The sequence below is a fragment of the Aeromonas sp. 130281 genome (assembly GCF_056642115.1).
Map to the genome: position 1 here is coordinate 56,556 of NZ_JBWVQS010000007.1, position 57,671 is coordinate 114,226.

Consider the following 57,671-nt stretch of genomic DNA (forward strand, 5'->3'; position numbering starts at 1 on the left):
AGTGCATCCCAAGCATGGAAAAAGAGCGCATAGGCAAGCGCCACCATGACTGCCCAGCTACTTGGCGACGTTACCCGCTACGTTAAGCACGTCCCAGGTGCGGGAGAAGGGCGGCGCGTAGGCGAAGTCCAGCATGCCGAGCTGATCCGTGGTCACCCCCATGGTGATAGCCACCGCCAGGGCGTCGATGCGGTGTACCGCCCCCTTGCGCCCCAGGATCTGGCCCCCCAGCAGCCGCTTGCTGCCCGCTTCATAGACCAGCTTGACGTGGATGTCGGACTGGCCCGGGCAGTAGTTGGTGTGGCACTTGTCCTTGATCACCACGGTGCGATAGTCGATGCCCATCGCTTTGGCTTCCTGCTCGGAGAGACCGGTGCGGCCCGCCTCCAGCCCCAGCACTTTGAGTGCCGCCGAGCCGAGCGTGCCCGGGAATTCCTGTTCGGCCCCCGCCAGGTTCTCCCCCACCATGCGCCCCAGCTTGTTGGCTATGGTGGCGAGCGGCACATAGACCTGCTGCTGCTTGACGCTGTGCCAGACGCTGGCGCAATCCCCCGCAGACCAGACATTGGCGAGCGAGCTGCGCCCCTGACGGTCGACCTTGATGGCGCCGTTGCCGAGCCGCGCTATGCCGCTGTCGGCCAGGAACTCGGTGTTGGGCCTGACCCCGGTGCAGACCACGACGATATCGGCCTCGTACTCACCCTGGTCGGTGCGCACGCCGGTCACCCGGCCCTCCCCCAGCAAGGCCTGGACCCGCTCGTCGAGATGCAGGGAGACGCCCTGCTCCCGCAATTCGGTCTCGATGTGCTGGGTGATCTCGCCATCGAACGCCTCGGGGATGACCCGCTCGGCCAGCTCGATGAGACGCACCTCCTTGCCCTGATGGACCAGGGCCTCGACCACCTCCAGTCCGATAAAGCCGGAACCGATCACCACCGCCTTCTTGCTGCGCGGATCCTGCACCGCAGTCTTGAGCGCCAACCCATCGTTCATCCGGCGCAGGCCGAACACCCCCTGCAGCTGCAGGCCGGGGATGGGGGGCATCTGTTCGCGGGCACCGGTGGCGATCATCAGCCGATCGTAGCTATCGGTAAAGCTGTCGCCCTTGTGCTCGACGACCAGGGTCTGGGCGGCCGCATCCAGACTCAGCACCCTGTGGCCAATCTTCACCTCTATCCCCTTGGCAGCGAACTGCTCCGGGGTAAATTCGGCCATGTAGCCCGGCTCCTGGAAATCGTCCCCCACGAAGTAGGGCAGACCGCAGGCGCCGAAGGAGATCACCTCTGAGGCTTCATACACCACAATCTCGGCGTCCCTGGCCAGACGGCGCGCCTTGGCCGCCGCACTCATGCCGGCGGCTTCGCCACCGATGATCACAATACGCATAGCTTGACTCCAGTCACGACAGGGGAGGCTTCGCCTCCCCTTTTCATATACAAATCAGAAGATGAGGCCCGGTCAGACCGCGGACTCTTCCCCGTCCAGGCTTACCTCGGCATCGCCGTTGAAGACGGCCATGTCGGTCTGTCCCATCAGTCGGCTGGTGAGGGTGCCGGCGGTGATGGAGCCGGAGACGTTGAGGGCGGTACGGCCCATGTCGATGAGGGGCTCGATGGAGATGAGCAGCCCCGCCAGGGCCACCGGGAAGTCCAGGGCGGAGAGCACGATCAGCGCCGCGAAGGTGGCCCCGCCTCCCACACCGGCCACCCCGAAGGAGCTGACGGTGATGATGGCGATGAGCGTCATGATGAAGCCGGGATCCAGGGGATTGACCCCCACGGTCGGGGCTATCATCACCGCCAGCATGGCCGGGTAGATGCCGGCACAGCCGTTCTGGCCTATGGTGGCGCCGAAGGAGGCGGCGAAGTTGGCGATGCCCGCCGGGATGCCGAGGGCCCGGGTCTGGGTCTGCACGTTCATGGGGATGGAGCCCGCACTGGTGCGCGAGGTGAAGGCGAAGGCCAGCACCGGCATGATCTTCTTCAGGAAGCGCAGCGGGTTGATGCCCACCAGGCTCACCAGCAGCAGGTGCACCAGGAACATGATGGCGATGGCACCGTAAGAGGCCAGCACGAAGTTCAGCAGGTTGATGATGTCCGCGTAGTTGGAGCCGGACACTACCTTGGCCATCAGCGCCAGCACGCCATAGGGAGTGAGGCGCAGCACCAGGGTCACCATCCGCATGACGATGGCGTGGGCGACCTGCATGAAGCGCTCGAAGCTGGCGAAGATCTCGGGCTGCTTGCGGGCGATGCCGGTGGCGGACAGGCCGATGAAGATGGAGAAGATCACCACGGCTATGGTGGAGGTCTTGCGCGCCCCCGTCATGTCGAGGAAGGGGTTGGCCGGGATGAACTCCAGCACCATCTTGGCGAGGGACATGCTCTCGACGCTGCCGAGGCTGGTCTGCAGGGCCGCGCCACGGGCCGTCTCGGCGGCGCCGGCAACCAGCCCCTCGGCACTCAGGCCGAACAGGTTGGACATCAGTATCCCGGCCCCGGCGGCGATCATGGTGGTGAAGATGAGCACCCCTATGGTCAGGGCGCTGATCTTGCCGAGGGCGCTGCCGCCGGAGAGCTTGAGGATGGCGCCTATGATGGAGACCATGATGAGCGGGATGATGATCATCTGCAGCAGCTTCACATAGCCACTGCCGACCAGGTCCAGGTAGTCGCCGGTCTGGACCAGCACCTCGGAGCCGACACCGTACAGCAGTTGCAAGGCCCAGCCGAACAGGACCCCGAGCCCCAGCCCCGAGAAGACGCGGCGAGTGAAGCTGACGTGGGTCTGCTGCAAGCGGTAGAGAAACAGCAGCAACATGACCAGGATGGCCAGATTACCGATAACGCTAAGAGTCATGATATTCCCCAGAAATAAACGGGCGAGGCCCGAGATGGATGGACGGGCGCACCCTGCACCTCGCCCCGAAACTGGCCGCATCGTGGCGGCACGCCCCCCGTTCGGGGTGACGTCAATATCTGCAAAAAACGGGGGCGGCCACTGCCGCCCCCCTCATCAGCCAGCCTTGCCCTGCTGCTTGGCCCGCATGATGTTGATGATCTCTATGTCGGTGTCCAGCATCCCCTGTTTCGAGAGGCGGCCCAGGTTCGCTATGGTCTGGTCCACGTCGTCGGAGACTATGCCCTCGCTCTGGGGCACGTGCAGGTTGTTGATGGCCATCAGCGACGACTTGACCGCCGCCGAGGTGGAGGTCGACACCTTCATGGAGCAGGCGCTGCCGGCACCGTCGCAGATGATGCCGGAGACGTCGCCAATCATGTTGTTGATGCAGTGGCTGATCTGCTCGAACTGGCCTCCCAGCAGCCAGGTGATGGCAGCGCCCGAGCCCATGGCGGCGGTGCTGGCGGCGCACAGGGCCGACAGCTTGTTCTGGTAGGCCTTGATGTAGATGGCCACCAGGTGGCTCATCACCAGCGCCCGGGCCAGCTGTTCGTCGTCGGCCTTGAGGAAGCGGGCGGCGGCGACCACCGGCATGGTGGCGGCTATGCCCTGGTTGCCCGAGCCCGAGTTGGACATGGCGGGCAGCATGGCGCCGTCCATGCGCGCGTCCGACGCGGCAGAAGAGAGGCGCATGGCCAGGGTCATCAGATCGTCCGAGAGCAGCTTGCGCTCCACCTGCTCGGTGAGGATCTTGCCGATGCGCAGGCCATAGCCCTGCAGGCCCTCGTCCGCCAGCGCCTGGTTCATGGTGGCGGCCTCGCGGATGAAGTCGATCTCGGCCAGCGGCGCCTGCAACGCGAACTCCACTATCTCCCGCAGCGTCATGGCGGGCTTGTCGGATTTCGCGGGCTGGATCTGCACCCCGGGGGCACTGTCCTGCTCCATCAGCACCTCGCCATCCTTCTCCAGCAGCACTATGCGGGTGTGATCCGTGCAGATCACCACCCGGGCGCTGTGGCCGTCGGCCTCGGCCAGCACCTCGGCGTAGAGCACGTCAGGCACGTCCTTCACGTCCACCTTGATGATGGGCAGCAGCGCCTTGGCGGCGTCCACCTGGGCCGGGGTCAGGGTCTTGAGCACCTCCAGACCCGCATCCGGGTTGCCCCCCGTGATGCCGACGGCGGCGGCCACCGGCAGGCCTATCATGCCGGTGCCGGGGACCCCGACCCCCATGCCATTCTTGAACAGGTTGCCGCTGACCCAGACGCTGATGCGGGTCGGATCCTGCCCCAGCAGCTTGCGGCAGTTGGCGGCGGCCAGCGCCACCGACATGGGCTCGGTGCAGCCCAGGGCCGGCACCACTTCACGCTTGAGCAGAGTAATAAAGTCGGTCCATTGTGCTTTCATCTGTGGTTTCTCTGGTTCACTGTGCCGCAGGCATCGTATGAGGGTATGGGTGCTATCTGGAGGGCCGCCCGCCGGGCCACCCCGTCCATGTCACTTTATTTGATTCTAGTGGCACGAGCCTCAAATAAAATTGAGCCCCCTCGCCTTTTGCCGCCATTATGCCCTCCAGCGAGGGCAACGTCACCGGATTGCTGCCCTGCCGCCGGCAACGGATCCCCCCTCCCGGCCAGGGCCCTTTGCCATCAATGTCTTGCCTGCCTCCGTGAAAAGCGGGCAATAAAAAAGGAGGCCGAAGCCTCCTCTTGTCTCATCCCATGGACGCTTAGAGCGCCTTCAGGATGGCCTCGACGCTGGCCTTGGCATCGCCAAACAGCATCTGGGTGTTCTCCTTGAAGAACAGCGGGTTCTGGACGCCGGCGTAGCCAGTGTTCATGGAGCGCTTGAAGCCGATGACGTTCTGCGCCTTCCACACTTCCAGCACCGGCATGCCGGCGATGGGGCTGCCCGGATCTTCCATGGCGGCCGGGTTGACGGTGTCGTTCGCACCTATCACCAGCACCACGTCGGTGTCACTGAAGTCCTCGTTGATCTCGTCCATTTCCAGAACTATGTCGTAGGGGACCTTGGCTTCCGCCAGCAGCACGTTCATGTGACCAGGCAGACGACCGGCCACCGGGTGGATACCGAAGCGCACCTTGACGCCGCGCTCGCGCAGCTTGTGGGTGATCTCGGCAACCGGGTACTGGGCCTGCGCCACCGCCATGCCGTAGCCCGGGGTGATGATGACGGAGCTGGCGTTCTTCAGCATGTCGGCCACGTCTTCAGCGTTGGTCTCGCGGTATTCGCCCATCTCCTGATCGGCCGTGGAGGCCACACCGTCGGAGCCGAAGCCACCGGCGATGACAGAGATGAAGGAGCGGTTCATCGCCTTGCACATGATGTAAGAGAGGATGGCACCGGAGGAACCCACCAGGGCACCCACCACGATCAGCAGGTCATTGGAGAGCATGAAGCCCGCCGCCGCCGCCGCCCAACCGGAGTAGGAGTTCAGCATGGAGACCACTACCGGCATGTCGGCGCCGCCGATGGAGGCGACCAGATGCCAGCCGAAGGCGAAGGCGATCAGGGTCATCAGCAGCAGGGCGAAGGTGGAGCCACCGGCGTTGACGAAGTGGATCATCAGCGCGATGGAGACCACCACGGCCAGCAGGTTCAGCTTGTGGCGGTGCGGCAGCATCAGCGGCTTGGAAGAGATGAGGCCACGCAGCTTGCCGAATGCCACCACGGAACCGGTGAAGGTCACGGCACCGATGAAGACGCCGAGGAACACTTCCACCAGGTGGATGTTCAGCATGGCGCCGGAGAGGTGCTCGACCTGGGCGACGCTGGCCGCCTGCTCGAACGCCGCCCGGGCCGCAGCCAGGGTCGCATCCAGGTTGGAACCGACGGAGACGACCACCTCAGCAGGTGCGGAGGGGTGCAAGTCGATGAAGCTGTTGAAGCCCACCAGCACCGCCGCCATGCCCACGAAGCTGTGCAGCACGGCCACCAGCTCGGGCATCTCGGTCATCTCGACCTTGAGCGCCAGACGCACGCCGATGGCGCCGCCGATGACCATGGCCAGGATGATCCAGTGGACGCCACTGGTTTCCGGGTTGAAGACGGTGGCGAGCAGGGCGATGGCCATCCCCGCGATACCGAACAGGTTGCCATGCTTGGCCGTTTCTTGCTTCGACAGTCCCGCGAGACTGAGGATGAAGAGCACGGCGGCAACGATATAGGATGCTGTTACCAGTCCTTGAGACACGTTAAACCCCCTTAATCCTTACGGAACATCTTCAGCATGCGCTGAGTGACGGTGAAGCCACCGAAGATGTTGATACTGGCAATCAGCACGGCGATAAAGGCCAATACGGTGACCAGGGTCGACCCTTGCCCAATCTGCAGCAGGGCACCGACCACGATAATGCCGGAGATGGCATTGGTGACCGACATCAGCGGCGTGTGCAGGGCGTGAGAGACGTTCCACACCACGTAGTATCCGACCACGCAGGCCAGGATGAAGACGGTGAAGTGGGAGAGGAAGGCGGCAGGTGCCACCGCAGCGACCCAACCGAAGGCGGCGATGCCGAGGGCACCGAACACGAACTTCTTGTTGGAGGGCTTGGCCTCTTCCTTCTTGGCTGCCGGTTTGGCGGCGGCTGGCTTCTGCGGTGCGGCAGAGACGGAGATGGCGGGGGGCGGGAAGGTCACTTCACCGGCCTGGATCACCGTCATGTTGCGCTGCACCACGTCTTCGAAGTCGATGGCGACCTTGCCGTCCTTCTCCTTGCACATCAGCTTCATCAGGTTCACCAGGTTGGTGCCGTAGAGCTGGGAGGATTGGGCGGGCAGACGACCCGGCAGATCGGTGTAACCGATCACCTTGACGCCGTTGTCGGTGACATGCAGTTCACCCGGTACCGTGTATTCGCAGTTGCCGCCGGCCTGGGCCGCCATGTCCACGATGACGGAGCCCGGCTTCATGCTGTCCACCATCTCCTTGGTGATCAGCTTGGGTGCCGGCTTGCCCGGGATCAGGGCGGTAGTGATGATGATGTCCACTTCCTTGGCCTGCAGGGCGAACAGCTCCATTTCGGCCTTGATGAACTCTTCGCTCATCACCTTGGCATAACCGTCGCTGGAGGCGCCATCTTCGCCGCCGAAGTCCAGCTTGAGGAATTGCCCACCCATGGACTCGATCTGCTCGGCCACTTCCAGGCGGGTGTCGAAGGCACGCACTATGGCGCCGAGGGAACCGGCAGTCCCGATGGCAGCCAGACCGGCCACACCGGCACCGATCACCAGCACCTTGGCGGGCGGAACCTTGCCAGCGGCGGTGATCTGACCGGTGAAGAAGCGACCGAACTGGTGGGCAGCTTCGACCACGGCGCGATAGCCACCTATGTTGGCCATGGAGGAGAGGGCATCGAGGGACTGGGCACGGGAGATCCGCGGCACCATGTCCATCGCCATCACATTGATGTTGCGCTCGGACAGCTTCTTGACCAGCTCGGGGTTCTGGGCAGGCCAGATGAAGCTCACCAGGGTGGCACCATCCTTAATTTGTGCGATCTCGGCATCGGTCGGCGCGTTGACCTTGAAGACAAGGTCGGCTTGCCAGACGCTCGGCACCACGCTGGCACCGGCAGCCTCGAAGGCGGCATCATCGAAGCTGGCCAGCTGGCCGGCACCGGCCTCGATGGCGACCTCGAAGCCGAGCTTTTTCAGCTGCTCGACGGTGGCCGGGGTCGCTGCGACCCGGGTCTCACCGGCGAGACTCTCTCTCGGTATTCCAATCTGCATGACTATTCCCTGATGGTTAATAAACAATCATTGCCCAGTCTCTCATGTCTGAAGGGACAAGGCATGATCAAAGTGCAGGTCACGGGCCCTTTGTTATGAAAATCAGCAGGCTTTACCTCAACCTCCTGTCATGGTCAGGCCCCCGCTTTTCAGGCGCGAAGGTGATTAGTATCAAATTTTGGAGTTTTATTACAACCACGACCCCGGGCGAGCGGGTACAGAATTCAGCCCATCCCGGCCCATGATTAAAAAAAACAAACCAAATTAGTGGCTTATACCAGCAAAATACGCTGAAAAAAGTGATCCAACCAGTCAAAAAAAATGTTTTGCCGAGCCTCTACCTTAGCGTTTTTTGTTCTTATGAAATCTGCCGTTGGCTCATCAGATGAGATGAAAGGGGAAAAAGTAACCGTTTTGTAACGACTCGGGGGCCGCGCCACCGCCACAAGGCGGGAGCGGGCCCCCTGATTCAACCCCGGACAAGGCCGGAACTGGTCTCTCGCCTCTTACCAGGCGGCTTCATAAATATGCCGGCTCTGCACCAGGTCGATGTCGCCGTGCTCCCCGAGCGCCGTCATGCCGTGCTCTTCGAGCTTGGCCAGCAGGGCGTCGATATTGGCGTCGGCCAGGCCGTAGTCACGCAGCCGGGTCTTGACCCCCATCCGCTCGAAGAAGTCGCGGGTGGCTTTGATCGCGCCGTCGATGCGCTCGGCCTCGCTGCCGCTGCGCAGATCCCAGACCCGCTCGGCGTATTGCAGCAGCTTGGCGCGCTTCTGCTCACGCTTGGCCTGCAGCAGGGCGGGCAGCACCACCGCCAGGGTCTGGGCGTGGTCCAGGCCGTGCAGGGCGGTCAGCTCGTGACCCAGCATGTGGGTGGCCCAGTCCTGGGGCACGCCGGCGCCGATCAGGCCGTTGAGTGCCAGGGTGGCGCTCCACATGATGTTGGCGCGCACGTCGTAATTTTCCGGCTCAACCAGCGCCTTGGGGCCCTCCTCGATCAGGGTCAGCAGCAGCCCTTCGGCGAAGCGATCCTGCACCTTGGCGTCCACCGGATAGGTGAGGTACTGCTCCAGGGTGTGGATGAAGGCATCCACCACGCCGTTGGCGACCTGGCGGGCCGGCAGGGTGTAGGTGAGCACGGGATCCAGCACGGCGAAGCGCGGCATCACGAAGGGGGAGAAGAAGTGCTGCTTGTCCCCTGTGCTCCTGCGGGTGATGACGGCCCCCATGTTCATCTCGGAGCCGGTAGCCGGCAGGGTCAGCACGGCGCCGAGGGGAATGGCGGAAGCCACCTCGCCCCCCACGGTCTCGAGGATGTGCCAGGGCTCCCTGGCCAGATCGTAGTGGGCGGCCGCGGCAATGAATTTGGTGCCGTCCAGCACGGAGCCGCCGCCGACGGCGAGCAGGAAGTCGATCTGCTCGGCGCGAGCCAGTTCGACGGCGCCCATCAGGGTCTCGTACGCCGGGTTGGGCTCTATGCCGCCGAACTCGAACAGGGTCAGGCCCGCCAGCTCGCTGCGGATCTGCGCCAGCAGGCCGCTGCGCACCACGCTGCCGCCGCCGTAGGTGATGAGGACACGGGCGTCGGCCGGGATCTGGCCGCGCAGCTGGGCCACCTGGCCCTTGCCAAACAGCACCTTGGTGGGGGTGTGCAGGATGAAGTTGTTCATGGGATCTCCTGGGGTGATCGTAGTCGGTAAGGTATGGGTTGCATTTTTCTCTTATAACCACCTACCATCAAGGGAGCTTTCTGCCGATTTCTTGCCTATTTCTACTGAGTCTGGATAAATGAGTACAAATCAGCCCGTCGCGGCAACCCACCAGTCCGCCCTCGCCAGCCGCCTCGCCGCCCTGGCGCCGCACCCGGGGATCACCGCCGCCCCCGTGCCCGGCGTGCACCTCATCTACACCACCGAGCACCACGACCGCATCCCTGTGCTCTACCGGCCGCGCATGATCATCATCCTGCAGGGGCACAAGGTGGGCTATCTCTCGGACTTCACCTTCCGCTACGACCCCGAGCACTACCTGATGATGACCCTGCCACTGCCCTGCGAGTGCGAGTGCTTCGCCTCCCCCGAAGCCCCCCTGGTGGGGCTCTCGGTGGAGATCGACGTGGCGGCGCTGCAGGCCCTGCTGCTGGAGATGGGGGACGCCGCCCCCGCCCCGGCGGAGCCGGGGCGGGGCGTGGTCTCGGTGCCCCTCTCAGAGACCATGCTCTGCGCGGTGGAGCGCCTCATCGACGTGATGGACAAACCGCTGCACGCCCGGGTGCTGGGGCCCCAGATAGTGCGCGAGATCCTGTTCCACGCCCTGCACGAGGGGGGAGCCCCCGCCCTGCTGGCCATGGCCAGCCGTCACAGCCAGGTGAGCCAGATCGCCCGGGTGCTGCGTATCATGGAGCAGCGATTTACCGAAAACCTGATGGTGGAGGAGCTGGCCCGGGAGGCGAACATGAGCGTCTCGGCCTTCCACCACCACTTCAAGGCGGCCACCGCCACCTCGCCCCTGCAGTACATCAAGACCCTGCGCCTGCACCGGGCGCGGCTGATGATGCTGCACGACGGCCTCAAGGCCGGGGTGGCGGCGGACAGGGTAGGCTACGAGAGCGGCTCCCAGTTCAGCCGCGAATACAAACGCTTCTTCGGCAACACCCCGAGCGAACACGCGGCACGCTTCCGCTCGGGACAACTGCGTATCGTGGAGGGATGACATGCGCACACTGATCCTGCTCGCTCTGGCCCTGCTGGCCACCGCCTGCACCGGCATTCCACCGGGGCACCAGGTGGTCAAGCCCTTCCAGCTCGACCGCTATCTCGGCACCTGGTACGAAATCGCCCGCCTCGATCACGGTTTCGAGCGCGGCCTGAGCCGGGTCACCGCCAGCTACCGCCTGCGGGATGACGGCGGCGTCAGGGTGATCAACCGGGGGCAGGATGAAGAGGGGGAGTGGCGCGAGGCCGAGGGGCGCGCCTACTTCGTGGGCAACAGCGATGAGGGGCGCCTCAAGGTGAGCTTCTTCGGCCCCTTCTACGGCAGCTACAACGTGCTGGCGACGGACTATGACCTCTCCCTGGTGAGCAGCTACAACCTCCAGTACCTCTGGATCCTCTCCCGCACGCCCCATCCGCCCAAGGAGAAGGTAGAGGCCCTGGTCGAGCGGGCCAGGGGGCTCGGCTTTGCCACCGACCAGCTTATCTGGGTCAGCCAGGATCCGGCCGGGAACACCCCATGAGGATATTCCAGGCCACTCCCCCGGACATTCCCAGGATCACCCCCCTGTTCGTGCAATACCGGGCGTTCTACCGGCTGCCTGCCGAGCCCGAGGCCGCCGGGGCCTTCCTGCTGGAGCGCTGCACCGCCGGGGAGTCGGTGCTCTTCGTGGCCCAGAGCGAGGAGGGAGAGGTGCTGGGATTTGCCCACCTCTATCCCCTGTTCTGCTCCCTCGCCCTGAAACGCATCTGGCTGCTGTACGATCTGTTCGTGGCGCCGGCGGCCCGCCAGCAGGGGGTGGCCCAGGCGCTGCTGGCGCGGGCCGATCGCCACGGCCAGGAGACGGGCGCCGCCTTCCTGATGCTGAGCACCGCCACCGACAACCGGCAGGCCCAGGCGCTCTACGAGGGGCACGGCTACCAGCGGGACATCGAGTTCTACAGCTACATCAAGCCCCTCTGAGCCCCTGATCAGGGCGGTTTCGAGGCCTGGCCCCGACATTATTCAGCGGGTGCATGACGAAAAAACATCCATACACCACATGAATAAAGGCGACCCCGGGGTCGCCTTTGTCACATCGGGGTCTGCCCCTAGAGCCGGAAGCGGCCTATCTCCTGCTCCAGCCGCTCGGTCAGGGACTTGAGCTCGGCGGCCTGGGCGGCTTCCTCCTTCGCCTGCGCCGCCAGCGTCTGGGAGACGTGGCGGATGTTCTCGGTGTTGCGGCTGATCTCGCCGGTGACCGAGGTCTGCTCCTCGGCGGCCGCCGCTATCTGGGTCGCCATGTCGCTGATGGCGCCTATGGCCTCGTTGATCCGCGCCAGGCTCTGGTTGGCGGCCTCCGCATCCTCCACGCTGGTGCCCGCCAGCTGGCGGCTGGTCTCCATGCCCCCCACGGCGCGGCGGGTGGTCTGCTGCAGCGCCTCGATCATCTGCTGGATCTCGGCGGTGGAGTCGTGGGTGCGGCGCGACAGCACCCGCACCTCGTCCGCCACCACGGCGAAGCCACGGCCCTGCTCCCCGGCCCGGGCCGCCTCGATGGCCGCGTTGAGCGCCAGCAGGTTGGTCTGCTCGGCGATGCCGCTGATGGTGGCCAGGATGCCGCTGATCTTCTGGGCATGGCCATCCAGCTCGTGGATGGTCTGGCTGGCATCGGCCACCTCCCCCGCCAGGCCGCTGATGCTGCGCTGGCTCTGGCCGACCTGGGACTGACCGGCCACGGCCAGCCTGACCGCATCGCCGGAGGTGGTGGCGGCAAACTCGGCGTTGCCGGCGATCTCCTGGGTGGCGGACGCCATCTCGGTCACCGCGGTGGCCACCATGACTATCTCGTCCTGCTGCTCGCGCACCCGCTGGCTGCGCGCCTCTGCCCCCGCCGCCTGGGTCCGCGACTGGGCAGCCAGTTCGATGGTGACGTCCCGCAACCGGCTGACGATGCCGTGCAGCCGGGCCACGAACAGGTTGAAGTTCTGGGCCAGCAGCCCCACCTCGTCCTTACTGTGAGCCGCGATCTGCACGGTGAGATCTCCCTCGCCGTGGGCGATGTCGGCCAGCGCCTTTGACACCCGGCCGAGATCGGCGAAGAGGTAGTTGAACATGGCGATGAGCAGGGCGCTGAACACCAGCAGCAGCACCAGGGTCAGCCCCACCAGCTGCCACAGCAGGCTGGCGAAGGGCGCCTCCAGCACATCCTTGTACATCACCATGGCGAGCAGCCAGTCGGTGCCTGGCACCCCCTGCACCGACAGCAGCACCTCACGCCCCGCTATGGTGGCGACGTGCAACTCGCCGTCCCGGCTCCAGCCCTCCAGGGTCGCCCCGGTGAGACCGGGGGCCAGCTCGGCCACCTGTTTCAGGGCCAGCTCCTTCTGCGGGTGGCCGACGATGAGGCCGGAGCTGTCCAGCAGCATGGCGTAGCCCTCCCCCTGCACCTTCATGGCCAGCACCTCGTCGATCAGGGCATCCAGGGAGAGATCCGCCCCCGCCACCCCGATCACCTGACCCTGATGACTCACCGGCTCCGCCAGGGTCACCACCATCTGCTGCATGGTCACGCTGACGTAGGGAGGCGTGACGATCAGCTTGCCCGCCTTGCTGGCGCTCTGATACCAGGGGCGCACCCTGGGGTCATAGTTGGCGGTGTTGAGGGAGGGATCGTGGCGGGTCATGGCCCCCTGCGCCGAACCGAAATAGGTGAGGCCGAAGCCGCCGGAGGTGCGGGTCTGCAGCAGGTGCGGCACCAGGGTCGCCTGGGGATTGTCGGCAATGACGGCGGCCAGGGCATCGACCGCGTGCTTGCGATCCGCCATCCAGTTGCCGATGGCCACCGAGTGGGCGTGACCATAATTGACCGCCTCGCTCTGGATGGCGTCAAGGGTCCGTGTTTTGAGGGTATGGAAGGCGACGATACCGAGCAGGGCGGCCATCAGCAGCACTACCCCCAGGCTGGTCGCGAGCAGCTTGCCGCGCAACGAGAGTGTCATGACTACAAATCCTTGTGGTGACAGGAGGCCAGGAATACCCCCATCTTGGTAGAGACTATCGGCGCCACCAGGGTCTTACTTTAGTGAATCTGTTCGATTTCTCCTTTGTCGGCGACAGACTGTGCTGCGGTTCACGAAACTGGTGGCATGCCTGGCCGCCGGCATGTGCTATCTGTGATAGGTTGGGCACTGTAGTTCCCAAGGAGCCCCTCATACCATGCCCCGAAATATCGAGATCAAAGCCCAGATCACACGGATCGACGCCCTCCTCCCCAAGGCGGCCGCCATCGCCGATCGGGGCCCCATCGAGATTGCGCAGGATGATACTTTCTTTCGCTGCGAGTCAGGCCGACTCAAGCTGCGCACCCTCTCCCACAGTAGCGGTGAGCTCATCTTCTACCGCCGAGCCGATCGGCAGGGGCCCAAGGAGAGCTTCTATCAGGTCACTCCAACGAGCGAGCCGGACAGCCTGCGAGAGACCCTCAGCCTGGCCTGTGGCCAGATAGGTCGGGTGCAGAAGACACGCACCCTGTTTCTGGTCGGCAGAACCCGGATCCATCTCGATCGGGTCGAGGGGCTAGGCCACTTTCTCGAGCTGGAGGTAGTGCTGGAAAATGAGGAACCGCTCGAAGCGGGGATACAGGAGGCCCATGAGATCATGGCGCGTCTCGGGGTGGCGCCATCCCAGTTGATCGAAGGCGCCTATCTTGACCTGCTGGCCCAACAACAGAGTGCGAGGTGAAGCGAAGAGGCAGCCCTTGGGCGGCCTCTTCGCTATGCCTGGCGCGCTCTCTACTTCACCCTGGCAATGGCGGTGTTGACCCTCAGGTTGGTGGCCTCCAGGCTCGGGGTCTGGTCATGGAAGTCGAACGCCAGCTCGACCCCGGGGCGAAACACCAGGCAGTGGGTGGAGCCGCCGAAGTGGAACATGCCGAGCTGATCTCCCTTCTTCACCCTGTCCCCCTCCTTCACCGTGATGTCGCAGCTCGACACCTCCGCCATCCCCACCGGCACCACGCACATCAGGCCTATCCTGGGGTTGTCGGCCTCGATGAAGATCAGCGCCCGGGTCGCCACCGAGGTGAGGAAGGGCTGGGAGTTGTTGGGGGCGCTGGGATCGGCGCCGTCGGCGTCGAGGAAGCCCTCGTACTGGTTCTCCAGGTAGTAGGTGCCATTGACCACGCGCACCTTGCGGATGGTGCCGCTCACCGGGCTGTGCCAGCGGTGATAGCTCAGGGCGCTGAGGAAGGCCTGATAGACGGTGCCGCCGTCGAACAGCGGCGCCGTGTCATCGAAGTCGAGCATGTTGTCGAGGGAATAGGGCTGACCCTTTAGCCAGAAGCGATCGCTGCGGCTCACCCCGCTCTTCACCTGCAGCGGGGCCGACTCGCAGGCGCTGACGATGACGCTGTCGTCCTCCGGCGCCGACACCGGCCGCACGCCGGGGCGGAAGGTGCGGGTGAAGAAGTCATCCCAGCAGCCGAAGCCATAGTGGGGGTCCGCGGGATTGCACTGGAAGATTTGCTCGAAGCTGGCGGGCGTGGGGTTGACGCCCTCCCCCAGGGCGGAGCGGGCCACCTGCACCATCTCGGCCTGAGCCAACTGGCCGAGCCAGGGTACTATCAGTGTCTCCCGATCCAGCCGGCTGACCGGCTCGGTCAGCACATAGCGGGAGGCCGGGCTTTGCAGAAACTGCGCCCAGTAGCCGAGGATCTTCTTGAATTGCTGGTTGATCAAGGTGTTGGCAAAGAACAGATAGCCGGAGCGGGTCGCCATGGGCCAGTCGAGCAGGGCGTTGATGGGGAAGCCGATGAGCCCGGAGGGGGACTGGCTCGGGATATCCTGATAGGCCTCGGGCGCCGTGGTCATGATGCCGTTGAGCAGGATCAGGAAGTCGTCGAAGCTCTTCAGCTCGATCTGCCCGAGTGGCGTCAGGTGCTCATGACGCCAGGCCTCCTTGAACATGGCATCGGCCTGGGCGTGCAGCAGGGGATCCGACCTGACCAGATCCTGCAGCTGGGCGATGGGGGCCACCAGCGGCCGCGGTTGCTGCGCCACATACAGCTGGAGCCGCTTGGTCCAGCGTGTGATGTGGGCCTGATCCTGTGGCACCCAGCCACCGGGGCGGGACTTGTTCAGTCGGGTTTCAACGGCCTTGTTCATGACTCATCTCCTCGCATTGTCTTCACGCCCAGAATCCACGGCTTGAGCATCCATGCTGACGAACCGCCACGTGCCCCTCAGGCAGCGCGCGGCGCAGCTCATGTGGTGTAGCACAGGGACGCGGACGGCACGACTGCCAGAAACGACAGGGCAGAAGGCGGCAATAGCGACTAGCGAAGAGCAACTGGGCCAAGCCCTTGAAAGGCAGGGGAAGCCAAGGTGTCAGGAGGAGAAGTGGAGCGGGGTCGCCGCAGAAAACGGGAAAGGCAGAAATGCGAAAGGCCAGCTCAATGAGCTGGCCTTTCTGAAAATGGCAGGGGCGGCAGGACTCGAACCCGCAACCATCGGTTTTGGAGACCGCTGTTCTACCAATTGGAACTACGCCCCTGCAACAAACGAGGCGAATTATACAAAGCCGGGATCAAAGGTAAAGGCTTTTTTTCTCACTTTCGATGCGATCGAACAATTCACGAGCAAATCGCGGCAATTCCCGCAACCAGCCGGGGTAACTTGCTGTATTTGCAGTACCGCCGGGGTAGGAATGGGGCATAAATGGGGGTAGGGTGAAACCAGCTACAGGGAGGTCGTTCATGCTCAATTACCGCCTGCTTCAACAACTTGCGCCCCTCAACTTCCGGGATGAGCGCAAAACCGAGTCCCTGCCAGACTATCTCGAGCGGGTCTCTCCCCTGGTGCCCTTCATTCCCCAAAATGTGCTGACCCAATGGATTTACCGCCATTGGCGCGGTTTTGAGTCCAACTGGAGCTTTATCGACCTCGCCCGCCACCACTTCGAGTGCGAAGCCTGGGACACGGCCCAGGTCGTGAACCAGATAGGCTCCCGCCACATGGAGGTGATCGAGCGCTGGGGGGAGATGCTGCGCAGCAACCGCTATGTGCGCCGCTCCTGGCTCGGCGAGGACATGCTGAGCCGGGGCACCTGGTCCGAGCCCATCATAGTGCTCGCCCCCGAGCCCGGTGCCTGCTACCCCGATGGCCAACCCCTGCCGCAGCCATATTGCCTGCTGGAGGGGCACCACAGGCTCGGTTATCTGCGCAGCATGGCCGAAGACGGCCTGCCGCTGCAGCCCGAGCACCAGGTCTGGATTTGTCGACCCGTTCGCGACACTCAAACGTTTTTACCGGTAAATCCTGCCTCTGAAATAAATTTTTGACAATTCAAAAACCAGCCCTATAATCTGTCCGGTTTTGAAAAAGGTCGGGACAGGACGATGCCGTTTTTGATGAAAAAAGCAGCCTTGCAGACGGGTGGAGCGCACCAGAGCGGCCCCGTTGTTTCCGGTTTCCGACCCACAGATCCCCAGTTGTTTTTAAAAAGAGCCCCTGTTTCAGGGGCTTTTTTTTGTGCCAGAAAAACCTTCATTGATGTCAAAGGGAATGCAGACGATGACCAATCCACTCTATAACAAACACGTCATCTCCATCTCGGACCTAACCCGGTCCGACATGGAACTGGTGGTCGCCACCGCTCAGCGGTTGAAGGCCGAACCCGACACCCGCCTGCTGAAAGACAAGCTGGTCGCCAGCTGCTTCTTCGAGGCCTCCACCCGCACCCGTCTCTCCTTCGAGACCGCGGTACAGCGCCTCGGCGGCAACATCATCGGCTTCGCCGACGGCGGCAACACCAGCGCCAAGAAGGGCGAGACCCTGGCCGACTCCATCAAGATCATCGGCTCCTATGCCGATGCCGTGGTGATGCGCCACCCGAAGGAGGGCGCCGCCCGTCTGGCCTCCGAGTTCTCCCGGGTGCCAGTCATCAACGGCGGTGACGGCTCCAACCAGCATCCGACCCAGACCCTGCTCGATCTCTTCTCCATCCATGAGACCCAAGGCAAGCTGGACGGCCTCAACGTGGCCTTCGTCGGTGACCTGAAATACGGCCGCACCGTCCACTCCCTGGCCCAGGCCCTGAGCCTGTTCAACTGCCGCTTCTTCTTCATCTCCCCGGAAGCCCTGGCGATGCCGGACTACCTGTGCGAAGAGCTGGAGGAGAAGGGCATTCAGTTCAGCGTCCACGAGACCATGGAAGAGGTGATGCCGGAGCTGGACATCCTCTACATGACCCGGGTCCAGAAAGAGCGCTTCGACGAGACCGAGTACAAGCACATGGCCGCCAAGTTCGTGCTGGAGCTGGCGACCCTGGAAGGGGCCAAGCCCACCATGAAGATCCTGCACCCCCTGCCCCGGGTCGACGAGATCGAGGTCGCCGTCGACAAGACCCCCCACGCCTACTACTTCCAGCAGGCGGAAAACGGGGTCTATGCACGCCAGGCGCTGCTGGCACTGGTACTGAACGAAACCGTCTAAGGGAAAAGGGGAACATCATGTCCGAGAAGAACCAACTGCAAGTCGAAGCCATCCGTCACGGCTCCGTCATCGACCACGTCCCCGCCGGCCAGGGCATCAAGATCCTCAAGCTGTTCCAGCTGATCGAGACCCAGGAGCGGATCACCGTCGGCTTCAACCTGAAATCCGGCGCCCTGGGCAAGAAGGATCTCATCAAGATAGAGAACACCCGGCTGACCGAGCAGCAGGCCAACCAGCTGGCGCTGTTTGCCCCGACCGCGACCGTCAACATCATCGAAGACTTCGCCGTGGTGAAGAAGCACCAGCTGAAGCTGCCGGAGTTCATCGCCGGGGTGTTCCACTGCCCCAACTCCAACTGCATCTCCCACAACGAGCCGGTGGACAGCTACTTCCGGGTGCGCGAAGTGAAGGGCGCGGTGCGCATGAAGTGCAAATACTGCGAGAAATCCTTCACCCAGGACATCGTCAGCGAACGCTACTGATTTTCCGCCTGCAATTGATATCCATGTGGGCCCTATCGGGCCCATTTTTGACCCCTGTCACATCACTTATTCCCCCTTTGGTTATAATTTGCCATCTCGCAACGGCTAGACATCGCTCATCACCTACCGAAATGCTCGTCATCAGTGTTTTTCGCTATGAAAAACAGGCGTGACAGACTGAGCGCCATAGCCATCTGTCATCGTCAAAGGAAGTCGCCATGGTCAAGACCCTCAGTCGCCCCCCGGAACAGGAGTCCGACCTGGCCCAGCTCGATGCCTGCCGCCAGATCATCGGCCAGCACTGCTACAGCACCCAGGAAGAGATCCGTCGCGAGCTGGCGGAGCGCGGCTTCGCCGACATCAGCCAGTCCACCATCTCCCGCCTGCTGCGCCGCCTCGGCGTCGCCAAGGCCCAGAATGCCAACGGCAAGAAGGTCTACACGCTGGTTGACGAGCAGCTGGAACCCGCCGGCAGCACCCGCTCCGTGCACGACATGGTGCGCGCCGTGGTGCACAACCAGCAGATGGTGCTGGTGCACACCACCCCGGGGGCCGCGACCGTGGTGGCCCGTTTGCTGGATCGCCACGCCGATCCCGAGATCCTGGGGGCCGTGGCCGGCAACGACGTGGTGCTCATCGCCCCGCGCCACATCAGCCGCACCCGCCAGGCCCATGCCGCCGTGGTGCGCACCCTGGAGCAGGCGCGCTAAGCCAAGCCCGCATGCAGCAAGGCGACCCCTGGGTCGCCTTTTTGTTGCCTGTCATCCTGACCATAAAAAAACGGGAGCCTTCAGGCTCCCGTTGCATCTTGCTTGTCATCCCTCAGGAGAGCACGGCCCCCAGGCTCAGGCAGACCACGATCAGCACGGTCAGGATACCGAGCAGGGGCGCCACCCACTTCAGCCAGCGCACATAGGGCACCTTGGCGATGGCCAGGCCTCCCATGACCACGGCTGAGGTCGGGGTCACCAGGTTCACCAGACCGGAGGCGGACTGGTAAGCGGTCACCACCAGCTCGCGACCCACGTTGGCGAAGTCGGCAAGGGGCGCCATGATCGGCATGGTCAGCACCGCCAGACCGGAGGAGGACGGCACCAGGAAGGAGAGCACCACTTCCAGCACGAACATCACGTTGATGAACACCACTGTGGAGAGGCCGGTCACTATGCCTTCCGCGCTGTTCAGGATGGTGTGGGTGATCATGCCGTTGTCCATCACCACTACTATACCGCGGGCGATACCTATGATGAGGGCCACGCCGAGCAGGTCACGGGCACCGTCGATGAAGTTGGAGGTCAGCTCCTCCTCGCTCATGCGGGAGATGAGGCCGACTATGATGGCGGCGGCCAGGAAGACGCCGGAGATCTGCGCCATCCACCAGCCGAGCACGGCCACCCCGTAGATCATCACGGCGAAGGCGGCGACGAAGATACCCAGCACTATCTTGCGAGTCAGAGTGAACTCCAGCATCTGATCGCTCTTGTTGCCGAGGAAGTGGGCACGGTTCTCCTCCCACTTGTCGGCCACCAGGGACTTGCTGGGGTCGTTGCGCACCATCTTGGCATAACGCATCACGTAGGCCACGCACAGCAGCCAGCCGGCGACCAGCATGGCGACCCGCAGCCAGATGCCGTCGGTGAAGGAGATGCCGGCCGCGTTGGCGGCAATCACGGTGGCGAACGGGTTGATGGTGGAGCCGAGCGTCCCTATACCGGCGCCGAGCAGCACGGTCGCGGCGGCGACCACGGGGTCGAAGCGGGCGGCCATCATCACCGGCACCAGCAGGGTGTAGAAGGGCAGCGACTCTTCCGCCATGCCGTAGATGGTGCCCCCTGCGGCGAACAACGCCATCAGGATGGGGATCATCCACTCCTCGCGGCCACGCAGACGGTCGGTCACGCGCTCGATACCGGCATCGATGGCACCTGTCTTGGTCACTATGCCAAGGAAGCCGCCGATGATCAGGATGAAGAGGGAGACGTCGATGGCGCCTGCCTCATAGGTGTCGTGGTTGTAGAGGCCGTCGATGGGTGCCAGCAGCACGTCGACGATCCCCTGGGGATTGGCATCCACCAGCTTGTAGGTGCCTGCCACCGGCACTTCCTTGCCGAGGGCTTCATTCATTACCATGTCGTATTTGCCGGCCGGCACTATCCAGCTCAGGGCGGCCACCAGGGCGATCAGCACAAACAATATGGTGTAGGCTGACGGGAACTTGAATTTGGTCATGGTCCAGCTTCCTTCTGTGGGTGTGGTATCCATGTATCTGCGGGTCGTAGGGTTAGAGGTATTATGCCGCCGTCACATGGTCGAAAAGCCGGGGGTCACCCCCCGGCACCACTACTGCGACCTCAGTCGCCCAGCGTAGCCACCATCACTGCCTTGATGGTGTGCATCCGGTTTTCGGCCTCGTCGAAGACTATGCTGTGCTCGGATTCGAACACGTCCTCGGTCACTTCCAGACCCTTCATGCCATATTTGTCGGCCACTTCCTTGCCCATGGTGGTCTCGTCGTTGTGGAACGCCGGCAGGCAGTGCATGAACTTCACATCCGGGTTCTTGGTGGCGTTGATGACGTCCATGTTGACCTGATAGGGGGTCATCAGCTTGACCCGTTGGTCCCAGGCTTCCTTCGCTTCACCCATGGAGACCCAGACGTCGGTATAGAGAAAGTCGGCACCCAGCACGCCCTCCTTCACGTCTTCGGTCAGATGAATGTGCGCACCTGTCTCTTCGGCGATCTGGCGGCACTTGGCAACCAGCTCCTCTTCTGGCCAGAAGGCTTTCGGCGCGACCAGGCGGATGTCCATGCCCATCTTGGCGGCACCGACCATCAGGGAGTTGCCCATGTTGTTGCGGGCGTCACCCAGGTAGGCGAACTTGATCTGATCCAGGCGCTTGCCCTTGCCGTGCTCCAGCATGGTCATGAAGTCGGCCAGGATCTGGGTCGGGTGGAATTCGTTGGTCAGACCGTTCCAGACCGGCACGCCGGCATGGGCGCCCAGCTCTTCGACTATCTCCTGACCGAAGCCACGGTATTCGATGCCGTCATACATGCGACCCAGTACACGGGCGGTGTCCTTCATGGACTCCTTGTGACCGATCTGGGAACCGCTTGGGCCGAGGTAGGAGACCTGGGCGCCCTGGTCGAAGGCCGCCACTTCAAAGGCGCAGCGGGTACGGGTGGAGGTCTTCTCGAAGATCAGGGCAATGTTCTTGCCGGTGAGGTGCTTACGCTCATAGCCACCGTATTTGGCTTTTTTCAGGTCGATGGCCAGGTCAATCATGTATTGGATTTCGCGCGGGGTGAAGTCCAGCAGTTTCAGGAAGTTACGGTTACGCAGATTAAAAGCCATGATGAGTTCTCTCTATATTTGTGTCAGACCAATTCGGGCAGTGTTGTTAACTACGCAGTGATTCAACGACTCAAGCATTCACGGTATGGGTGGCGACGATATTGGTGCCGGCTTCCCCCTTGAGGATGGCGAGGCCATCTTCCAGGGAACCTATGCCGACCATGCCGCCGGTTGCCTTGACGAATTCGCAGGAGGCTTCGACCTTGGGCCCCATGGAGCCGGCATCGAACTTGACCCCAGCCAGCTCGGCCGGGCTGGTGACCCGCAGCGGGTGCTGGGTCGGCTTGCCCCAATCCAGATAGACGGCATCGGCATCGGTCAGGATCAGCAGGGCATCGGCCTTGATCTGCTTGGCCAGGTAGGCGGCAGACATGTCCTTGTCGATGACGGCTTCGATGCCGGTCAGGCAGTGGCCATCCCAGGTCACCGGAATGCCGCCACCACCGGTACAGATGATGAGGTGGCCCTGGGCGATCAGGGTTTCGATGGCGTCGCCTTCGACGATGCGCTGGGGCAGCGGGGACGGCACCACACGGCGGAAGAACTTGCCGTCTGCCTTGACGCTCCACTGCTTCTCGGCAGCCAGGGCGCGGGCTTCGGCTTCCTCATAGACGGGGCCGATGAACTTGGTCGGATTGGCAAACGCCGGATCCTTGGGGTCGACCTGCACCTGGGTCAGCAGCGCGGTGACGTTGCGGCTCGGCATCAGGTTCTTGAGCTCCTGGATCAGCATGTAGCCGATCATGCCCTGGGACTCGGCGCCCAGCACATCCAGGGGATAGGGGGAGACCTTGGTGTAGGCGCTGTTCTGCAGGGCCAGCAGGCCGACTTGCGGGCCGTTGCCGTGCACCAGTACCACGTTGTAATCCTCGGCGATCCGGGCGATGGTCTTGGCGGCGGTCGCTATGTTCTTGCGCTGGATGTCAGCTTCGAGGGGCTCGCCACGACGGAGCAGGGCATTGCCACCCAGGGCGACGACGACAGTTGGTTTTTTCATGAGTGTTACTCTCGAGTCTTGGTATGTGTGGCGCCAGCCTCTGCCGGCGCCACGCCGTCTTGTCAGATGCCGTCACGTTCCATCGGGCAGCTCATGCAGCGGGCGCCGCCGCGGCCACGTCCCAGCTCTTCACCCGGGATGGGCAGCACTGTGATGCCGGCCTTGTCGTACTTCTCGTTGGTGTAGGTGTTGCGCTCGTAACCCACCACCACGCCGGGGCGTACTGTCAGCACGTTGTTGGCGTCATTCCACTGCTCGCGCTCGGCCTCGAAGCTGTCACCACCTGTGGTGATGAGCTTGAGCTGATCCACGCCCAGCGCCTTCTCGATGGCGGTCACGAAGTAGCCCTCTTCCTTGATGTTCATGCCGGTGGCGCCGCCCGGGGTCAGGCTCCAGCAGTTCACGTCCTTGCGGATGACTTCCGGATAGACGGAGAAGGTGTCTATGTCCATGTGGGTCATGACGGTGTCCAGGTGCATGCAACTGCGGTGTTTCGGCAGTTGCATGGCGATGACCTGCTTGGCCTGACCGTGCTTGAACAGGCCGCGGGCCAGGTGCTCCACCCCTTGCGGCGTGGTGCGCTCGGACATGCCGATGAGCACGGCGCCACGGCCGATGACCAGGACGTCGCCCCCTTCGATGGTGGAGTTGTCGTAGTCGCGATCCTCGTCACCGAAGTACTTGATGAAGTCCTGGCCGGCAAACTGCGGGTGCCAGCGGTAGATGGCCTTCACATGGTTGGTCTCGCGGCGACGGGCGGCCTTGGCCATGGGGTTGATGGAGACGCCGCCATAGACCCAGCAGGAGGTGTCACGGGTGAAGAGGTGGTTGGGCAGCGGCTCTATGATGAAGTCGGTCGGGGCGTGCATGCCGACCACCATGTTGACGCCGCTGTAGGGCATCTCTGAGTAGGTCAGGCCACCGGAGAGGATGCGGGCTAGCTCGCGGTGCGGCATGTCCGCCAGGAAGCAGCGCACGTCATTGGCCAGGGCGGTGCCGAGGCGATAATCGGAGACCTGGTGTTGCAGCAGCCAGGCTTTGGCTTCCGGCACATCCAGGGTTTCGGCCAGCAGGTTGGTCAGCAGGAAGACTTCGACATTCTGATCGCGCAGTACCTGAGCGAATTTGTCGTGCTCCTGACCGGCACGTTCAACGGACAGGACATCGTCGAACAGCAGATCCTGGCAGTTGGAAGGGGTCAGACGCTTCAGACTGAGGTTGGGGCGGTGCAGCATGACGCGGCGCAATTGGCCAACTTCAGAACCTACATAAAATTTGCTCATGATTATATTCCGTCTAGCAGTGGTCCCTGCGAGTGATTGAATAGATTCCTTCTATTCTGGCTCGTGGCTAAGGCGGGATATTCTTTATGTAGGGTATTCAGCTTGTGTTCTATCCTGCCCTTGCCTTTCGTGACAGAGGTTAGGACTAGCAATCACTGCAAACTTAGACATTGATCACATTCACTCGAGACTGAATAAAATCAGGAGTTAATTTATGATGGAGTTTACATAAATGACATTTACCCATTAATGCTGACCGCATGTTTACGCAATAAGGGCAGCTTTTATTTCGCCAAGATAGCATTTTCATTCATGCTTGATATCTATAAATGGATATTCGCCATTACAAATAACCAATAAAATCATGAGCATATCTTTATTTTATTTTTTGTTTGAATTTTATGCGTTCATCCATGCATTTATCCTCATAAATACACCCTCCCCTCGTCACATAAATAGTCATCTGCATCCCTTCTTCTGAATAATCCATCTCTTGTCCCAGATCATGGCATCGGCGCCAACCCGCACGGACAGCCCTCCGTGCTGTGATACTCATCGCATCTCCTTTATATGGATATGCATTCTGAGCGCATCCTGGCGATGCTTTTCTCACCAGCGCCATTGCATCCGGGTTTTAAAGTTTTTTCATTAGTTGAATTTATTGCGCCGCCTTGCGCCGCTCCCTGGTTCGCCTTAACTCAGAAAGTGATCAAGATCACGCTATTTTCTATCACCAAGGAGATAACCATGAAGATCAAGTCGCTGTTTCTGCTGGTCGCCCTGGTTCTGCCCATGACACCGGCCCTGGTTCAGGCCCAGGGCGCCCCCGCCATGCCGCTGGTGGTGTGCCATGTTGACCAGGCCCCCCAGATGCTGATCCCCGCCTATCTGTGCCAATGGTATGGCGGTCAGCAGCACCACTGATACTGCCCCCAGGGGGAGGATCCCTCCTCCTGGCTTGTCCGCTCCCCACGCCGGTATACCCCTCCCCCTATAGCCAGCTCCTGTTAGCCGCTTCCGGCCAGCAACCCCATGCAACCCTCCGTGTTCCCCCTCAACCCGACTTGGCACAGGCGCCTCCGACCTGGATGCTGTCGGCCCCGGCTCGCCTATCCGCGATCGACTCTGACCCTGATGACTTTTCTGAACCTCAGTTAAACGAGCTGTGAGACATTCGCCATAGTAGGTGTAAGCAAAGCGCCTCAAAAATTCTCGCCATAGTCGGAAGATAGGCGCAAAAAAACCGCACTTAAAAAGCGCAAGATATTGATACAAAACGAAATAACGTCATTATCATTTCTCGAGAAACGAGTTTGGAAAAAACGTTTTTCAACATGCCGTTGTCGTCCCCCGGGAAATCCTTATAGTTACTCCTGCACGGACGCAATGAAGTCGGTCAGGAAGACTGGCTGCCAGGGTTGGGCAAATGGACTCACCACAGGATGTGGTAAAGGACACCTCCCAGGACGGAGAAAGTGCGACGGGAACGGATGACTCGTCAAGCCATGATGGCTAAAGGACACCCCAAAGGATTGGGAAGGGGAAACCTAAAGGAAGAGGTATAGTCAGGGATTGCAGGGAGCAACTTCGTTCAAGGATATGAGCGATAAGACTATCGGGGGCGACGCAAGTCGCCCCCATCTTTTTTGGGCGTTTCTCACGCTTTCCCGGTTCGCTGTCACCCTGACCACTGCGGCCAGGGTGCCCATCACCAGTCCAACCGACCTTATTCCAGCCGGAAGTGCCCCACTATCTCCCGCAGCCTGTCATAGGTGTGCTGCATCGAGGTCGAACTCTCCACCGTCCGCTCGCCATTGCCCTTGAGCTGGGTGATCACCTCGGCGATGGCGCTCATGTTACGGTTGATCTCTTCGGCGACCGCGCTCTGCTGCTCCGCCGCCGTGGCAATGTGGCTGATGAGATCGTTGATCTCCACCACTTCCCCCGCCATCAGATCCAGCGACGCATTCACCTTGCTGGTGTTCTCTGCCGCATCCTGACAGCTCTGCCGGGTGTTGCCCATGGCCGCCACCACGGTCTGGGTGCCCCGCTGCAACCGGGTCAGCATGGTCTGGATCTCGGCCGTGCTCTTCTGGGTACGGCCCGCCAGGGAGCGCACCTCGTCGGCCACCACCGCAAACCCGCGCCCCTGCTCACCAGCCCGGGCTGCCTCGATGGCGGCGTTGAGGGCCAGCAGGTTGGTCTGCTCGGCGATGCCGCCGATGACCCCCAGGATGGAACCTATCTGCTGCACATCCTGCTGCATGGCGGCGATGGAGTGGGCCGTGGTCTCCACCTCGGTCACCAGGGCGGTCACGCTGGCCATGGCCTGATCCACCACCCGGCGCGATTGGCTCGCGAGCTGCTGGCTCTGGCCGGTGAGCTGGGCCGTGCTGGCGGCACTCTCCGATACGGAGACCGCGGTGCGGCTCATCTCGTTGATGGCGGTGACCACCTGCTCGGTTTCCCGCACATGATCCGCCAGCAGCCCCTGAGCGGAGCCCGTCTGACTGGCCAGCCCCTCGATGCCGCTGTTGAGCTGGCCGCTGGCTTCCCGTACTTCTCCCATCATCTCCTGCAGCCGCTCGATGAAGCGGTTGATGCCCGCCGAGATCTGGCCGAGATCATCCGTGCTGGTCACCGTCAGCCGGCGGGTCAGATCGCCGCTGCCGCGAGAGAGCTCCAGCACCAGATCCCGCAGGGAGAGGATCGGCCTATAGGCCACATTGAGCGCCAGCATCGCCAGCACCATCACCACTATCGCCACGCCGAACAGCGCCATGATGATCTGGCCGTTGAGGGACCGGGTCATGGACCGGATGTAATCGAGGTCCACGTAACCGGTCAGGGTCCACTGACTGCCACGGATATCCAGCTGGTTGGGGCGGCTCTCGCTCTCCCCCTGTGGCTTGCTGCTGTAGAGCACCTGGCCCTGACTGTCGCTCAGGGAGAAGTAGCGCCCCTCCCCGCTCACCTTCTCCAGCAGCGCCTTGAACTCGCTCATGTCCAGGTAGTAGAGGTAGGCGGAATCGGCACCGCGCGGCACCAGGATGGAGATGACCGGCTTGCCGTCCAGCTGCTCCAGCGGGCTGACGGTGATCTGGTTGTTGGCGGCGGGGATCAGCTTGCGCAGAGCCTCGACCCTGGCCTTGTCGTCGATGACCCCGTTCACGTCGAATGCCATGTCGCCGATCAGCTTGACGATGTTGTGAAAGCCGGTCTCCTGCAGCGCCTTCTTGACGCTGGTCACCCCGAGATTGAGGTTCGCCGCCAGCAGCACCTTCTGGTTGATGTCACCGGCCAGCTTCTCCTTGACCAGGGTGATCTGCTCGTTGATGTTCTGGGTGGCCTGGGTGCGGATGTAGCCGCTGATGAAGTGGTTGACGCTGAACCAGGCGGTACCGATGGTGACCAGGATGGCGAGCAGCAGCAGCGCGTTGATCTTGACTTTGAATGCCATGGATTGGATCCCTCCAAAGAGAAAGGGCCGGGATAACCCGGCCCCCTGCCAATGCTTACTTCTTCTTGGCGTACTTCATGGAGTCCAGGGCTACCGCCAGGATGATGATGCCGCCCTTGATGATGAACTGCCAGTAGGGACTGACACCTATGTAGGTCAAACCATAGTTGATCAGCGTGAAGATAAGCACGCCGGTGATCACACCCGCGACAGTTCCCACACCGCCGGCGAAGGAAACCCCGCCCACCACGCAGGCCGCGATGGCATCGAGTTCATACATGAAGCCGAGGTTGTTGGTGGCGCTGCCGATCCGGCCCGCTTCCAGCATGCCGCCGAAGGCGTAGAAGACGCCGGCCAGGGCATAGATGATCACCAGGTTGACCGCCACGTTGACGCCGGAGACCTTGGCTGCTTCCGGGTTGCCGCCGATGGCGAAGATGTTCTTGCCAAAACGGGTCTTGTTCCACAGCACCCAGACGAAGACGCTGGCGATGGCCGCATAGAAGGTGAGATAGGAGAGCTTGAATCCCCCTATCCGGATAAAGCCCTGGGCGAAGCTGGAGAAACGGGGGTCGAAGCCGGCCACCGGGGAGGCACCTACCGAGTCGAAGTAGAGGGAGTTGATGCCGTAGACGATGATCATGGTGCCCAGAGTAGTGATGAAGGGCGTCACGTTCAGGTAGGCCACGATCAGGCCGTTGACCAGACCGATCAGGGCCCCCACAGCACACACCAGCAGGATCACCGCCGGGATGGGCACTTCACCCAGACTGGGGAACACCTTGTTGACGTTGGTCAGGGCCTGCAACATGGTGGCCGCGATCAACGCCGCCAGACCGACCTGACGACCGGCCGAGAGATCCGTCCCCTGGGTGATGATGATGCCCGCCACCCCCAGCGCTATGATGACCCGCACCGAGGACTGGGTCAGGATGTTGCTGAGGTTGGTGAGGCTCAGGAAGGATGGCTCCTGGATCACGATAACCATGAGCAGCACCAGCAGCACCAGGTAGATGGCGTTTTCCTTGAGCGCCTGCATCAGATTGAAATTTTTAGCCGACTCCATAAATGTCTTCCTGTCTCTAGAGGTACAGAGATGCCAGGCGCAGTATCTCGCTCTGGTCAGTTTCTTTGGTATTGACGATCCCGGCGACCCGGCCATTGCTCATCACCATGATGCGGTCGGTGATCCCCAGCAGTTCGGGCATTTCGGACGAGATGATGATGATCCCCTTGTCCTTCTTCGCCAGCTCCAGGATGAGCTGGTAGATCTCGAACTTGGCCCCGACGTCTATGCCCCGGGTCGGTTCATCCAGCATCAGGATCTCCGGCTGGGTCAGCAGCCAGCGGCCTATGATCACCTTCTGCTGGTTGCCCCCGGAGAGGGAGCCAATCTGTGTCTGCTGGGTCGGTGTCTTGACCCGCATGGAGTCGATGACCCACTGGGTGTCGCTCTTCATCTTGTTGTCGCTGAGCAGCCCCATAGATCCCTTGTAGTTGTCCATGTTGGCGATCAGGGAGTTGAAGGCGATGTCGAGACGGGAGTAGATCCCGGTGGAGCGGCGCTCCTCGGTCACCAGGGCGAAGCCGTTCTGGATCGCCTCATGGGCGTTGCGATTGGCGACCTCCTTGCCGTGCAGCTTGATGACACCGTCGCTGTGATCGCGGATGCCGAACAGGGTCTCGACTATGTCGGTGCGCTTGGCCCCCACCAGACCGGCGATGCCGAGGATCTCCCCCTTATGCAGGTTGAAGCTCACGTCCTTGATGGAAGGCTGATTCTTGGCCGTCAGGTGCTCGACTTCGAGGATCACCTCTTTGGGCTGGTTGGTTTTCTCCGGGAAGCGCTGGGTCAACTCGCGACCGACCATCATGCCGATGATCTGATCCATGGTCATGCCCTCGAGCGGCTGGGTCGCCACCCACTGGCCATCCCGCAATATGGTGATCTCGTCACAGAGCTGGAAGATCTCTTCCATCTTGTGGGAGATGTAGACGATGCCGCACCCCTTGTCCTTCAACTTGTTGATGATCTTGAAGAGGTGGTTGACCTCTTTCTCGGTCAGAGAGGAGGTGGGTTCGTCCATGATGACGATCTTGGCGTCATAGGAAAATGCCTTGGCGATCTCGATCATCTGCATCTGGGAGACGGAGAGGGTGCCGACCTTGACCCGCGGGTCTATGTCGATGTCCAGTTCGTCGAAGATGCGCTTGGTGTCGTCATACATCTTGCCGTGGTCGATGAACCACCCCTTGGTGGGGTAGCGACCGAGCCACATGTTGTCCATCACGGTGCGTTGCAATACCAGGTTCAGCTCCTGATGCACCATGGATACGCCATTTTCCAGCGCCTCTTTGGACGAGGTGAAGTTGATCTCCTGTCCCTTGAAGAAGATCTTGCCCTGATCCTTCTCGTAGATGCCGAACAGGCACTTGAGCAGCGTGGACTTCCCTGCGCCATTCTCGCCCATCAACGCATGCACAGAATGAGGACGGACCCGTAAATTGACATTATCGAGTGCCTTGACGCCAGGAAAGCTCTTACTGACGTCAATCATCTCCAACAGCCATTCTGATTGTTGCCGTGTTGTCATATCAGCCATCACATCTGGTTGAAAAAAGGGCAAGGGGATCTCCCTTGCCCTGAGGGGAGGAATTACTCGAATTGGGACAGGTTGTCTTTGTCTACGCCCACGTAGGCAACGCGCACGACCTTGTTGTCGATCTTCCAGTTGGTGCCTTCACCGGCCGGCTTGCCTTCAGCCAGGTTCTTGGTCAGCTCGAAAGTGGCCTTGGCCTGGTTGGCCGCATCGTTCAGCACTGTACCCGCCATGGCACCGCTCTTGACCATGGCCAGGGCTTCCGGCAGGGCATCGACGCCGAACACCGGGATGGCAGTCTTGCCCTGGGCTTTCAGGGATTCAACAGCGCCCATTGCCATGCCGTCGTTGTTGGCGATGACCACTTCGATCTTGTTGGCGTTCGGGCCGGAGATCCAGGCGTCCATCTTGTCTTTCGCCATGGCGGTATCCCACATACCGGTATCCATGTGCAGCTGCTCTGTCTTGACGCCGCCGTCATTCAGGGTCTTGACGACGTAGGTGGTGCGGGCTTCCGCATCCGGGTGGCCCGGTTCGCCCTTCAGCAGCACGAACTGGATGACGCCATCCTTGTTCAGATCCCACTCGGGGTGTGCCTTCCAGTGCTTGGCGATCAGCTGGCCCTGGATGATGCCTGACTCCTTGGAGTCGGTACCCACGTAGTAGGCCTTGTCATAGCTGGCCAGATCGGCCGCGCTCGGTTCCTTGTTGTAGAAGACCACGGGGATCTCGTCCGCACGGGCCTTCTCAATCACGACAGGGGCCGCCGCCGGGTCAACCAGGTTGATGGCCAGCGCCTTCACGCCCTTGGCCAGCAGCACGTCGATCTGGTCGTTCTGCTTGGACTGGTCGTTCTGGGAGTCATTCATCAGCAGCTCCACGCCGGGATTGGCTGCCGCTTCCTTCTCGATGGCCTTGCGCACCACGGCCATGAAGTTGTCGTCATACTTGTAGACGGTGACACCGATACGGGTATCGGCCTGGGCTTGGGCTCCCGCCATCAGTCCCATCAGCAAGGTGGCAACTGTCGTGAGTTTTTTCATTGTTATGCTCCGATCTCTAATATCTGTTTTTGTAGGGAATGCTGTACACCATTTGAACTGGCGCCAGCCTAATGTAATCAGTTTGTTGTATGGCGGTCTGTGATCATGGCAACAAAATGAAAACGTTTACACTCTGTTACATAGAAGCAATGTTGTTAAAAATTAAATAGTTATGTAAGTTAAGGCCTCTTTCGAAGCCACACCATGCAAGACTAGTCCATCTAGCGAAAAATGCAGTTCCAGCTGTAACTTCCAGGCGGCAACCAGAATTCGGGCCGCACGCTCTGGCTCCAGGAGTCATCCCCCCCTACCCCCATGTGGAAGCCATCCAGACAGAGGTGCACTCCCCCCCGGGCCACCAGATCGGTCTGATGTCGGGCCTGGGCAAGCTGCTGCTGGCTGTAGCGGCTGACGCTGAAATGAAACTGGCCCTCGACGGCAATCTCGCCAAGCTGCAGTTCACGGGTATCGCAGCGCAGCCCGTTGTCGGTCGGGAACACATAGGGGGTATGCAGGGCCGCAAGCGGCAACTGCCAGCGATGGAGGTCGGCGGCAAGCAGCCTGTCCGGGTAGTTCTCGTGGGGACCGCGCCCCAGCCAGCTCACTTCGTCTACCTCGTCGGCCAGCCAGAGCCTGGCGCCGATCCGGGGCAACGACGGCATGTCGGCGGCGACCTCCACCTCGATGCGCAGCGCCATGGCGCCGTCGGCATCAAAGCTGTGATGCCAGCGGGTCAGCAGCCGCAGCGACTCCCCGACGAAGTAACCGTGGGATGCGACCAGCGTCCCCCCATCGGGGTTAGCCTCCAGGCCGAGGCAGCGGTGCTGCAGATCATTGAGCCCGGCCTCCTGCCAGCGGGCAATCCAGGCGTTGGGATCCGCGTGATCCGCCTCGCTGGTGCCGATGTCGTTGTCGAGCGGTGCCCGGTAGAAGTGATCGGCGATGGCCTCACGCAGCCGCTCGCGGCCCTGTTTCTGCCAGCTGCTGATGCGGCCGCTGGCCTTGTCCAGCCGCCACTCGCTGCCCGCGGCACGCACCAGCCAGTGGTCCGGCTGCTCGCTCAATGGGGCGGACGCCCGGGTCACCGGCATGGCCAGAGGGGTCGGCAGCATGCATTGCTGGCGCGCCACCTCGTGATCCGCCCCGGCCCAGGCCGTGGCGGTGGGCTGTACTATGGCCAGATCCAGCCAGGCCAGGGAGCCAGCGGTAACGCCCGGCAGCCGCTCCAGCAGGGTCAGCGTCACGCTGCCTCTGGGCGCCAGCGCGAGCGGGCATTCCCCCTGGCTCAGCACCACACCGTCCTCCAGCAGTTGCCAGCGCAGCACTTCGTTGTCCGTGGGGCGGAACAGGTATTCGCTGGCGATCTCCACCGTCAGCGGCTTCTGGCTTTGCAGGGTCAGCACGAAGGGCTGCTGGGCCCGTTTCGCCTCGAACAGGGCGGGATGCGGCGTGCGATCCGGGAACAGCAGGCCGTTGCAGCAGAACTGGCGATCGTTGGGAAGATCGCCAAAGTCGCCGCCATAGGCCCAGAAATGGCGGCCATCGTCGGTCTGCTTGTCGAGCCCCTGATCCACCCAATCCCACACGAAACCGCCCTGCAGGCGGGGATGATCGCGAAACGCCTGCCAGTAGTGGGCGTAGCCCCCCAGGCTGTTGCCCATGGCGTGGGCATATTCGCAGAGGATCAGCGGCCGGGTCTCTTCCGGCAGGCCTATCCACTTGGCCAGCGCCCACTTGGGCACCGCCGGGAAGGGTTGATCCTGGTGGGTACGGGCATACATGGGGCAGATGATGTCGGTGGCCGGGGTATCGGCCCCGCCCCCTTCATACTGCACCGGGCGACTCGGATCCGCCCGTTTGACCCACTGGTACATGGCGTCGTGTGCCGGGCCATAGCCGGATTCGTTGCCGAGGGACCAGATGATGATGCTGGGGTGGTTGAAGTCCCGCGCCACCATGCGGGTGACCCGCTCGAGGAAGGCGTTGCTCCAGGCGGGATCCTGCGCCAGCCGCCCCATGGGGGTCATGCCGTGGGTCTCAAGGTTCGCCTCATCCACCACGTAGAGGCCGAGCCGGTCACACAACCGGTAGAACTCGGGATGGTTGGGGTAGTGGGAGCAGCGCACCGCGTTGAAGTTGTGCTGCTTCATCAGCCGCAGATCCTGCTCCATGGCGGCCGGGGTCACCACATGGCCCAGGGCGGGATCGTGTTCGTGGCGATTGGCGCCACGGATCAGCAGGGGCTGGCCGTTGACCCTCAGCAGGCCGCCACGGATCTCCACCGCCCGAAAACCCACGTCATAAGCCTCGCTCTCGATGGGCTCGCCCTGCTCGTCCAGCAGGGTCAGGGTCAGTCGATAGAGGTGCGGCGTCTCGGCGCTCCACTTGTGCGGCGCCGCTACCTCCAGCCACAGCTCGGCCCTGTCTGTGTAGGCGCCCTTCTCGTCGATGGCACCAGTGCCCGGCGGCTGGCGCCGATCGGCGATCAGGGTCTCACCGAAATAGAGCCTGGTCTCCACCGCCAGCCCTGCGCCCTCATTGACCTGCAGCGCCACCTTGAGACGGGCATCCCGGTAACAGGCGTCCAGCACCGGGGTCAGCCGCACATCCAGCAGCCGGCGCTCGGGTTTGTGCAGCAGGCTGACGGAGCGGAAGATGCCGCTCATGCGCCACATGTCCTGATCCTCCAGATAGGAGCCATCGGACCAGCGCAGCACCAGCACGGCCAGCCGGTTCGGACCTGCCTGCAGGAAGTCGCCGAGATCGAATTCGGCGGGCAGCCTGCTGTCCTGGGAGTAACCGACCCAGCGGCCGTTGCAGAACAGATGGAAGGCGCTGTCCACCCCATCGAAAATGATGCGGGTCTGGCCGCTGGCCAGCCAGTCGACGGGCAGTTCAAACTCGCGGGAATAGCAGCCGGTGGGATTCTCGGCCGGCACCCGGGGCGGATCGCAGGGGAAGGGGTACTTGATGTTGGTATAGATGGGGCGATCAAACCCCTGCAGTTGCCAGTTTCCAGGCACCCTGATGGGAGTCGCACCGTGCAGATCCCCGCTCAGCCACACCTCTGGCACCAGCTCGGGGGCCTCGAAGAAGGAGAAACGCCAGTCGCCATCGAGCAGCATGCGGGACGGCGAAGGGAGCCCGGCACGGGCATCGGCCTCGCTGCGCCAGCTGAACAAGGGGGTATGGGCAGGCAGACGATTCACCGAGGTAATCGCCTGGGTCTGCCAGTCCTGACGGGCCACTATCTCCCTGAGCATTCTTCTCTCTCCCTGCATGAAACAGATAACGCATGCAGTGTAGGGGAGTTTTGCCCGGTGATCGGCGATCTCGCTCACACAGATGTAAACGATTACACTGATTTTGTTAAGTAAAACAGAGTAAAAATCAGATAAATGAAAGTAAAAGGTCACCCCGCCGCACAGGCAGGCTGAAACAGGGCGATCCGGACCGGGGAAGTGGGGGAAAAGAGAGGATTTGGCTTCGAACGGGGCATTTCAGGGCCCATCATCAGAGCCGCGGCTTTCAGCGGCGCCTCTGCGTCCCACTCCACCGCCATGACGGCGGCAAGGAGGCGCAGCACTCAGAACCTGGCAGGCGCAGCCGAGTGGCGGTTGAGCAGATAGTGGCGGGCACCATCAAGCGGCTGTTGAGCAAAGACATGACAGCGCAAAGACGCCTCTGCGCCCGGCTCCACCGCCATGACGGCGGCAGGGGACGCGGCGTGCAGAGCCCGACGGGCTGTTGATTAGAGACTGGGGCGCTTAACTGAAGCCTGAGTCTGTAGACGTGCCTCCACCGCCTGCACCCCACCGCCATGACAGCGACAGGGGGCGCGGCGCGCATAGTCCGACGGCTGTTGATTAGAGACTGGGGCGCTTAGCAGAGGCCTGAGCCAGTAGACGTGCCTCTGCAGCCTTCACCCCACCGCCATGACGGCGGCGGGAAGATGAAGCGATCAGAGCCTGACGGGCGCGACCGAGTGGCGATTGATCAGGGTCGGGGTGTAGATCCGGCTCTGCACCGTCTCGCTCTCCCCGGCGGCGAGTTGCAACGCCAGCTTGGCGGCCTGGGCGGCCATGAGTTCGATGGGATAGCGCATGGTGGAGAGCTTGGGCCTCAGGTATCTGGCATAGATGATGTCATCGAAGCCCACCACAGAGACCTCTTCCGGCACCTTGAGGCCGTTGTCCGCCAGTACGGAGATGGCCCCTGCCGCCATGGCGTCGTTGTAGGCCACCACGGCCGTGATGGGCAGCCCCTTGGCCAGCAGGTTGAGCATGGCGCGCTCCCCCCCTTCCTCATTGGGCATGCCGCTCTCCACCAGCTCGGGATCGGCGCTCAGGCCCGCCTCGGCCAGGGCATCCTGATAACCCTGATGGCGTAGCAGGGCATCCTCGATGGCGTGATCCGAACTGAGGAAGGCGATGTGGCGGTGCCCCAGCTCCAGCAGATGGCGGGTCGCGGTGGCGGCCCCCTGCCGGTTGTTGAGGGCGATGCAGCGCCCCCTCAGGCTCGGGATGTCGCGGTTGATCAGCACCATGCCGGGGGCCCGCAGGGCGTAGTCGATGAGCTCCTCGTCGCTGAGCGCCTTGCTGTGCACCACCAGCGCCTCGCAGCGCTTGCCGATCAGCAGCTCGATCGCTTCCCGCTCCTGCTGGGCGCGGTGAAAACCATTACCCATCAGCAGGTGCAACCCCTGCTCCACCGCCACTGCGGCGACCCCCTTGACCAGGGCACCGAAGAAGGGATCCGCCACATCACCGACCACCACACCCATGGTGTCGCAGGTCTGGCTGACCAGGGCCCGGGCGTTGGCGTTGGGGGTGTAGCCCAGCTCGGCCATGGCCTTCTGCACCACCTCGCGGGAGGCGGCACTGGCCTTGGGTGAGTTGTTCATCACCCGTGAAACCGTTGCCACCGATACATTGGCCAAACGGGCGACATCCTTGATGGTGCTCATGCTGTTTTCACTTATTTCACGGTTCGATATGGCGCCATTATACCGGGCAATGTCACTGATAACAGGGGGAAAAGCCATGTCGATGCATTTATAACCACACAAGCGGGTGTAATCGTTTCCACAATTTTGTTAACCAGTTCACAGTTTGTCCGCCAGCCCCTCGGCTAGACTCCTGCTCAGGCTTTCCTTGCGTGAGGCACGAACGGTGGAGAAGAGGATGAGAGTACTGGTGACCGGCGGTTGCGGCTATATCGGCAGCCACACCTGCCTGGCCTTGCAGGCGGCAGGCATGGAGCCCGTGGTGGTGGACAACCTCTGCAACAGCAAGGCCGCCGTGCTGACACGGGTTGCCGCCATCAGCGGGCAGATGCCCCGCTTCTATCAGGGAGACATTCGTGATCCCGCCCTGCTGGACAGCATCTTCGCCGAGCAGCAGATAGACGCCGTGATCCACTTCGCCGCCCTGAAAGCGGTCGGCGAATCGACCCGGATCCCCCTCGAATATTATGAGAACAACCTGAGCGGCACCCTGGTGCTGCTGCAGGCGATGAAGCGGGCCGGGGTTCACAACCTGGTGTTCAGCTCCTCGGCCACCGTCTACGGCGACCCGGCCAGCACCCCCATCCGGGAGGACTTCCCCCGCAGCGCCACCAATCCCTATGGCAGATCCAAGCTGATCATCGAGGAGATCCTCGAGGATCTGCAGGCCGCCGAACCCCACTGGAGCATGACGCTGCTGCGCTACTTCAACCCGGTCGGCGCCCACGAATCCGGCACCCTGGGGGAGGATCCCCAGGGCATGCCCAACAATCTCATGCCCTACATCACTCAGGTGGCCATAGGCCGTCGTGACTGCCTCTCGGTTTTTGGAAACGATTACAACACCGTGGACGGCACAGGGGTGCGCGACTATATCCATGTGATGGATCTCGCCGAGGGGCACGTCAAGGCGCTGCACCACTGCGCGGGGCGAGGCGGCGTCCACCCTTACAACCTGGGCACCGGCCAGGGCCAGAGCGTGCTGCAGATGGTGGCGGCGTTCGAGGCGGCATGCGGCCGCCCCCTGCCCTGTCGCATCGAGCCCAGGCGCCCGGGCGATATCGCCGAATGCTGGGCAGACCCCGCCAAGGCCGAGCGCGAGCTGGGCTGGCACGCCAGCCGGGATCTAGCGGCCATGTGCGCAGACAGCTGGCGCTGGCAGCTCGCCAACCCGAACGGTTACGAGGAGTAGGCCTGCCGGCCTGCCCGTTACGATTTTCTCAACTCATTGATTGGAGTGATGATGTTCAACCCTGTTGATCACCCCCACCGCCGTTTCAACCCGCTGACCGGCCAGTATGTGCTGGTCTCCCCCCACAGGGCCAAGCGCCCCTGGCAGGGTCAGGTCGAAAAAATAAGCCAGGCACCGAGCCAGTCCCACGATCCGGACTGCTTCCTCTGCGCTGGCAACAAGCGCGTCACCGGCGACCAGAACCCCGACTATCAGGACACCTTCGTCTTTACCAACGACTTCGCCGCCCTGATGCAGGACACCCCGGCCGCCGACGGCGAGCAGGATCCCCTGCTCAAGCTGGAGGCCGCCCGCGGCACCAGCCGGGTCATCTGCTTCTCGCCGGATCACGGCAAGACACTGCCCGAGCTGCCCCTGCCCGCCATAGAGGCGGTGATCCGCACCTGGATGAGCCAGGTCGCCGAGCTGTCGAGCCAGTGGGAATGGGTGCAGGTGTTCGAGAACAAGGGCGCCGTCATGGGCTGCTCCAACCCCCACCCCCATGGCCAGCTGTGGGGCAGCGACTTCCTGCCCAACGAGATAGCCCGCGAAGAGCAGCACCAGCGCGACTGGCTGGCCGAGCACGGCCGCCCGCTGCTGCTGGACTACGTAGAGCGCGAGCTGCAAGACAGATCCCGCATCGTGGTGGAGACGGCACACTGGCTGGCCGTGGTGCCCTTCTGGGCGGCCTGGCCGTTCGAAACCCTGTTGCTGCCCAAGGCCCATGTGCCCTCAATGCTGGATCTCACCCCGGAGCAACAAGAAGATCTGGCGGTGGCGCTCAAGGAGCTCACCAGCCGCTACGACAACCTGTTCGAATGCAGCTTCCCCTACTCCATGGGCTGGCACTTCGCGCCGCCGAACTCGGACTGCCCCGAGGCCTGGCAGTTGCACGCCCACTTCTACCCGCCCCTGCTGCGCTCCGCCACGGTGCGCAAGTTCATGGTGGGCTTCGAGATGCTGGCAGAAACCCAGCGCGATCTCACGCCGGAACAGGCGGCAGAACGACTGCGCGCCCTCTCCCCCATTCACTACAACCAGGCCAATGGGGAAATACGATGAAACCCAGTCAATGTGTTCTGACGCCGGAGCAAGCCGCCGAGCGCCTGCGTTCCCTCTCCCCCGTTCATTACAAAGCCAATGAGGTGACCCCATGACCCCCAGCCAACGCGTCAGCGCCGTGTTTGCCGAGCAGTTTGAGCAACAACCCGACCTGCTGGTGCGCGCCCCCGGTCGCGTCAACCTCATCGGCGAGCACACCGACTACAACGACGGCTTCGTGCTGCCCTGTGCCATCGACTACGAGACCTGCGTCGCCATCGGCCTGCGCAGCGACAACCTGGTGCACGTGGTCGCCGCCGACTACGGCAACCAGCGGGATCTGTTCAGCCTGGACAAGCCCATCACCCATCACCCGGACCAGCGCTGGAGCGACTACATCCGCGGCGTGGTCAAGCATCTGCAGGCCCGTGGCCATGCCCTGCGCGGCCTCAACCTGGTGGTCTCGGGCAACGTGCCCCAGGGCACCGGCCTGTCGTCGTCCGCCTCCCTGGAGGTGGCCATAGGCCAGGCCTTCAAGGAAGCCCTGGGGCTGTCCATCAGCCAGGCCGACATCGCCCTGAACGGCCAGCAGGCGGAGAACCAGTTTGTCGGCTGCAACTGCGGCATCATGGATCAGATGATCTCGGCGAGCGGCGAGGCGGACCACGCCCTGCTGCTGGACTGCCGCTCCCTGGAGACCCGCCTCATCCCCATGCCCACTGATCTGGCGGTGCTCATCATCAATTCCAACGTGCGCCGCGGCCTGGTGGACAGCGAATACAACACCCGCCGCCAGCAGTGCGAGACCGCCGCCCGTCACTACGGGGTCAAGGCGCTGCGCGACCTGGATCTGGCCGCGCTGGAGGCGGGCAAGGCCGGACTGGACGAGGCCTGCTACCGCCGTGCCCGCCACGTGGTGGGGGAAAACGCCCGCACCCTGGCCGCCGCCGACGCCCTGGCGAGCGGCGATCTGATACGCCTCGGCGAACTGATGGGGCAGTCTCATGCCGCCATGCGGGACGACTTCGAGATCACCGTGCCCCCCATCGACGGCCTGGTGGAGATCATCAAGGCCCAGATCGGCAGCGAAGGCGGTGTGCGCATGACCGGCGGCGGCTTTGGCGGCTGTGTGGTGGCCCTGCTGCGCCCGGCGCAGGTGGACGAGGTGATCGCCGTGGTCGAGGCCGAGTATCCGGCCAGGTTTGGCCTCAAGGCGGACTGCTACGTCTGCCGCGCCAGCGCCGGGGCCGGCAGGCTCTAACGGTAAGCACATGAGTGACAGCTCACCGATCATCGAAACGGGCAAACCATGAAGATATTCGAACTGGAAAACGAGGAGGGGCTGCGCCTGCGCGGCCTCGAATTTGGCGCCACCCTCACCTCCCTCAGCCTGCCGGTAGCTGGCCAGCGCCGTGAAGTGCTGCTGGGCTGCGCCGACGAGGCTTATGCCGCCCAGCAGGTGTGGCTGGGGGCGGTAGCGGGTCGCTTTGCCAACCGCATCGGCGGCGCCGAGCTGGTGCGAGGGGACGAACGCTGGTCTCTCGACGCCAATCAGGCCCCCCACTGCCTGCACGGCGGGCGCGACGGATTCCATCGCCAGCCCTGGCAGGTCAAGGAGCAGGAGATGGACAGGGTCAGGCTGGCGCTGCTCTCAAAGGCGGGAGATCAGGGCTTCCCCGGCAACCTGCGGGTGACCCTGGAGTACCGGCTGGAGCAACAGGATCTGGTGGTCGACTTCATGGCCAGCACGGATGCACCGACCCCGGTCAGCCTCACCAGCCACGCCTACTTCAATCTCGATGGCCACCAGGGCGGCAGCGATGTGCGCTCCGATATTCGCAATCATGCCATCAGCATCAATGCCGATCGCTTCCTGCCCACCGACCAGAGCGGTTTGCCGCTCGCCATCACGCCGGTGGAGGGCCCCTTCGATCTGCGCAATGAGCGCCTCATCGGGCAGGATTGGCTGAGCCATCCCCAGCAGCTGCAGGCCAAGGGCTTTGACCACGCCTTTGTGCTGAACGGCCCCGAACAGCCGTGGGCGGCACGGGTGGTCTCGGGGGATGGGCAGCTGGTGATGGAGGTCCACACCAATCAGCCCTCCCTGCAGTTCTACACCGGCAACTGGCTGGCCAGCACGCCGGACCGCAGCGGTCGGCCATACCGGGATTACGACGGTTTCTGCCTGGAGGCGCAGCAGCTGCCGGACAGCCCGAACCGGCCCGAGCTCGGCGACCCCTGGCTGCTGCCAGACCGGCTGTATCACCATCAGACCCGTTACCGTCTGATCCCCGCAGGCTAAGACCCCTCCCGACCTCCCTTCGAGAGGGGGAGGCGCGATGATACCCCTCCCCTTATGAAGAGGAGGGGGCTCTTCGCCTCCTCTTGCTAACGACAGTCCACCGAGCCAACCCAGGAGTTTTGATGAACATGGATGATCACTACCTCGCCGCGCCGGATCGTTACCAGCGCCAGCCCTACCGCCCCGCCGGTCGCCACGGCCTGCACCTGCCCGGCATAGGCCTCGGCCTCTGGCACAACTTCGGCGCCGGGAGCGATCCCGCCAGGGTGAAGGCCATGGTGCATCAGGCCTTCGATCTCGGGATCACCCACTTCGATCTCGCCAACAACTACGGGCCGCCGCCAGGCTCCGCAGAGACCACCTTCGGCGGCGTGCTCAAACGCAGTCTGGCCCCCTACAGAGACGAGCTCATCATCGCCAGCAAGGCGGGTTATGTGATGTGGGACGGCCCCTACGGCGACGGCGGCAGCGCCAAATACCTGTTTGCCAGCCTGCACCAGAGCCTGCGTCGGCTCGGGCTCGACTATGTGGACATCTTCTACCACCACAGGCCGGATCCCCGCACCCCGCTGGAGGAGACCTGTCAGGCGCTGGCGCTCATGGTGCGCCAGGGCAAGGCGCTCTATGTCGGCCTCTCCAACTACCCGGCCGAGCTTGCCGCCAGGGCGGCGACCCGGCTGGCCGAACTCGGCACCCCCTGCCTGGTCAACCAGCTCAAATACTCCCTGTTCCAGCGCGACATCGAGGCCGAGACGCTGCCGGTCTGCCGCGAGCAGGGGATGGGGGTGGTCGCCTTCTCGCCCCTGGCGGGGGGCCTGCTCAGCGATCGCTACCTGGAAGGGATCCCGGCGGACTCCCGCGCCGCCAGCGCCAGCCCCTTCCTCAAGCCCGACCAGATCACCGCGGACAAGCTGGCCCGCATTCGCGCCCTCCACGCCCTGGCGCAGCAGAGGGGCCAACCCCTGTCACAGCTGGCATTGCAGTGGGTGCTGCGCGATCCCGTGGTGAGCTGCGCCCTGATCGGCGCCAGCAGCCCGCAGCAGATAGTGAGCGCGGTCGAGGCCCTGGCTCTGCCGCCGCTGGACGAGGCGCTGCAGCAGCAGATCCTGGCGGTGCTGGCATGACGAATTGGCCCCGCCACGGGCCGCTGGCTGCCCGTGGCGGCCATGTCAGAAGGTGACGGGGCGGCAACGACGCCCGGGACAGAACCACTGGAGCCGCAGCGCCCTGGCCCTGCACCATGCGGAAGGGGCCGGCCGCCGGACAAGGGCCGGAAACCGCACAGGAGTCCCCAATATTCTCTGGTTGCCCGCGTGATTTTCCGCCATCATTGGCCGCCCCGACCCTGATCGGGGCTGATTTTATCCGGACCCATCAACCAAGAGATCTGTACCATGACCGAATCCTACGCCCTGTTTGTGGCCTTCGTGCTGGGCATAGTGGAAGGCCTGACCGAGTTTCTGCCCGTTTCCTCCACCGGCCACATGATCATCGTCGGCCACCTGCTCGGTTTCGAAGGCCCCAAGGCCGCCACCTTCGAGGTGGTGATCCAGCTGGGCTCCATCCTGGCTGTGGTCGTCATGTTCTGGCGCCGCCTGTTCGGCCTCATCGGCATCCATTTCGGTCAGAAACCGGCACCTGGGCATGCCACCCTCTCCCTGGTGCACATCATCCTCGGCATGCTGCCCGCCGTGCTCATCGGGCTGGCCATTCACAGCTGGATCAAGGCCCATCTGTTTGGCCCTGAAACCGTGATGTATGCCCTGGTGGCCGGCGGCATACTGCTCATCATCGCCGAGAAGTGCCGCCCCGCCGTCACCGCAGAGACCCTGGACGACATCAGCTACAAGCAGGCGTTCGGCATAGGTCTGTTCCAGTGCCTGGCGCTCTGGCCCGGCTTCTCCCGCTCCGGCGCCACCATCAGCGGCGGCATGCTGATGGGCATCAGCCGCCATGCGGCGGCAGAGTTCTCCTTCATCATGGCGGTACCCATGATGATGGCGGCCAGCGGACTGGACCTCTACAAGAGCCGCGACTTCCTCTCCATGGCCGACCTCCCCATGTTTGCGGTGGGCTTCGTCACCGCCTTCGTGGTCGCCATGATCGCCATCAAGACCTTCCTGGCGCTGATCCGTCGCCTCGACTTCATCCCCTTCGCCATCTACCGCTTCGTGGTGGCCTTCGCCGTCTACCTGGTATTTGTGGCCTGATTCAGCCGCGACACCATGAAAAAGGGACCTTTCGGTCCCTTTTCTATTGCTGCCCACCTCAGTAGAGGCGGTGGCTGATGCCGTTGAGCAGCCGCGACAGCCCCTTGGTGAAGTGGACGGGGGCGTCCTGCACCGTGTAGCAGAGGCAGCCGTCCGGGGTGTGCGGGCTGTGGGCGTGGCTGGCGTCGCGCCAGATGAAGTCCCCCGCCTGATAGCAGGTGTCCCCCTCCTGCATGTTGCCCGCCAGCAGCAGGGTCAGCTCATAGCCCTTGTGGGTATGCTCGGGGATGCGACCACCGGCCTCGATATGGAGCAGGCTGGCGCGGGCCCCCATCTCGTCCAGCGGCAGGCTGTGCTGGCGAATGGCGCCCACATGGCGCCACTTGGGCGCATGGTGGCGGGCCAGCACCTGTGGCAGCCGGTAGGATTGGCCCGCGACCCGCAACTCGGGCGCCGGCTGCGCGCGCGGCGCTAGCTCGGCCGCCATCGCCACGGGCTGTTGCAGTATCTCCGCCAGCATGGCGTCGAGCCCGGCCGGCAGCCCCTGGTCCGGTACGGTCGGCGACAGGAACTGGTTCGCCAGCTCGGCCTCAAGGGTCTGTACCCGGGCGGCACACTCGGGGCAGAGCTCGCAATGGGCAGAGACACCGACGGCCAGCGGCAGGGGCAACTCGTCGGCGGCGAAGGCCCGCAACATGAGTTCGGTCGGATGGGTCTTAATCATGGCCTTGCTCCACTTGCTCTTTCAGTTTCTGTAATGCCAGCCGGAGGCGGGACTTGATGGTCCCGAGCGGCACGCCTAGCCTGTCGGCCAGCTCCTGCTGGGAAAACTCCTGCAGATAGATGCCGCGCACCACCTGCTGTTGCGGCTCCGGCAGGGTGGCGAGGTAATCGGCCATCTGGCGGGTCAGCACGGCGTCCTCCCCGCCGCTCAGGTGCTCCTCCTCCGCCCTGAACTCCAGCAGGGGCCACAGCTCCTCGGCGCAGAGATCCTCCTTGCTGGCGCGACGGCGCCGCAGCATGTCGAAACTCTGGTTGCGCATGACGGTGTAGATCCAGGTGGTCGGCGCCCCCTTCTCGGGGTGATAGAGGCGCGCCTTCTGCCACACCAGCAGCATGGTCTCCTGCACCAGCTCGAGGGCGTTGGCCTCGCTGCCGAGGTGGCGCATCCCATAGCTGCGGATACGCGGCGCGAAGTGGTGGAACAGGGTGGCGAAGGCGACCTTGTCGCCATGCTCGGCCACCCGGATGAGAAGAGACGTCAGATCGCCATCTGGGTTGTCCATGGGGGGCGATGTCCTGCGTGGAGCCGATTGTGGTTGGCCAGTATATGCCATTGCGCCATCCCTTGAGTGTTGCTGTCATCACCATTACGACGGGCGGGGCAAAAGGATCACCGGGGACGGGAATTCAGTGGCTCGCGACCAGCAGGCCGCTCAACAGGGAGAGGGCGGGCTGGTTGTCCTTGGCCGCGACCAGCCACTGCTTCTGCTCCACCGGGATGGGCAGCACCTCCAGCCAGCGCTGGGCCACCCAGCTGGCGTCATCCCAGTCGGGCTCGGGGTAGAGGGCCGCGTACTCCGGATAGTCGTTGAACACATCCTGCAGCGCCTTGGCCAGGGAGTGCTGGTCGGCCTTGAGCCGGCCGCTCTGCCAGGGGGGCAGCGGCTCCACCTCGCCGACCCGCAGGCCGTCCGGTTCCTGCCACAGATCGACTATCCTGACCCGCTCCACCCCGAGCACCGTGATGCCGAGCAGACCGTCCGGCAGCAGATCGAAATCGATGATCCGCACCCGGGTGGCGATGGGATACATGTTGCGCAGGGCATCGGGCTGGCGGGGGTCCAGCATGCAGAGCGCAAACTCCCGCTCCTGCACCTCGGCTATCATGCGCTGATACCTGGGCTCGAAGATGCGCAGCGGCATGATGCCGCCGGGCAGCAGGTGGGCGGAGAGTGGAAACAGCACCAGTGTCATGGGAATCGTCCTCTAGCGACTTCCTCTAAGGATACGACCGCCGGACGACACGGGATCATTCAGACCAAATTGGAATAAATAACCCCTTAACAATCAGGGGAAAATAGCCTGGACAAGCCGCTTCGATATGCAGTAGAAATGGATAACCACCACTTATACAAATCAATATTCTGCAATGTGGTGAAAAACGCAGTGAAATATCCGCCACCCCAAGGGGGTCGGGCCATTCCTATAGTTTTCTCGGCCCGATGCGGGTAAAATTCACGCCCTTATCCAGTCAGTCATTTTTCGACGCGCAACCTCGGTGGTCAGTTATGAAAGAGCATATTCATCATCTACTTGAACAAACGGTAGCCAATCTCAAGTCTGCGGGCGTCCTGCCGGCCGACCTGGAAGCCCGGGTGCAAGTAGACCGATGCAAGGAGAAGGCTCACGGCGACCTGGCCACCAACCTGGCCATGCTGCTGGCCAAACCGGCCCGCAAGAACCCCCGTGAGCTGGCTGCTGCCATCATAGAGCACCTGCCCGCCTCCGATCTGATCGCCAAGGTCGAGATCGCCGGTCCCGGCTTCATCAACTTCTTCTTCGACCCGAGCTGGCTGGCCGGTCAGGTAGAAGCCATGGTGACCTCCGCCAACGCCAACGTGAAGCTGCCGGCCCCGCAAACCGTGGTGGTGGACTACTCGGCGCCGAACGTGGCCAAGGAGATGGCGGTGCACCACATCCGCTCCACCGTCCTCGGTGACGTCGCCGCCCGCGCCCTGGAGTTCCTCGGCCACAAGGTGGTGCGTGCCAACCACATCGGCGACTGGGGCACCCAGTTCGGCATGCTGATCGCCTATCTGGAGAAGATGGCCAACGAGCACGCCTCCGACATGGAGCTCAAGGACCTGGAGGCCTTCTACACCCAGGCCAAGCGTCACTACGACGAGGACGAAGCCTTCGCCGAGCGCGCCCGCAACTACGTGGTCAAGCTGCAGGGTGGCGATGAGTACTGCCGCACCATGTGGAAGAAGCTGGTCGACATGACCATGGAACAGAACCAGCGCAACTACGACCGCCTGAACATCTCCCTGTCCAACGAGGACATCATGGGCGAGTCCATGTACAACGACATGCTGCCCCAGATAGTGGCCGATCTGAAGGCCCGCGGCCTGGCGGTCGAGAGCGAAGGGGCGACCGTGGTCTTCCTGGACGAGTTCAAGAACAAGGATGGCGAGCCCATGGGCGTCATCATCCAGAAGAGCGATGGCGGCTTCCTCTACACCACCACCGACATCGCCTGTGCCAAGTACCGCTACGAGAGCCTGGGCGCCGACCGTGTCATGTACTTCATCGACTCCCGTCAGCACCAGCACCTGATGCAGGCCTGGACCATCACCCGCAAGGCGGGCTATGTGCCGGAGTCCGTGCCTCTCGAGCACCACGCCTTCGGCATGATGCTGGGCAAGGACGGCCGCCCCTACAAGACCCGCTCCGGCGGCACCGTCAAGCTGGTCGATCTGCTCAATGAAGCCGAGGAGCGCGCCAGTGCCCTGCTGGAGAGCCGCAACAGCGACCTCTCCGCCGAAGAGAAGGCCAAGGTGGTGCACGCCATCGCCATGGGCGCGGTCAAGTATGCGGATCTCTCCAAGAACCGCACCACAGACTACATTTTCGACTGGGACATGATGCTCTCCTTCGAAGGCAACACTGCCCCCTACCTGCAGTACGCCTACACCCGTATCCAGTCCATCTTCCGCAAGGCGAACATCGATGCCGAGGCCCTGACCGGCCACGTGACCCTGAACGAAGAGGCCGAAGAGGTGCTGGCCCAGAAGCTGATCCAGTTCTCCGACGCGGTCAACGGCGTGGCAGACAAGGGCATGCCGCACCTGCTGTGCACCTATCTGTACGAGCTGTCCGGCAACTTCATGACCTTCTACGAAGCCTGCCCGATCAACAAGGACGGCGTAGACGAAGCGACCCGCAACAGCCGCCTGCTGCTGTGTGCCGCCACCGCCAAGGTGCTCAAGCTGGGCCTGGGCGTGCTGGGCATTCACACCCTGGAGCGCATGTAATAGATGGCGACCCGGGATTACGTCGGCAACAGCCCGAGACGACGGGCCGGTGGTCGTAACATCAAGAAAGCGGCACCACGCCGCTTTCCTGTTATCCCGGCACTGCTGGCCGGGGCCCTGGTCGTCGGCTTTGGCGCCTTCCTCTACCTGATCAACGGCAAGGGGGCGGATGCCCCCACCATCGAAGAGCAAGTGAAGGCCAACAAACCCAAGGCACAGGGTCATACCCTGCCCCAGGAGAAGTGGAGCTACATCGAGCGGCTGGAGAACAAGCAGGTGGACATCATAGAGCCGCCGCCCCAGCCGGGCGTGCTGCCGCCACCGCCTGCCGAGACCCTCACCCTGCAACCCGAGAAGCTGCCGCAGCCGGTACCGACCGAGATCCCCCAGCCCGGGACCCCTCTCGGCCAGGTGAAACCCTTCCAGCCGCAGCCGGTGCAACCGACCAAGCCGGCCACCGGCGCCCCGGTCGCCAGCGCGCAGGAGCAGGTGATCAACCAGAAGGCCGAGCGTGAGCGGATGGAGCGGGAGATCCGTGCCGAACTGGAGCGGGAGCGTGCCGAGGCCTCGAGGGCCAAGGCGGCGACCCAGACGGCGGCAGCCGACGGCGCGCGTTACATGATGCAGTGCGCCGCCCTGCGCTCGCAGGATTCTGCAGAGTCGCTCAAGGCGCGCATCGCCTTCGGTGCCGGCCTCTCCTCCAGCCTGCAGGTGGTCAATGGCGCCAATGGCACCGTCTACAAGGTGATGGTGGGCCCCTTCAGCGGCAAGGCGGCGGTCGATGCGGCCAACCGCAAGCTGCAAGGCTCCGGCATCAGCGGCTGCATCCCCAAGAAAGGCTAGCCACACAGCCAATTAAGCAGGGCCGGGGGACAACCCCGGCCCTTCTCCTTTCGACTCCCCTCTCCCTCGCAGACACGGCCTCCCCTTTTTTCCCGACAACAGGCAGGCTTGAAAAGCCGGTTTGCCATCCCCATCTTTCTTGCCATGCACAGTCCGGCCGTCATTCGGCTCAAGCGAGGTAAGTAAAGTGACTACCATAGTTTCCGTCCGCCGCAACGGCCAGGTCGTGATCGGCGGTGATGGCCAGGTCTCCCTCGGCAACACCGTCATGAAGGGCAACGCCCGCAAGGTTCATCGTCTCTACAACGGCAAGGTGCTGGCAGGTTTCGCCGGCGGCACCGCCGACGCCTTCACCCTGCTCGAGCGCTTCGAAGCCAAACTGCAGGCCCATCAGGGCAACCTGGAGCGCGCCGCCGTGGCGCTGGCCAAGGACTGGCGCACCGATCGCGCCCTGCGCCGCCTCGAGGCCCTGTTGGCCGTGGCCGACGAGCACAAATCCTTCATCATCACCGGCAACGGTGACGTGGTGCAGCCGGAGCACGATCTCATCGCCATCGGCAGCGGCGGCAATTTCGCCCAGTCCGCCGCCATCGCCCTGCTGGAAAACACCGATCTGGATGCCAGGACCATAGTCGAGAAGTCCCTCAAGATTGCGGGCGACATCTGCGTCTTCACCAACGGCAACCACACCATCGAAGTGCTGGACTACAGCGCCAAGTAAGGGCGCCCGTCAGCCAACTCATTCTCCAAGGGGTGGGCCCTGCCCGCCCCGGATACAGGAACTCCATCATGTCCGAGATGACCCCGAGAGAAATCGTCCACGAGCTGGACCGTCACATCATCGGTCAGGCCGATGCCAAGCGTGCGGTGGCCGTGGCCCTGCGCAACCGCTGGCGCCGGATGCAGCTCAGCGAAGAGATGCGCCATGAAGTGACCCCGAAAAACATCCTGATGATAGGCCCGACCGGGGTCGGCAAGACCGAGATCGCCCGTCGTCTGGCCAAGCTCGCCAACGCCCCCTTCATTAAGGTGGAAGCGACCAAGTTCACCGAAGTGGGCTATGTGGGCAAGGAAGTGGACAGCATCATCCGCGATCTCACCGATGTCGCCATCAAGCTGGTGCGCGAGACCGAGATGGAGAAGATGAAATACCGCGCCGAGGAAGCCGCCGAGGAGCGCATCCTCGACGCCCTGTTGCCGAACCCGCGCAACAGCTGGGGCGAGGAGGAGAAGGCCGACAACTCCAACACCCGCCAGATCTTCCGCAAGAAACTGCGGGAAGGTCAGCTGGATGACAAGGAGATCGAGCTGGATCTCGCCGCCACCCCCATGGGCGTCGACATCATGACCCCGCCGGGCATGGAAGAGATGGCCAACCAGCTGCAGGGGCTGTTCCAGAACCTGGGCCAGCAGCAGAAGAAGAAGCGCAAGATCAAGGTCAAGGAGGCCATGAAGGCGCTGATCGAAGAGGAGGCGGCCCGCCTGGTCAACCCGGAAGAGCTGAAGCAGAAGGCCATTGCCGCGGTCGAGAACAACGGCATCGTCTTCCTCGACGAGATCGACAAGATCTGCAAGCGCGGCGAGAGCTCGGGCCCCGATGTCTCCCGCGAAGGGGTGCAGCGCGATCTGCTACCCCTGGTCGAGGGTTGCACCGTCAACACCAAGCACGGCATGGTCAAGACAGACCACATCCTGTTCGTCGCCTCCGGCGCCTTCCAGGTGGCCCGTCCGTCTGACCTCATCCCCGAGCTGCAGGGTCGCCTGCCGATCCGGGTCGAGCTGACCGCCCTCACCACCCATGACTTCGAGCGGATCCTGACCGAGCCGAACGCCTCCCTGACCGATCAGTACCAGGCGCTGATGGCCACCGAAGGGGTCAAGATCGAGTTCACCCAGGACGGCATCCGCCGTCTGGCCGAGGCGGCCTGGCAGGTCAACGAGCGCACCGAGAACATAGGTGCCCGCCGTCTGCACACTGTGATGGAGCGGCTGATGGAAGACATCTCCTACGACGCCTCCGAGAAGTCCGGCGAGACCTTCGTCATCGACACCGACTACGTCAACGCCCACCTGGGTGCCCTGATCGAGGACGAGGATCTGAGCCGCTATATTCTGTAAGCGCGCTCCTCCCGATGAAAAAACGCCTCCCTTCGCGGAGGCGTTTTTTATGCGTCACGCTCAGGCCCTGACCGGCACCCCCTCCCGGCGAGGACCCACCAGCCAGAGCGCCAGGCCAATCAACAGCGCGCTCAGGGCGAAGAGGGCCCGGGTGCCAAACACCAGCTCGCTGGCCAGGGTCAGGCCCTGCACCCCCACCAGGGCGGCGAACAGGCCGCCGAGCCCGGCCACCCCGGTCAGCTGACCCAGATTGCGCGACAGGGTCAGCAGACCGGCCACGGCGCCCCGGGTCTGCTCACTCGCCCCACCCACCACGGCACTGTTGTTGGCGGTCTGGAACAGGGCATAACCTGCGGTCAGCAGCAGTATGGGCAGCAGATAGCCGAGCGGGCCGAACTGCCCCGCCACCCCGGCCAGGGCGAGGGCCGCAGCCCCCATGACTGCCAGTCCCAACCGGACCACCTGCCGCGCCCCCAGCCTGTCCACCAGCCAGCCGGCGGGCATGCCCGTCAGGGCCGCCAGCAGGGGCCCGCCCGATATCATCAGGCCGACAGTCCCGAGACTGAGGCCGAAGACCCCCCTCAGGTAGAAGGGGCCTATGAGCAGGGTCAGCACCATGACGCTGGCCACCAGGGCGCTGGCGACAAGGCCGTTGCGCAGCCCAGGGCCCCCCAGCAACGCCAGCGGCAGCAGGGGCACAGGGGCGTTGCGCTCGCGGCGAACGAACGAGGCCGTGACCAGCAGGGCCCCCGTCCCCCACCAGAGGGCCAGGGCGCCCCCCAGGGTCAGCGCCAGGCCGTAGCAGAGCAGGGCCGCCACCAGCAGTGACAGGCTAACGAGGTTCACCCCCTCTTCATGTGGCGAGCCGCCATCCCGGGGCAGACCGAGCCGGGCACAGCCCAGTGCCAGCAGGCTGAGGGGCACCAGCAGCAGGAAGGGGGCCTGCCAGCCAAAGCCGGCCGTCAGCAGGCCGCCAAAGGAGGGGCCGAGCGCCGTGCCGCAGGCCGACAGGGTACCGAGCAGTCCCATGCCCCAGCCCCGCCGCGCCGGCGGCACCAGCTGGCCTACCATGGCCAGTGCCAGGGAGAGCATGCAGGCCGCAGCGATCCCCTGCAGGGCACGGGCCGCGATCAGCCAGCCTATGGTCGGCGCCAGGGCGCACAGCAACGAGGCCAGCGCAAAGAGCCCCAGCCCCAGGAGCAGCAGGCGACGCCGACCGAACCTGTCCCCCAGCCGGCCGGCCACCACAGTCAGGCAGGTGATCCCCAGCAGATAGGCCACCAGCACCCACTGCAGACTGGCAAAGGGCACAACAAAGGCCTGTCCCAGGGCAGGCAGCACCATGTTGGCCAGGCTCCCCCCCAGCATGGGCAGCAGGGTGGCGAGGCCGAGCGCCAGCAGGCCGAGGCGGCGAGCGGCAGGGGTCGGGAGGGGGTTGAGTGGCGACATGATCCGATCTCCGGCAGAGGATGATGCCCACAAGGCTAGCGGGAGGCATGATCAGGCGGAAGACGCACGACTTGCAGCTTATAGCTGCACCAGACGCCATATGAAGAGAGAGGTTCTCGCGTATGATGAAGCCAACCGGCCGTCATGGGTCATCACCCGGGATCCCCGGCTCGGCGAGGGCAATGCCATGAATACCCCCGACTTCAATCTGCTGCTGACCCTGGATGCCCTGCTGGACGAGGGCAGCGTGGCCGGTGCCGCCAGACGACTCTCCTTGAGCCCCTCCGCCATGAGCCGCGCCCTGACCAGGCTGCGCGAGACCACGGGCGACCCCCTGCTGGTGCGGGCGGGCCGGGGTCTGGTGCCCACGCCGCGGGCCCTGGCCCTGCGCGCTCAGGTCAGCCAGCTGGTGCAGGATGCGCACGCCGTGCTGCGCCCCCAGCAGGAGATAGATCCGGCCCGGCTGGTACGCACCTTTCGCCTGAGATCCAGCGACGGCTTCGTGGAGGCGGTCGGCCCTGCCCTGCTGGCCCGGCTCGCCACCGAGGCCCCCGGGGTCAGGCTGCACTTCCTGGCCAAACCCGACAAGGGGAGCCGACCCCTGCGCAGCGGCGAGCTGGATTTCGAAACCGGCGTCATAGGCGCAGAGACGGCGCCCGAGCTGCGCACCCAGGCGCTGTTTCAGGACAGCTTCGTCGCCGTGGTACGTCCGGGCCACCCCCTGTGCGAAGGCCCCCTGACCGCCGCCCGCTATGCCGCCGCCCGCCACATACTGGTGTCGCGGCGCGGGCTGGAGCAGGGCCCCATAGACGAGGCCCTGGCGCGCCTCGGGCTGATACGCGCGGCGGCGACCCTGGTCCCCGGCTTTGCCACTGCCCTGGCCCTGGTGCGGGACAGCGACCTGGTGGCGACCGTGCCCGAGCGGCACTGCGCCGCCCTGCACGCCGATCTGGTGACCCTGCCCCTGCCCTTCCCGCTGGCAGGGATCAGGGTCGCCCTGATCTGGCACCCCAGCCAGGACGCCGACCCGGCTCACCGCTGGCTGCGCGCCCTCATCCGCGAGACCTGCGCCCAGGCTCCCTATGGAGGGAACGCCAGGGAGAGCTGATCGCCCCCGGCGGCAGACAAGTCCACCTGCGGGCCGCCCGGGAAGCAGGGCGTGGCCGTACGGGAGTCCGAGGCTTCTGGTCCGCTGCACCCACCCTTTCCCTCCTTCACGCAGCGCCGTAAGGCCCCGCTCACCCTTGTTCAAAAAAAGATCGACCCGCCCCTTCCCTCGGGTTTATACGAGCGTATAATTCAGTTCAAAATCTATGCGGAAGGAACCTTGCTGGATGCACCCCACTCGTCAAAAACTGCTCGATACCGGCCTTGCCATCGCGACCGACAAGGGGTTGCGCGGCCTCACGGTACGCGAGCTGGCGGCGGCGGCCGAGGTCAATCTCGGCACCTTCGTCTACCACTTCGGCAACCGCGACTCCTATATCGACGAGCTGGTGGAGCTCTGGTACGCCCCCCTCTATGACGAGCTCAAGGCGGTGGCGGCCAAAGGCTCCTACCCCTCCGCCATCGCCATGTTCGAAGCGACCATGGAGGCACTGATCGCCCTGGTGGCGCGCCAGCGCAGCTTCATCAACCACCTGTTTGGCGATGCCCTGGCTGGCGAGCGCGCGGCCCAGCGCTTTCTGCTGAGCCTGCCGCGCCGCCACCCCCTGCTGCTGCTCGAGCAGGTTCAGAAGGCGCAGGCGGAGGGATCCCTGGTGGCGGGCAACCCGCTGCAGCTGATGATCTTCATCATGGGTTCGGTGGGTCTGCCCCTGGTGATCGCCGGCGGCGGTCGCCAGCTCGGCTGGTTGCCCCCGGAGGCCTCCCCCTTTCTGTCCCAGATAGACAACCCTGAGGCCGCCCGGCAACGCCTGGTATGGGCCCTGCGCGGCCTGCGCCGCCCCGAAGGAGATCCCGCATGAAACAACGCATCGCCATCCTGGCCGTGCTGCTGACCCTGCTCAGTGGCTACCTCGGGTGGCAGGGCCGCACCGAAGGAGATCCCGTATGAAACAACGCATCCTTATCCTGGCCGTGCTGCTAACCGTTATCGGCGGTTATCTCTGGTGGCAGGGCCGCCCGACCGACGGCTCCATCCTCTACGGCAACGTCGACATCCGCGATGTGAACCTGGCGTTCAGGGTCGGGGGCAGGGTCAGCGAGGTGTTGGTGGATGAGGGGGACAGCGTGACAGCGGGTCAGCCGCTGGCCCGTCTCGATCCCCTGCCCCTCGCCCACGAGCGCGACAGCGCCCGGGCCAACCTGGCTGCGCTCATTGCTGCCAATGCCTTGATGCACAAGGGGTATCGCAGCGAAGAGACGGACCGTGCCCGGGCCGAACTGGCCGCCGCCGAGGCGGCCGCGCTCGAGGCAGAGCAGCAATGGCGCCGCCAGCGCGCGCTGGCGGCCACCGGCGCCATCTCCCGCGGTCAGCTCGACAGCGCCCGCTCCCAGCGGGATCAGACCCAGGCCCAGGTGCGCTCAGCCCGCGAGCAGCTCGGCCAACTCGAGACCGGCTACCGCCCGGAGGAGATAGCCCAGTCCGATGCCCAGCTGCAAGGGGCCAAAGCGGCGCTGGCCAGTGCCGAGCTGGCGCTCGCCGACGCCGTGCTGACCGCCCCGAGCGACGGCATCCTCCTCACCCGCGCCATCGAGATCGGCAGCATGGTGAAACCGGGGGCCACCGCCTTCAACCTCTCACTGACCGCCCCGGTCTGGGTGCGCGCCTATGTGGAGGAGCCCTGGCTCGGCCACTTCCCGAGCGGCGCCAAGGTGACTCTCACCACAGACTCGCGGCCGGACAAGCCCTATCAGGGGGTGGTGGGCTTTGTCTCCCCCACCGCCGAGTTCACCCCCAAATCCGTGGAGACGCCGGATCTTCGCACCCACCTGGTCTACCGGCTGCGCATCGTGGTGCAGGATCCTGACTCTGCCCTGCGCCAGGGGATGCCGGTCACCGTCAGGCTGCAGCCATGAATGCCGCCATCCAGCTCGCCGGGCTCACCAAGCGCTTCGGCGATCGGGTGGCCCTCAACGCCATCTCGGCCACCATTCCGACCGGCGGCATCACGGGCCTGGTGGGCCCCGACGGCGCAGGCAAGAGCACCCTGCTGCGCCTGCTGGCCGGTCTGCTGGTGCCGGAGGCAGGGGAAATCCGGGTGCTCGGGCTGGATCCGGTGCGCGAGGGGGATGCCCTGCGTCAGCGCCTCGGCTACATGCCCCAGCAGTTCGGGCTCTACGAGGATCTCAGCGTGCAGGAGAACCTCAGCCTCTACGCCGACTTGCGCGGGGTGCTGGAGCCGGAACGCACCCCCACCTTCGAGCGCCTGCTCGCCTTCACCGATCTCGCCCGCTTCACCGCAAGGCCCGCGGGCAAGCTCTCTGGGGGGATGAAACAGAAGCTGGGGCTGGCCTGCGCCCTGCTCGGCACCCCCAACGTGCTGCTGCTGGACGAGCCCGGGGTCGGGGTCGATCCCATCTCCCGCCGCGCCCTCTGGCAGATGGTGCGCGAGCTGGCCCAGGGAGGCATGACGGTGCTCTGGAGCACCGCCTACCTCGATGAGGCCGAGCTGTGCGATCACGTGCTGCTGATGGCGGACGGCGAGGTGCGCACCAGCGGCACCCCGGCGACACTCATGGGCGCCATGGCGAGCCGCTGCTGGCTGCTGGAAGCGGGAGAGCTGGACGGCCGGGAGCGGCGCGCCCTGTTGCGCCGCGCCCTAGCCCACCCGGCGGTGATGGACGGCGCCGTGGCGGGGGAGCGGGTGCGCCTGCTGCTGCATCCGGGCATGACGCCCCCGCCGCTGGCAGAGCTGCAACTGACCAACGGCACCTTTCAACCGGCCCAACCCCGGCTCGAAGATGCCTTCATCGATCTGCTTGGCGGCGGCCCCGGAGGGGAATCCAGCCTGGCACAGCTGATGCGCGAGGCCAGCCTGCCCGAGGGGGTCTCCCCGGAGGCGGTGATCGAGGCGCGCCGCCTCACCAAGCGCTTCGGGGATTTCACCGCCACCGACGACGTCAGCTTCGCGGTGCGCCGGGGGGAGATCTTCGGCCTGCTCGGCCCCAACGGCGCAGGCAAGTCCACCACCTTCAAGATGGAGTGCGGCCTGCTGCGCCCGAGCAGCGGGCAGGCGCTGGTGACCGGCATCGATCTGGCCCGCAGCCCCTCGGCGGCGCGCCAGCACCTCGGCTACATGGCCCAGAAGTTCTCCCTCTACAAGCAGCTCACCGTGGCCCAGAACCTGTCGTTCTTCGCCGGCATCTACGGCCTGTTCGGTCGCCAGCAGCAGACGCGCATCGACGCCATGGTGGAAGCGTTCGCCCTCGCCCCCTGGCTCGGCCAGCAGACGGAATCCCTGCCCCTTGGCCTGCGCCAGCGCCTGTCGCTGGCCTGCGCCCTGCTCCACGAGCCGCCGCTGCTGTTTCTCGACGAGCCCACCTCAGGGGTCGATCCCGTGACCCGGCGGGAGTTCTGGTCCCACATCAATGCCCTGGCCGATCACGGGGTGACTGTGCTGGTCACCACCCACTTCATGGACGAGGCGGAGTATTGCGATCGCATCGCCCTCATCTACCGCGGTCGCCTGCTGGCCCTGGGTACTCCGGACGAGCTCAAGGGGCTGGCCGCCAAGGACACAACCACAGCCTTGCCAACCATGGAAGAGGCCTTTATCACGCTAGTCGAGCAGGCCAGCGAGGAGGACGCATGAGCATCAACCGCCGCCGACTGCTGGCCCTGTGCCGCAAGGAGTCCCTGCAAATCGTCCGTGACCCCAGCAGCATCCTCATCGCCTTCATCATGCCCGTGGTGCTGCTGGTGGTGATGGGCTACGCCATCAACCTGGACGTGGACCACCTGCGGCTCGGCATCTGGCGCACCGATAGCGGCGCCCCTGCGGTGCGGCTGGAGCAGGCCCTTCGCGGCTCCACGGCGCTGGAAATCCACGGCGGCCCGAGCAAGGCGGCGCTGCTCGCCAGCCTGGAGCGCGGCGAGATCCGCGGTCTGCTGGTGATCGATGGCGGCTTCTCCGCCGCCCTGGCCGGTCAGGGGGATGGCACGCCGAAAGCCCTGCTGCTCACCGACGGCTCCGAACCCAACACGGCGAACTTCGTCACCAACTACGCGCAGGGGATCTGGCAGGGGTGGCTCGCCAGAGAGGGATTCTCCCTGCCGCTGGCGGTGGAGAGCCGCGCCTGGTTCAACCCGGCGCTGGTGAGCCGCAACTTCCTGGTGCCGGGCTCCATCGCCGTGGTGATGACCATCATAGGCGCCCTGCTCACCTCCCTGGTGGTGGCCCGGGAGTGGGAGCGCGGCACCATGGAGGCGCTGCTCGCCACCCCGGTGACCAAGACAGAGCTGCTGCTCTCCAAACTGCTGCCCTATTACGGACTCGGCATCGCCGCCATGCTCATCTGCCTGCTCTTCTCGGTGGCCGTGATGGGGGTGCCCTGGCGCGGCTCCCTGATCTCCCTGTTCGTGCTCACCACCCTGTTTCTCGGCAGCGCCCTCGGGCTCGGGCTCTTTCTCTCCACCGTGATGCGCAGCCAGTTCAACGCCGCCCAGGCCGCGCTGACGGCGGCCTTCCTGCCGGCCATGATGCTCTCGGGCTTCGTGTTCGAAATCGCCAGCATGCCGCCCCTGCTGCGGGCCATCACCCACCTGATCCCGGCCCGCTACTTCGCGAGCTCGTTGCAGACCCTCTACCAGGCGGGCAACGTGCTCTCCATCCTGCTGGTCAACGGCGTCTGCCTGCTGCTGCTGGCCGCCTTCTGGCTGGCCCTCACCGCCCGCAAGACGCGGCGCACCCTGGAGTAAACATGCTGATCCGACTCTGGTGGCTGATCCGAAAAGAGTTGCAGGCCCTGATGGGCAATACCCAGGGGCGTTTCCTGCTCATCATGCCGGTGCTGCTGCAAACCGCCCTCTTCCCCTTCGCCGCCACCCTGGAGGTGACCGGCAACACGCTCGCCATCTACGACCAGGATGGGGGGGCGCAGAGCCGGGAGCTCATCGAGCGACTCACCCACATGCCCGCCTTCACCACAGTGATGACGGTGGCGGGCGAGGCGGGGATGACCAGTGCCATCACCGGGCAGCAGGCGCTGATCGGCCTCATCATCCCGCAGGATTTCTCCCGCCGACTGGCGCGTGGCGACACCGCCAAGGTGCAGCTCATCATCGACGGGCGCCGCTCCAACGGGGGCCAGGTGGCGGCGGGCTACATCAATCAGGTGATCGCCCGCTGGCAGAGCGAGGGCAAGGGGCTGCCTACGCTCACGGTGCGCCACCTCTACAACCCCAACATCGAGTTTCGCTGGCACGTGCTCCC

At 63.8% G+C, this 57,671-nt stretch carries 47 protein-coding genes and 1 tRNA gene (1 of these 48 only partly in view); 25 read left to right on the forward strand and 23 right to left on the reverse strand.

The features are described 5' to 3' along the window. Positions 1-57: 57 nt before the first annotated feature. The 6 genes from AC1IN8_RS17025 to yqhD all read right to left on the reverse strand — a co-directional run bounded on the left by AC1IN8_RS17025 (position 58) and on the right by yqhD (position 9,323). Complete coding sequence (locus AC1IN8_RS17025; RefSeq protein ID WP_479759797.1) at positions 58-1,386, reverse strand: CoA-disulfide reductase; 1,329 nt, start codon at positions 1,384-1,386, stop codon at positions 58-60. A gap of 72 nt (positions 1,387-1,458) precedes the next feature. Then, on the reverse strand, positions 1,459-2,859 hold the full coding sequence (locus AC1IN8_RS17030; protein WP_479759799.1) for an L-cystine transporter: 1,401 nt from the start codon (positions 2,857-2,859) through the stop codon (positions 1,459-1,461). Between the two features lie 156 nt (positions 2,860-3,015). Then, a complete protein-coding gene (locus AC1IN8_RS17035) occupies positions 3,016-4,308 on the reverse strand; it encodes an L-cysteine desulfidase family protein (protein ID WP_139437936.1) in 1,293 nt (430 codons plus the stop codon). A gap of 322 nt (positions 4,309-4,630) precedes the next feature. Next, the gene (pntB, locus tag AC1IN8_RS17040) at positions 4,631-6,115 is read right to left on the reverse strand and encodes a Re/Si-specific NAD(P)(+) transhydrogenase subunit beta (protein WP_139437938.1); all 1,485 of its coding nucleotides are present in this window, start codon (positions 6,113-6,115) and stop codon (positions 4,631-4,633) included. Positions 6,116-6,126: 11 nt separating this feature from the next. After that, positions 6,127-7,653, reverse strand: a complete 1,527-nt coding sequence (pntA, locus tag AC1IN8_RS17045; protein ID WP_479759802.1) for a Re/Si-specific NAD(P)(+) transhydrogenase subunit alpha — start codon at positions 7,651-7,653, stop codon at positions 6,127-6,129. Between the two features lie 506 nt (positions 7,654-8,159). Continuing rightward, positions 8,160-9,323, reverse strand: coding sequence for an alcohol dehydrogenase (gene yqhD, locus AC1IN8_RS17050; RefSeq protein ID WP_479759804.1), 1,164 nt, complete (start codon positions 9,321-9,323; stop codon positions 8,160-8,162). Between the two features lie 118 nt (positions 9,324-9,441). Here yqhD and AC1IN8_RS17055 point away from each other — a divergent pair, with 118 nt between their 5' ends. The 3 genes from AC1IN8_RS17055 to AC1IN8_RS17065 are packed head-to-tail and all read left to right on the forward strand — an operon-like array spanning position 9,442 to position 11,328. Continuing rightward, positions 9,442-10,365 carry an AraC family transcriptional regulator gene (locus AC1IN8_RS17055; protein ID WP_479759805.1) on the forward strand — a complete coding sequence of 308 codons (924 nt, stop codon included), beginning with the start codon at positions 9,442-9,444 and terminating at the stop codon, positions 10,363-10,365. Between the two features lies 1 nt (position 10,366). Then, positions 10,367-10,888, forward strand: coding sequence for a lipocalin family protein (locus tag AC1IN8_RS17060; RefSeq protein WP_479759807.1), 522 nt, complete (start codon positions 10,367-10,369; stop codon positions 10,886-10,888). Then, on the forward strand, positions 10,885-11,328 hold the full coding sequence (locus AC1IN8_RS17065; RefSeq protein WP_139437948.1) for a GNAT family N-acetyltransferase: 444 nt from the start codon (positions 10,885-10,887) through the stop codon (positions 11,326-11,328). Before AC1IN8_RS17060 ends, AC1IN8_RS17065 begins: the two co-directional genes overlap by 4 nt. Positions 11,329-11,456: 128 nt before the next feature. On the opposite strand, the gene AC1IN8_RS17070 is transcribed toward AC1IN8_RS17065, so the two are convergent. Beyond that, positions 11,457-13,346: a methyl-accepting chemotaxis protein gene (locus tag AC1IN8_RS17070; protein ID WP_265435035.1), complete on the reverse strand. Its 1,890-nt coding sequence runs from the start codon at positions 13,344-13,346 to the stop codon at positions 11,457-11,459. Between the two features lie 217 nt (positions 13,347-13,563). Between AC1IN8_RS17070 and AC1IN8_RS17075 the strand changes: the two genes are divergently transcribed. Beyond that, complete coding sequence (locus tag AC1IN8_RS17075; protein ID WP_479759809.1) at positions 13,564-14,088, forward strand: class IV adenylate cyclase; 525 nt, start codon at positions 13,564-13,566, stop codon at positions 14,086-14,088. A gap of 50 nt (positions 14,089-14,138) precedes the next feature. Here the strand turns inward: AC1IN8_RS17075 and AC1IN8_RS17080 are convergent, their stop codons facing one another. Next, positions 14,139-15,509: a phophatidylserine decarboxylase associated domain-containing protein gene (locus tag AC1IN8_RS17080; RefSeq protein WP_479759811.1), complete on the reverse strand. Its 1,371-nt coding sequence runs from the start codon at positions 15,507-15,509 to the stop codon at positions 14,139-14,141. Positions 15,510-15,820: 311 nt separating this feature from the next. Next, positions 15,821-15,897 (reverse strand) — tRNA-Trp (locus tag AC1IN8_RS17085). A gap of 202 nt (positions 15,898-16,099) precedes the next feature. On the opposite strand from AC1IN8_RS17085, the gene AC1IN8_RS17090 reads away from it, so the two are divergent. From AC1IN8_RS17090 to AC1IN8_RS17105, 4 genes are all read left to right on the forward strand, one after another. Beyond that, entirely contained in the window at positions 16,100-16,684 is a 585-nt protein-coding gene (locus tag AC1IN8_RS17090) for a hypothetical protein (protein ID WP_479759813.1), read from the forward strand. A gap of 232 nt (positions 16,685-16,916) precedes the next feature. Beyond that, the gene (gene pyrB / locus AC1IN8_RS17095) at positions 16,917-17,837 is read left to right on the forward strand and encodes an aspartate carbamoyltransferase (protein ID WP_005324450.1); all 921 of its coding nucleotides are present in this window, start codon (positions 16,917-16,919) and stop codon (positions 17,835-17,837) included. 17 nt (positions 17,838-17,854) lie between these two features. After that, positions 17,855-18,319 (forward strand): aspartate carbamoyltransferase regulatory subunit, encoded by a 465-nt coding sequence (gene pyrI / locus AC1IN8_RS17100; RefSeq protein WP_005324452.1) that lies wholly within the window; start codon positions 17,855-17,857, stop codon positions 18,317-18,319. Positions 18,320-18,537: 218 nt separating this feature from the next. Next, complete coding sequence (locus tag AC1IN8_RS17105) at positions 18,538-19,029, forward strand: arginine repressor (protein ID WP_025328663.1); 492 nt, start codon at positions 18,538-18,540, stop codon at positions 19,027-19,029. 112 nt (positions 19,030-19,141) lie between these two features. Here AC1IN8_RS17105 and AC1IN8_RS17110 read toward each other — a convergent pair whose 3' ends face one another. The 4 genes from AC1IN8_RS17110 to arcA all read right to left on the reverse strand — a co-directional run bounded on the left by AC1IN8_RS17110 (position 19,142) and on the right by arcA (position 23,955). After that, positions 19,142-20,548: a YfcC family protein gene (locus AC1IN8_RS17110; protein ID WP_139437958.1), complete on the reverse strand. Its 1,407-nt coding sequence runs from the start codon at positions 20,546-20,548 to the stop codon at positions 19,142-19,144. 122 nt (positions 20,549-20,670) lie between these two features. Beyond that, on the reverse strand, positions 20,671-21,675 hold the full coding sequence (argF, locus tag AC1IN8_RS17115; protein WP_479759815.1) for an ornithine carbamoyltransferase: 1,005 nt from the start codon (positions 21,673-21,675) through the stop codon (positions 20,671-20,673). A 70-nt stretch (positions 21,676-21,745) separates the two neighbouring features. Then, positions 21,746-22,672, reverse strand: coding sequence for a carbamate kinase (gene arcC / locus AC1IN8_RS17120; protein WP_043128648.1), 927 nt, complete (start codon positions 22,670-22,672; stop codon positions 21,746-21,748). Positions 22,673-22,734: 62 nt separating this feature from the next. Continuing rightward, positions 22,735-23,955, reverse strand: coding sequence for an arginine deiminase (gene arcA, locus AC1IN8_RS17125; protein WP_025328667.1), 1,221 nt, complete (start codon positions 23,953-23,955; stop codon positions 22,735-22,737). Between the two features lie 747 nt (positions 23,956-24,702). Here arcA and AC1IN8_RS17130 point away from each other — a divergent pair. Next, a complete protein-coding gene (locus tag AC1IN8_RS17130) occupies positions 24,703-24,879 on the forward strand; it encodes a hypothetical protein (RefSeq protein WP_139437965.1) in 177 nt (58 codons plus the stop codon). Positions 24,880-25,681: 802 nt separating this feature from the next. Here the strand turns inward: AC1IN8_RS17130 and AC1IN8_RS17135 are convergent. The 6 genes from AC1IN8_RS17135 to AC1IN8_RS17160 all read right to left on the reverse strand — a co-directional run bounded on the left by AC1IN8_RS17135 (position 25,682) and on the right by AC1IN8_RS17160 (position 36,024). Then, positions 25,682-27,415 (reverse strand): methyl-accepting chemotaxis protein, encoded by a 1,734-nt coding sequence (locus tag AC1IN8_RS17135; RefSeq protein ID WP_139437967.1) that lies wholly within the window; start codon positions 27,413-27,415, stop codon positions 25,682-25,684. A 55-nt stretch (positions 27,416-27,470) separates the two neighbouring features. Next, on the reverse strand, positions 27,471-28,481 hold the full coding sequence (gene mglC / locus AC1IN8_RS17140; RefSeq protein ID WP_041206572.1) for a galactose/methyl galactoside ABC transporter permease MglC: 1,011 nt from the start codon (positions 28,479-28,481) through the stop codon (positions 27,471-27,473). Positions 28,482-28,497: 16 nt separating this feature from the next. After that, on the reverse strand, positions 28,498-30,018 hold the full coding sequence (gene mglA, locus AC1IN8_RS17145) for a galactose/methyl galactoside ABC transporter ATP-binding protein MglA (RefSeq protein WP_265435042.1): 1,521 nt from the start codon (positions 30,016-30,018) through the stop codon (positions 28,498-28,500). A 53-nt stretch (positions 30,019-30,071) separates the two neighbouring features. Next, complete coding sequence (mglB, locus tag AC1IN8_RS17150) at positions 30,072-31,058, reverse strand: galactose/glucose ABC transporter substrate-binding protein MglB (RefSeq protein WP_025328672.1); 987 nt, start codon at positions 31,056-31,058, stop codon at positions 30,072-30,074. Between the two features lie 221 nt (positions 31,059-31,279). Further along, the gene (locus AC1IN8_RS17155; protein WP_479759819.1) at positions 31,280-34,321 is read right to left on the reverse strand and encodes a beta-galactosidase; all 3,042 of its coding nucleotides are present in this window, start codon (positions 34,319-34,321) and stop codon (positions 31,280-31,282) included. A 698-nt stretch (positions 34,322-35,019) separates the two neighbouring features. Then, on the reverse strand, positions 35,020-36,024 hold the full coding sequence (locus AC1IN8_RS17160) for a substrate-binding domain-containing protein (protein ID WP_106885518.1): 1,005 nt from the start codon (positions 36,022-36,024) through the stop codon (positions 35,020-35,022). A 217-nt stretch (positions 36,025-36,241) separates the two neighbouring features. Here AC1IN8_RS17160 and galE point away from each other — a divergent pair, with 217 nt between their 5' ends. From galE to bacA, 6 genes are all read left to right on the forward strand, one after another. Further along, positions 36,242-37,255: a UDP-glucose 4-epimerase GalE gene (galE, locus tag AC1IN8_RS17165; RefSeq protein WP_202047627.1), complete on the forward strand. Its 1,014-nt coding sequence runs from the start codon at positions 36,242-36,244 to the stop codon at positions 37,253-37,255. A 51-nt stretch (positions 37,256-37,306) separates the two neighbouring features. Further along, on the forward strand, positions 37,307-38,356 hold the full coding sequence (locus AC1IN8_RS17170) for a UDP-glucose--hexose-1-phosphate uridylyltransferase (protein ID WP_479759821.1): 1,050 nt from the start codon (positions 37,307-37,309) through the stop codon (positions 38,354-38,356). Positions 38,357-38,447: 91 nt separating this feature from the next. Continuing rightward, entirely contained in the window at positions 38,448-39,596 is a 1,149-nt protein-coding gene (gene galK, locus AC1IN8_RS17175; protein WP_202047629.1) for a galactokinase, read from the forward strand. A 48-nt stretch (positions 39,597-39,644) separates the two neighbouring features. Further along, positions 39,645-40,637: a galactose-1-epimerase gene (locus AC1IN8_RS17180; RefSeq protein ID WP_479759823.1), complete on the forward strand. Its 993-nt coding sequence runs from the start codon at positions 39,645-39,647 to the stop codon at positions 40,635-40,637. Between the two features lie 128 nt (positions 40,638-40,765). Beyond that, positions 40,766-41,761, forward strand: a complete 996-nt coding sequence (locus AC1IN8_RS17185) for an aldo/keto reductase (RefSeq protein WP_479759916.1) — start codon at positions 40,766-40,768, stop codon at positions 41,759-41,761. Positions 41,762-42,031: 270 nt separating this feature from the next. Then, a complete protein-coding gene (bacA, locus tag AC1IN8_RS17190; protein WP_247627545.1) occupies positions 42,032-42,847 on the forward strand; it encodes an undecaprenyl-diphosphate phosphatase in 816 nt (271 codons plus the stop codon). Positions 42,848-42,905: 58 nt separating this feature from the next. On the opposite strand, the gene AC1IN8_RS17195 is transcribed toward bacA, so the two are convergent. The 3 genes from AC1IN8_RS17195 to AC1IN8_RS17205 form a co-directional block, all read right to left on the reverse strand. Continuing rightward, on the reverse strand, positions 42,906-43,571 hold the full coding sequence (locus AC1IN8_RS17195) for a ChrR family anti-sigma-E factor (RefSeq protein WP_479759825.1): 666 nt from the start codon (positions 43,569-43,571) through the stop codon (positions 42,906-42,908). Next, entirely contained in the window at positions 43,564-44,133 is a 570-nt protein-coding gene (locus tag AC1IN8_RS17200; protein ID WP_025328693.1) for a sigma-70 family RNA polymerase sigma factor, read from the reverse strand. Before AC1IN8_RS17200 ends, AC1IN8_RS17195 begins: the two co-directional genes overlap by 8 nt. 124 nt (positions 44,134-44,257) lie before the next feature. Further along, positions 44,258-44,824, reverse strand: coding sequence for an LON peptidase substrate-binding domain-containing protein (locus tag AC1IN8_RS17205; RefSeq protein ID WP_202047633.1), 567 nt, complete (start codon positions 44,822-44,824; stop codon positions 44,258-44,260). Between the two features lie 314 nt (positions 44,825-45,138). On the opposite strand from AC1IN8_RS17205, the gene argS reads away from it, so the two are divergent. The 4 genes from argS (at position 45,139) to hslU (ending at position 49,845) form a co-directional block, all read left to right on the forward strand. Next, positions 45,139-46,884: an arginine--tRNA ligase gene (gene argS, locus AC1IN8_RS17210; RefSeq protein WP_479759827.1), complete on the forward strand. Its 1,746-nt coding sequence runs from the start codon at positions 45,139-45,141 to the stop codon at positions 46,882-46,884. A 3-nt stretch (positions 46,885-46,887) separates the two neighbouring features. Beyond that, positions 46,888-47,727 carry an SPOR domain-containing protein gene (locus AC1IN8_RS17215; RefSeq protein WP_479759829.1) on the forward strand — a complete coding sequence of 280 codons (840 nt, stop codon included), beginning with the start codon at positions 46,888-46,890 and terminating at the stop codon, positions 47,725-47,727. A 187-nt stretch (positions 47,728-47,914) separates the two neighbouring features. After that, positions 47,915-48,448, forward strand: a complete 534-nt coding sequence (gene hslV, locus AC1IN8_RS17220; RefSeq protein WP_025328697.1) for an ATP-dependent protease subunit HslV — start codon at positions 47,915-47,917, stop codon at positions 48,446-48,448. A 68-nt stretch (positions 48,449-48,516) separates the two neighbouring features. Continuing rightward, positions 48,517-49,845 (forward strand): HslU--HslV peptidase ATPase subunit, encoded by a 1,329-nt coding sequence (gene hslU / locus AC1IN8_RS17225; protein ID WP_005328414.1) that lies wholly within the window; start codon positions 48,517-48,519, stop codon positions 49,843-49,845. A 60-nt stretch (positions 49,846-49,905) separates the two neighbouring features. On the opposite strand, the gene AC1IN8_RS17230 is transcribed toward hslU, so the two are convergent. Then, complete coding sequence (locus AC1IN8_RS17230) at positions 49,906-51,294, reverse strand: MFS transporter (protein WP_479759830.1); 1,389 nt, start codon at positions 51,292-51,294, stop codon at positions 49,906-49,908. 187 nt (positions 51,295-51,481) lie between these two features. On the opposite strand from AC1IN8_RS17230, the gene AC1IN8_RS17235 reads away from it, so the two are divergent. The 6 genes from AC1IN8_RS17235 to AC1IN8_RS17260 all read left to right on the forward strand — a co-directional run. Next, a complete protein-coding gene (locus AC1IN8_RS17235; RefSeq protein WP_479759917.1) occupies positions 51,482-52,402 on the forward strand; it encodes a LysR family transcriptional regulator in 921 nt (306 codons plus the stop codon). 226 nt (positions 52,403-52,628) lie between these two features. After that, the gene (locus AC1IN8_RS17240) at positions 52,629-53,261 is read left to right on the forward strand and encodes a TetR/AcrR family transcriptional regulator (RefSeq protein ID WP_479759832.1); all 633 of its coding nucleotides are present in this window, start codon (positions 52,629-52,631) and stop codon (positions 53,259-53,261) included. Positions 53,262-53,346: 85 nt separating this feature from the next. Further along, on the forward strand, positions 53,347-54,315 hold the full coding sequence (gene hlyD, locus AC1IN8_RS17245) for a secretion protein HlyD (RefSeq protein WP_479759834.1): 969 nt from the start codon (positions 53,347-53,349) through the stop codon (positions 54,313-54,315). After that, positions 54,312-56,051 carry an ATP-binding cassette domain-containing protein gene (locus AC1IN8_RS17250; RefSeq protein WP_479759835.1) on the forward strand — a complete coding sequence of 580 codons (1,740 nt, stop codon included), beginning with the start codon at positions 54,312-54,314 and terminating at the stop codon, positions 56,049-56,051. Before hlyD ends, AC1IN8_RS17250 begins: the two co-directional genes overlap by 4 nt. Beyond that, entirely contained in the window at positions 56,048-57,157 is a 1,110-nt protein-coding gene (locus AC1IN8_RS17255) for an ABC transporter permease (protein WP_479759837.1), read from the forward strand. Before AC1IN8_RS17250 ends, AC1IN8_RS17255 begins: the two co-directional genes overlap by 4 nt. 2 nt (positions 57,158-57,159) lie before the next feature. After that, positions 57,160-57,671, forward strand: the start of a protein-coding gene (locus tag AC1IN8_RS17260; protein ID WP_479759839.1) for an ABC transporter permease. It continues 577 nt past the right edge of the window; 512 of the gene's 1,089 nt are visible here — the first part of the coding sequence; its start codon is at positions 57,160-57,162; its stop codon lies off the right edge, out of view.

Coding starts and splice junctions, on each gene's coding strand:
- AC1IN8_RS17025 (WP_479759797.1), bottom strand. CDS start 1,386: ATGCGTATTGTGATCATCGGTGGCGAAGCCGCCGGCATGAGTGCGGCG.
- AC1IN8_RS17030 (WP_479759799.1), bottom strand. CDS start 2,859: ATGACTCTTAGCGTTATCGGTAATCTGGCCATCCTGGTCATGTTGCTG.
- AC1IN8_RS17035 (WP_139437936.1), bottom strand. CDS start 4,308: ATGAAAGCACAATGGACCGACTTTATTACTCTGCTCAAGCGTGAAGTG.
- pntA (WP_479759802.1), bottom strand. CDS start 7,653: ATGCAGATTGGAATACCGAGAGAGAGTCTCGCCGGTGAGACCCGGGTC.
- yqhD (WP_479759804.1), bottom strand. CDS start 9,323: ATGAACAACTTCATCCTGCACACCCCCACCAAGGTGCTGTTTGGCAAG.
- AC1IN8_RS17055 (WP_479759805.1), top strand. CDS start 9,442: ATGAGTACAAATCAGCCCGTCGCGGCAACCCACCAGTCCGCCCTCGCC.
- AC1IN8_RS17060 (WP_479759807.1), top strand. CDS start 10,367: ATGCGCACACTGATCCTGCTCGCTCTGGCCCTGCTGGCCACCGCCTGC.
- AC1IN8_RS17065 (WP_139437948.1), top strand. CDS start 10,885: ATGAGGATATTCCAGGCCACTCCCCCGGACATTCCCAGGATCACCCCC.
- AC1IN8_RS17070 (WP_265435035.1), bottom strand. CDS start 13,346: ATGACACTCTCGTTGCGCGGCAAGCTGCTCGCGACCAGCCTGGGGGTA.
- AC1IN8_RS17075 (WP_479759809.1), top strand. CDS start 13,564: ATGCCCCGAAATATCGAGATCAAAGCCCAGATCACACGGATCGACGCC.
- AC1IN8_RS17080 (WP_479759811.1), bottom strand. CDS start 15,509: ATGAACAAGGCCGTTGAAACCCGACTGAACAAGTCCCGCCCCGGTGGC.
- AC1IN8_RS17090 (WP_479759813.1), top strand. CDS start 16,100: ATGCTCAATTACCGCCTGCTTCAACAACTTGCGCCCCTCAACTTCCGG.
- pyrB (WP_005324450.1), top strand. CDS start 16,917: ATGACCAATCCACTCTATAACAAACACGTCATCTCCATCTCGGACCTA.
- pyrI (WP_005324452.1), top strand. CDS start 17,855: ATGTCCGAGAAGAACCAACTGCAAGTCGAAGCCATCCGTCACGGCTCC.
- AC1IN8_RS17105 (WP_025328663.1), top strand. CDS start 18,538: ATGGTCAAGACCCTCAGTCGCCCCCCGGAACAGGAGTCCGACCTGGCC.
- AC1IN8_RS17110 (WP_139437958.1), bottom strand. CDS start 20,548: ATGACCAAATTCAAGTTCCCGTCAGCCTACACCATATTGTTTGTGCTG.
- argF (WP_479759815.1), bottom strand. CDS start 21,675: ATGGCTTTTAATCTGCGTAACCGTAACTTCCTGAAACTGCTGGACTTC.
- arcC (WP_043128648.1), bottom strand. CDS start 22,672: ATGAAAAAACCAACTGTCGTCGTCGCCCTGGGTGGCAATGCCCTGCTC.
- arcA (WP_025328667.1), bottom strand. CDS start 23,955: ATGAGCAAATTTTATGTAGGTTCTGAAGTTGGCCAATTGCGCCGCGTC.
- AC1IN8_RS17130 (WP_139437965.1), top strand. CDS start 24,703: ATGAAGATCAAGTCGCTGTTTCTGCTGGTCGCCCTGGTTCTGCCCATG.
- AC1IN8_RS17135 (WP_139437967.1), bottom strand. CDS start 27,415: ATGGCATTCAAAGTCAAGATCAACGCGCTGCTGCTGCTCGCCATCCTG.
- mglC (WP_041206572.1), bottom strand. CDS start 28,481: ATGGAGTCGGCTAAAAATTTCAATCTGATGCAGGCGCTCAAGGAAAAC.
- mglA (WP_265435042.1), bottom strand. CDS start 30,018: ATGGCTGATATGACAACACGGCAACAATCAGAATGGCTGTTGGAGATG.
- mglB (WP_025328672.1), bottom strand. CDS start 31,058: ATGAAAAAACTCACGACAGTTGCCACCTTGCTGATGGGACTGATGGCG.
- AC1IN8_RS17155 (WP_479759819.1), bottom strand. CDS start 34,321: ATGCTCAGGGAGATAGTGGCCCGTCAGGACTGGCAGACCCAGGCGATT.
- AC1IN8_RS17160 (WP_106885518.1), bottom strand. CDS start 36,024: ATGAGCACCATCAAGGATGTCGCCCGTTTGGCCAATGTATCGGTGGCA.
- galE (WP_202047627.1), top strand. CDS start 36,242: ATGAGAGTACTGGTGACCGGCGGTTGCGGCTATATCGGCAGCCACACC.
- AC1IN8_RS17170 (WP_479759821.1), top strand. CDS start 37,307: ATGTTCAACCCTGTTGATCACCCCCACCGCCGTTTCAACCCGCTGACC.
- galK (WP_202047629.1), top strand. CDS start 38,448: ATGACCCCCAGCCAACGCGTCAGCGCCGTGTTTGCCGAGCAGTTTGAG.
- AC1IN8_RS17180 (WP_479759823.1), top strand. CDS start 39,645: ATGAAGATATTCGAACTGGAAAACGAGGAGGGGCTGCGCCTGCGCGGC.
- AC1IN8_RS17185 (WP_479759916.1), top strand. CDS start 40,766: ATGGATGATCACTACCTCGCCGCGCCGGATCGTTACCAGCGCCAGCCC.
- bacA (WP_247627545.1), top strand. CDS start 42,032: ATGACCGAATCCTACGCCCTGTTTGTGGCCTTCGTGCTGGGCATAGTG.
- AC1IN8_RS17195 (WP_479759825.1), bottom strand. CDS start 43,571: ATGATTAAGACCCATCCGACCGAACTCATGTTGCGGGCCTTCGCCGCC.
- AC1IN8_RS17200 (WP_025328693.1), bottom strand. CDS start 44,133: ATGGACAACCCAGATGGCGATCTGACGTCTCTTCTCATCCGGGTGGCC.
- AC1IN8_RS17205 (WP_202047633.1), bottom strand. CDS start 44,824: ATGACACTGGTGCTGTTTCCACTCTCCGCCCACCTGCTGCCCGGCGGC.
- argS (WP_479759827.1), top strand. CDS start 45,139: ATGAAAGAGCATATTCATCATCTACTTGAACAAACGGTAGCCAATCTC.
- AC1IN8_RS17215 (WP_479759829.1), top strand. CDS start 46,888: ATGGCGACCCGGGATTACGTCGGCAACAGCCCGAGACGACGGGCCGGT.
- hslU (WP_005328414.1), top strand. CDS start 48,517: ATGTCCGAGATGACCCCGAGAGAAATCGTCCACGAGCTGGACCGTCAC.
- AC1IN8_RS17230 (WP_479759830.1), bottom strand. CDS start 51,294: ATGTCGCCACTCAACCCCCTCCCGACCCCTGCCGCTCGCCGCCTCGGC.
- AC1IN8_RS17235 (WP_479759917.1), top strand. CDS start 51,482: ATGAATACCCCCGACTTCAATCTGCTGCTGACCCTGGATGCCCTGCTG.
- AC1IN8_RS17240 (WP_479759832.1), top strand. CDS start 52,629: ATGCACCCCACTCGTCAAAAACTGCTCGATACCGGCCTTGCCATCGCG.
- hlyD (WP_479759834.1), top strand. CDS start 53,347: ATGAAACAACGCATCCTTATCCTGGCCGTGCTGCTAACCGTTATCGGC.
- AC1IN8_RS17250 (WP_479759835.1), top strand. CDS start 54,312: ATGAATGCCGCCATCCAGCTCGCCGGGCTCACCAAGCGCTTCGGCGAT.
- AC1IN8_RS17255 (WP_479759837.1), top strand. CDS start 56,048: ATGAGCATCAACCGCCGCCGACTGCTGGCCCTGTGCCGCAAGGAGTCC.